Raw genomic sequence first — 57,671 nt, forward strand, 5'->3', positions numbered from 1 at the left:
AGGCGGCTGGCCGACGACAATTTCCGGGTGTTCGTGGAGATCAGTCCGCACCCCGTTCTCCACGTCCCGTTGCAGGAGATCCTCGAGGACGTGGATGATGCCGTGGTGCTTTCCTCGTCGCGGCGGGACCGGGACGAGGCTGCGGCAATGATCGGCTCCCTGAGCCGGTGGTACGTCCAGGGTGGATCGGTGCGCTGGGACGCCGTGTTCGGGACGAGTCAGCGGGTCGACCTGCCGACCTACGCGTTCCGGCCACAGCGGTACTGGTTGAGTTCCGCGCAGGTCACACCGGTTTCCATCACCGCGGCGGAGACTGCCGGGACTGCGTCGCCCGCCGACGAGCAGGCCGTTCCGCTCCTGGATCGGCTTGCCGCTTGCTCCTACGGCGAGGCGGAGCAGCAGGTATTGGATCACGTGCTGGAAAAGGCGGCGGTCGTGCTCGGGCGGTCGTCCGATCATAGCGTCGAGACCGACCGGAGTCTGCGGGAGATCGGTTTCGACTCCCTGCTCTCGGTGGATCTGAGCAAACGCCTGTCCGCGTCGACCGGGCTCAAGCTGAGAGCGAACCTGGTGTTGCGACATCCTTCGCCCAGATTGATTGCCGAGCACATCATGACCTTGATAGGCGATCGATTTACCCGCTGATCCGGATGTTTTCCGGCCGGCCCGGGCCGTCCCGTCGGCAGGACACGCGCATACGGCGACAGCTGATCGCGGACCGCCGCGCACCGTTTTCTTGACTGACCGATCCGGGTCCGTGAAGGTGGTGACACCTAATGATTCTTTGCGGTATTCCACGCTGTTTGTCGAGGAGTTGATCTATTTGCGCTCGTTCGATGCGTCGGCCGCACACAAGGGGCTGTGGCTGGCAGAGAAGATGTCGTCGGGCACCCTGAACCATGCGCTGACCATGTGGGACGTGGAAGGGGAACTGGACGCGGCAACCCTCGAGTCCGCATTGCTCGACGTGCTGAATGACGCGGAAGTGTGGCGTGTCAATTTCGTCGACGACGGCAACGGGCTGCGGATGGTGCCCCGGGAACTGGGGGACTGGCGGCCGTTCATGCTGGACCTCAGCGCTGAGAGTGAACCCGAGCAAACCGCCCGCGAGGTCCTGGCCGACCTGGTGAAACAGCCGTTCGATGTGGAGCGTGATCTGCTGTTCAGGCTCGGCGTGGTCAAGCTGGGGGCAGCGCGCTCGCTCCTGGTGATCGCCTATCACCACCTCATCTCGGACGGCTTCGGCGCAGCCGGGATCCTGTCGCGGCGGTTGGCCGAGGTCTACACGGCCCTGGTGCGGGGCGAGAAGGTGCCGGAGCTCACCGAGGCCTGGGACGTCGAGTCGTTCGCCGCCGCGGCGGCCGAGTACGCCGGCTCCGACAGGTTCACCGAGGACACCAGGTTCTGGCGCGACTATCTGGCCGACGCGCCCCCGCCCGCGCAGGTGCCGCGGGTGGCGCTGGCCGACGCGGCGCTGGCCGCGCTCGCCGAGCCGATCAGCGACGTGGATCGCTGGGCGGAAGTCTCGGCCGCCATCGGCATGGTCAGCCGGACACTGACCGTTCCGCGGGCCGAGGCGGACGCGTGGAACGAGGCGGCGACATCGCTGGGCGTCTGGCTGTCATCGATGCTGACCGCAGCCGCGGCGGTGTACTTCCGGCTCCGCGTCGACTGCCCGGAGTTCGTGCTCTCGCTGGCCGTGGCCAACCGGTCGGGGGCGGCGAGCAAGTCGCCCGGCCTGGCGGTGAACGTGGTACCGGTTCGGATGCGGGTGCCGCTCACCGCAGGCTTCAAGGACGTCGCCGACGCGGCAGTGGACGAGATGTATCGGATCTTCAGTCATACAAACTGTCACTACTCGGACATTCAGCGCGCGAGTGGGGCCGTCCTGAACGGCCGCGGCAGCTTCGGTGCGGTCCTCAACATCGTCGAATTCGCGGATCAGCTGGACCTCGCGGGCAGCCCGGCGCGGCACCTCGGTGGAACGACCGGAGCCTTCAGCGAGCTCTCCATCGGGGTCTACACCGATGGCAGCGCCGACAGCGACCTGTTCGTCCGCTTGGACGCGCCGGCGGACCTGTACTCGCGCGAGGAACTGCGCTTCATCGGCGAGGAGCTGATCGGGTACGTCCGTGCCGCGATCGCCACGGACGAGGAACGGCCGGTCGGCGCGCTGGAGGTGCTCAGCAGCGGCGAGTACGAGCGCGTACTGCAACTGTCCGGCACCGCGGCGGCGCCGGCACCGGGATTGACGATTGCGGAACTGTTCGACCAGCAGGTGCGGCAGTCACCCGACGCGGTGGCGGTGGTGTCCGCGGGCACCGAAGTCACGTACCGGGAGCTCGACACCAGGTCGAGCCGTCTCGCCGACGCGCTGCGGCGGCGAGGCGTGCAAGCCGAAACGGTTGTGGCGGTCGCCATGCCGCGATCGGTGGAGCTGGCCGCGGTGCTGCTGGCGGTGGCCCGAGCGGGCGGGGTGTACCTGCCGATCGACCCGGCGTCGCCGGCGGAGCTGGTCAGCGCGGTGGCGGGGGGCGTGTCGGTGCACCTGCTGCTCGCCGACGCCGCGACCGCCGGGGCACTCCCCGCAGACCTGGGCATTCCGGTGACCACGGTGGAGGACCTCCGCTCCGAGCACGATCACGACGGCAACAGCGGCGGTGCGCCAGCCGCCCCGGGCCAGACACATCCGGATAGTCTGCTGGCCGTCCTGTACAGCGCGGGATCCGGTGGCGCCGTCACGGGTGTAGGTGTGACGCACGGCAACGTGGCGCGGCTCGTCCGGGACGGCCACATGCGGCGGGCCGGCCGTGATGCGGTGCTGTGGCATTCTCCGATCAACTCCGATCTGCTGGTCTGCGAATTGTGGTTGCCTCTGCTCAGCGGCGGCCGGGCGGCCGTGGTGCCCACGGGCACGCTGGACGCCGAGACTCTGACCGAGCTGGCGACAGCGCATCGGGTTGCCGCGGCCTGGCTTCCGACGGGTCTGTTCTCGACGATCGCGGCACAACGCCCGCACGGTGTCGCCGGCCTGCGTGAGGTGTGGGCGGTGGGTGACCGGGTCCCCGCGGCCGCAGTGCGCCGGATCCGCGCGGCATGTCCGGACCTGACGATCGTCACCGGCTACGGTCGGGCGGAGGTCACCGTGCTCGCCGCCGCCCACGGCCCGGCACAGGACGATCTCGGGTACCGCCCCGGCTCGGTGGGACGTCCGCTAGCCGGCACTGCGCTGTTCGTGCTGGGCCCGGGTCTGCAGCCGGTCCGGCCGGGCGTGGCCGGCGAGCTGTACGTGGCCGGGTCCGTGGTGGCACGTGGTTACCCGGGGCGGCCGGGGTCGACCGCGCACCGATTCGTGCCTTGCCCGTTCGGGCCGGCCGGCAGCGTCATGTACCGGACCGGGGACCGGGCGCGGTGGGCTACCGACGGGCTGCTCACCTATCTCGGCCCGGCTGGCGGACAGGCGCCAGTACGCGGTGTCTGGGTGGAATTAGCCGAGATCGAGGAGGTGCTGTCCGAGCACCCCCAGGTCGTGCAATCATCGGTCGTCGTCCGGGACGACAACGGGCAGCGGACGCTCGTCGCCTATGTGTCGGCGGCGGACGGCTCCGGCGGCAAGGGCACCAGCGCTCGCCGAGCCGGGCTGTCGGCCGAGGAGCTGCGGCGGTTCGCCACCGGGCGGCTGCCGGAGTCCATGGTGCCGGCCGCGTTTGTGATGCTGAGCCGCCTGCCGGTGACGGCCGCCGGGAGAACGGATCGAGCTTCGCTGCCGGAACCGGACTCCGGGCACGGGCGTCCCCGCGGGCCGCGCAATCCGACGGAGCAGATTCTAGCCAGGGCATTCGCCGAGGTCCTCGAACTGGACCGGGTGGGCATCGACGAGGACTTCTTCGACCTCGGTGGCAACTCGCTGAAGGCGATCCGGCTGGTCGGCCTGATCCGGGCCGAGCTCAAACGCGAGGTGTCGATCCGTACGTTGTTCGCCGTGCGCACCGTCGCCGGTCTGTTCGCCATGCTCGACGACCTGGCCGGTTCCAGCCGGCCGGCACTGCGCCGCAGGACCAACGCTGGCGAGATCGTCTGAGGGCTGTCCATCGGTGCCGGACGACCTCCGGCGCCTCCATCGCCGCCATGCTGCGGCTTGTCCACGCTGCCCGGGGCCGACAGCCCGGTGGCGGCGCGTCCGACCGGAAACCCCAGACCTCACCGTACGTCGTCGTTTCCGGAAGTGAAGAGTCGGTTGACGATGCGACAAGCGCATCGCGCCGTTCATGGCAGCGGGAGAAGCACATGAGTGATCATGGCAACGAGATCTACGATGTGGTCGGTGTCGGATTCGGCCCCGCGAACCTGTCCCTGGCGATCGCCCTGCAGGAACAGCGGGCGGCGGGCGCGGCGGACGAGATCAGCGCGTTGTTCCTGGAGCGTCAGTTCTCCTTCGGCTGGCACCGCAACATGCTGCTGCCGTCGGCAACCATGCAGATCTCCTTTCTCAAGGACCTGGTCACCTTCCGCAATCCGGCGTCGAGTTTCAGCTTCGTCTCGTACCTGTACTCGATGGGACGTCTCCCGCAGTTCGTCAACAATCAGGACTTCTTTCCGACCCGCCAGGAGTTCCACCAGTACCTCGAGTGGGCGCAGGCCCGGGTCGCAGACAAGGTCGAGTACGGCTCGGAGGTGACGTCGATCCGGATTCCGCAGGACACCGTTCCGGAGCTGGCGGACTGCCTGCAGCTGGAGGTGGCGGGAACCGGCGGCCGGAGCAGCCGGGTGATCGGGGCGCGCAACGTCGTGATCTCGACGGGCCTGGTCCCCAGGATGCCGCAGGGAACCGAACCTGACGAGCGGGTCTGGCACAGCTCCGAGTTCCTCGAGAAGTTCCGCCGGATGAACGCCGCGGAACTGCGCCGGGTGGCGGTGGTCGGCGCCGGCCAGAGCGCCGCCGAGATCACCAGGTTCCTGCACGACGAACTGCCGCACGCCGAAGTGTGGGCGATCATGCCGGCGTACGGCTACTCCATCGCTGACGACACACCCTTCGCCAATCAGATCTTCGACCCGAGCGCCGTCGACGACTACTACTTCGGCAGCGACCAGTCACGGGAAGCCTTCTGGCGCTACCACCGCAACACCAACTACTCGGTCGTCGACGGTGAGGTGATTCGCGATCTGTACCGCCGGGCGTACGACGACGAGGTAGGGGGTATCGATCGCCTGCACTTCCTGAACCTGACCCGGGTCACCGGAGTGAAGCGTTCCGCCGCCGACACCTGCGTGATGTTGCAGACGGGCAGTGTCGGCGAGGTGCGCGAACTCGACGTCGACGCACTCGTCTGCGCGACGGGTTACACCGCGATGGAGCCCACGAGTCTGCTCGGCGACCTCGACGGTCACTGCCTGCGCGACGAGGCCGGCCACTACCGGATGGAACGCGACTACCGCGTCGTCACCAGCCCGGAGCTGCGCTGCGGCATCTATCTGCAGGGCGGCACCGAGCACACGCACGGCCTGACCTCGTCGCTGTTGTCGAACCTCGCGGTGCGCAGCGGCGAGATCGTCGGCTCGATCACGGCGCGGCTGGCTGCCCGCAACACCGACCACGCGGTCGGCAGCGGCGTGCGGGGCGACATCCGCTGAAGGCCGCGCCCACCTGGATCGACGGACGTATTCACAGCGCGGAAGGGCGTTCTGATGAGCAGTACGGTGGACAGACAGCGGTGGCTGCGCCGCTTCCGTGACGACGACGGGTGCGACGCGAAGCTGGTCTGCTTTCCGCATGCCGGTGGCTGGGCCAGCGCCTACCGCACGTGGGCGGTGGGGTTGCCTGCGGATGTCGGGGTGCTCGCCATCCGGTATCCGGGCCGCGAGGACCGGCTCGGCGATCCGTTCCCGGCCCGGCTGGAGGCTCTGGCCGATGACATCGCCGACGCATTGGCGGACGTACCCCGCGACCGGCTGGTGTTGTTCGGCCACAGCATGGGCGCCACCGTCGCGCACGAGGTGGCGTTGCGCCTGCAGGCATGGGGAGGCGCACCGGCCGGACTGTGCGTGTCCGGCCGCCGGCCGCCGCAGTCCCTGCACGGTCAGCGACTGTTCTCCGGTACGGACGAGGAGATCATTGCGGACGTCCTTCGGTTCGACGAGAGCCGTGCGGCCGTCTTCGCCGATCCTGACCTGCGCGAGTTGGTGCTGCCGGCGGTCCGCGCGGACTACCGGCTGGTGGATGACTATCCCGCGGGCAACCGGCCCACGCTCGACTGCCCGATTTACGGCTACACCGGCGCTGACGATCCCGAGGTGACCCGGGAGCAGATGCACGGCTGGGGGGACCTGACCCGGGCGGCCTTCCGGCTGCGGGTGCTGCCCGGTGGGCATTTCTACCTCAAGGACGAGGAGACCGCCCTGTTGGCGGACCTCGGCGGTGTGCTGGCATCGATCAAGGATCGGACCGCCACCGCGTGACGCGTACCGGATCCAGGCGGGTGGTCCGCGCTCGCCACCCGGACGCAGCACGCCCGCCATCCGATAGAGGTTGTCGGCATGCCCGCCTCGGCGGGCATGGCGAAATCTATCGGACGGCGGGCGGGGGCAGCCGTCGTCGGTGACGTGGCTGCTCGTCGACTCAGGGGCGGCCGGCCTGAGGGTGCCGGCCGCGCGTGCTCCCGGGAATCGGACTCACGCCGCCGGGGCTTCGTTCTCGGATTCCTTCAGCACCTGATCGGCGGCGGCGTCGAGGGTGGCCGTCACCCACTCCTCCAGGTCGGTGCCCGCCTGAGCCGCCGCCTTGTGCCACCACTGAACCCGGTTGTCCGGCACAGCGAGCCGGCGTGTCGTCGCCGCGGGGTCCGTCTGCTGGGTGTTCCCGTCTCGCTCGGCCTTGATCGCGTTGCGCAGCTGTTTGGTGCTCCACACCATCTGCTCCGCGCGATCGAGCCAGCTCTCCTGCTCATCGGTCGGCAGCGACGCCAGTTCGGCGTGGTGCTGGAAGCTGAGTGCCGGCCGTCGCCGATGCACTTCGAACCGCCGCGAGACCCAGGCATAGTTGCGCAGTGTCTGATACTTGAGCCCCGCTTCGCTGATGCCGCGCTCGTAGCGGTCGGCGTAGTGATCCGCCCCGTAGACAAGCCAGTCACCGAGCCACCAGGACGACGAATTGAGCAGCCCGGAAAGCTTGCGCCCGGCGCGTTCCCAATCCTCGAAAGCCAGCCCTGCGGGGAGATGCAGGCCCACCTTCGTGGTGAGTACCTGATCGTGCTGCAACTCGTCCGCCTGGCTCGGTTTGGCTCGCGGCGCTGCCTCGGTGATGTGGCCCAGCCGCTTCGGATTTTTCAGTTCCCTCATTTGACTAACCATCACGCCCCCGTGTAGACGCGGTCCTCTGGAATGGGTGTTACATCGACGTTCGTCAATAATAATTATTGACGCGCGAGTCGCATGTTGCAACCCCCTACTGTGGACTGTCGAGTTATATCAGTCGATGATCGGGAAGCCCTGTTGTCCCGCTTGGCCTGGGTAAACGCCGTGCGGAAGGTGTCACTGTTCTCGCGCCGTCCCGTTGGATGGGCCGGCGCGAGAAGCGGGGGATCTATTCGCTGCGAATGTTGAACGTTGAATGACACCTTTACGTAAATATTGTTTTTCGCGATGGAATTATTAACGTACGTACGAATTCCTTCGGGGCTGCGCTGCGGCCTCTGCGCGATCAGCCCGCGGTCAGATCGCGACGCCGGAAGCCCGCGACGGCCAAGCTCAGCAGCAGCACCGCCACCGCACCAAGGCCGATCATGTGGGACGGTTCGAGAGGGGTTGTCGGAAAGTCGCCGACCCACCAGAACGGTGAGATTCTGCTCACCGCGGCCGGCAGCTCGAACAGCCCGCCGAAGAAGCTGTCCACGACGACGACGCCGAACAGCACCCACGAGAGCGCGGTGAGCTTGGGTACCCAAGCGAAGAGCGCCGCGGTGAAGGTGATGAGGACGGCGATACCCAGAGCGAACGCCCCGGCGCCTTGGAGCAGGGTGACCAGGTCGGCCTCGCCACCGGAGGCGCGGGCGCCACCCCACAGCGCCAGCGCCCCGCCACCGAAGAGCAGCAGGACCGCGCCAAAACCGGCGACCGCCAGCTGCGCCAGCAGCACCGTGCTCCGCGACGCCGAGCGGGACAGGCCGAGTCCGAGGCGGCCCTCGTCCTCCTCCGGCTTGACGCGCAGAACCGAAGCGATCGAGAAGACGGCGACCGCCAGCGCGCAGTGCAGCAGCATGAGGGCGAAGAACGCGGCCAGCGGATCATCCCCGAAGATCTTGGCGGTCAGGGAGTTCTGGTCGGCGATCGAGTTGAGGATGTTCTCAGCGTCTCCGCCCAGGAACACTCCCAGCGGCGCGAACATCATCACGCACCCCACGAACCACCACAGCAGCGCGCTGCGCTGCTGGCGGAAAGCCAGCGCGAGAGGGCTCGCCAGGGCGGGCGTGGCGTGGGCCCGGCCGGCCCGCGTGTGCAGCAGGCTGCCACCGAGGTCACGGCGAGTGGAAAGGAAGGCGCCCAGGCTCAGCATGACGAGGACGGCGACGACGCTGAGCCCGAGAGGCCAGAGGCGAAGGTCGACATAGGGGCGCATCTGCTGCGTCCAGGCGACCGGCGACACCCACGACAGCCAACTGCCGTGCTGTTCCTGGATGTCCCCGACACCGCGGATGAGGATCGACGCGCCGAGAGCGGCGAAGGCGAGGCCGGAGGCCGCGCGCCCGTGCACCGTCAGTTGACAGGTCACCGTCGTGACGCCGGCGAAGACCAGTGCCGTCAGCATCACACCGGTCAGCAGCGCGACGCTGTCGGCGACGGCGAGATCGCCGAGACTGACCAGCAGCAGACTGCCGAGAACGACAAAGATGGCATCGGCGATCACCACCACGAGAAACGCCGCCACGCTCGCCGCGTGCCGTCCGATGGGCAGGGCACGGACCAGTTCGCTGCGACCGGTCGCCTCCTCGGCGCGGGTATTGCGGGTGGTCATCAGGATATTCATCGTGGCCAGCAGCACGATCAGCCATATCGCCATCTCGTTGGCGAACATCGCCCCGATCGTGTAGTCCTCGAGCCCGTAACCCGGACCGCCCATGATCACGCTGCCTGGGCTGCTCATGACCGCGGCACGGTTCTGCCGGTCGGCGGCATTCGGATAGACCGCCGCGACCCCCACCACGTAGTAGACGCAGAACACCGCGAGGGAGACCGCCCACACGGTCAGCCGGACCCGGCTCCGCCGCAGCGTGAACCGCAACAGATACCCGGTGCCGGTGAGGGTGGAGGCGCGGGGCTGGGGACTCATGGAGCGTTGTGGCGCGGTAAGCGTGCTCATCGCCCCACCACCTCGGCACCACGACGGCCGTTGGAGATGTTGTTCGACGTGCCGCCGTAGTGGCGCATGAACAACTCCTCGACCGACGGTGGGGTGGCCGTCAGGCTGTGCAGGCCGAGGCCGGTGAGCGCGGTCATGACGTCGTTCATTTTCGTGTTGTCGACCGAGAAGCCCACCTGCGTCATGTTTCCCGCCCGGGACGACGTGAAGTCATGGATGCCGGCTCGCCGCGCGAGGCCGGACGGATCGTGTGCGACCAGTGCGCTGACCGAGGTGTGTGTCAGATGGCGCAGTTCGGCGATCGTGCCGGACTCGACCGTGCGGCCACTGCGGATGATGGTGACCGTGTCGCACAGCTTCTCGACTTCGCTGAGGATGTGCGAGGACAGCAGCACCGCTTTGCCCGCCGCTTTCACCTGCCGGACGTGGTCGGTGAAGACTGCTTCCATCAACGGATCCAGCCCTGAGGTCGGCTCGTCGAAGATGTAGAGCTCAGGGTCGACCAGGAAGGCCGCGACGAGCGCGACTTTCTGCCGGTTTCCCTTGGAATACGTCCGCGCCTTCTTCGTCGGGTCGAGTTCGAAACTCTCGAGCAGCGCGGCCTTGCGTGATTTCAGCGCCGCGGGATCGGTCGAACCACGGTGCAGGCGCGTGAGGTAGTCGATCGCCTCACCGCCGGTGAGGTTGGGCCACAGGCTCACATCGCCGGGAACGTAGGAGAGTCTGCGGTGCAGGGCCACGGCGTCGCGCCATACATCGCCGCCGAAGAGCCGCGCGGTCCCGGAGCTGGCGCGCTGCAATCCCAGCAGGACTCGGATCGTGGTGGACTTACCGGCTCCGTTGGGGCCGAGGAACCCGGCGACCTCCCCGGTGCGAACCACCAGATTGAGGCCGTCGAGCGCTTTGACGGCACCGAAGGACTTATGTAGATCGACGATTTCGATGGGATTCTCAGTCATGGTCACATCCAAGAGAGATGAGATTTCGGTGGTATTCGCGCCACCTTCGCTCCGCTCACGCCGTTGTCGATGAGATGTGCGGAGCGTCGCAGGGTCGCCGGGTTCTGATGTGCGCTGATCGCGGGGATTCCGCCGATGATCCTCGGGATCACGCTCCGGGCAAGGAAATGCTGGCACGGAGCTTTTCTCAGCTGTTCCCATCGTTCCGAGAGGGAACAGCAGTTCCGCCGGAACTCTTCGACGTGTGAACGTCCTCGATCGGTGAGCGTGTGCATCTTGCGGGGTGGCCAATTTTCCGAAGGATGTTTGCAACCCGACGAGGCCGACGTGCGCGACCCGGACGAGAAAGTGCGTAGCCGGTTCCTTCGGCGATGTCGGGGAATTCCTATTCCCGCGGTCGTGCGGTGATCTCGTAGCCGTACGCGGCGCCGTCCGACAGGATGGTGAGAACGAGCCCTCGAAGAGTGCCTTTCAGCATCTCCGTCAGTAGCTTTCCCAAGATCCCCCTTTCGGAGCTAGTCAGTAGTGTTGACTACTGCTAGACCGTAACCCCGAGGGCGGTACTTAGCAAGACGGAATAGCTCTTTCGGCGTGGCGCTGGCGGCGGGCGACGGACGCGGGCGTCCGCTGTTCAAGGCCGGCCTGCGGGAGCGGCCTTTTGTCCGGTTGACGGGACAGGGGGCGGCACCCTCGGCCCTTGTCAGCACGACCGACGGTCACCTGGCTGCGACAACGCCGCGATGAGCGCGGTAGCGACATGGCGGCGCCGTGCGGGCCGCCCTGACGGGATCGCGGGACGCCCTCACCGGGACCGGGCGGGGCCGAACCACGAGGCGAGAGCGGACCGGAGAGAGGCGAAGCCAGGTGAGCCGGCGTCGTCAGCGGCCCAGGCGACGTGCCCGTCGGGGCGGATCAGGAGGGCCGCCGGAGCGTCGATGTCGCCGACGAGCGGCACCGGCCAGAGTTCGTCCACCGTCCGCGCGTCGACGAGATCGACGCGGTCGGCCCAGTCCTCGGCGGTCGCCACGATCTTGTCGTTTCCGCACAGGACCAGTAGCACCGGGCGGCCGGCGTGGAGGAGTTGGTGGACGCTGGTGGCATCGCCGGACGTTTCGAGATCGGCGTCGGGGACTCGGCGGCCCTCCAGCGGGTGGTTGCCGTCGACCGGGTACCGAATGTCCAACGCCGTGAGCATGCCGCGGAGGTGGCGGTTGACGGCGTCGTACACCAGCAGTGATCCGAACACTCCGCGGAGGGCATCGGTCTGCGGGCCGGGTCGCGCCAGCGCCGACTGGGCCCGGGTGTTCTCCAGGACGCGCTCCGCGACGGGGTGGCGCTCGGCGTGATAGGTGTCAAGAAGACTTTCCGGCACCTCACCACGCAGGACCGCGGCGAGCTTCCAGCCCAGATTGACCGCGTCCTGCACGCCCATGTTCAGACCCTGCCCGCCGGCCGGGAAGTGAATGTGTGCCGCGTCCCCGGCCAGCAGCACCCGCCCGTCGCGGTACCGGGCAGCCTGGCGCGCGGCGTCGCTGAACCGGGACACCCACCGCGGGCTGTGCATCCCGTAGTCCGTACCGGCCAGCTTGATCAACGACTCACGCAGCTGCTCGAACGTGGGTGGATCGTCGCGATCCGGGACCTGCTCGTAGTCGGACGTGATGACCCGGTACCAACCAGGCTCGAAGGCGATGGCCGAGAAGTCGCCGCTCGGGAACCGCCGTACCCAGACGTAATCCTCGGGCAGGTCGGGGAGTTCGACGTCACCGATCAGCGCGGTCATCGTGGCCGGAGTACCGGGGAACTCGATGCCCGACAGTCTGCGTACGGTGCTGCGCCCGCCGTCGCAGCCCACGAGATAACGGGCGCGCAGCCGTCCGGATGCCGCCCCGCTGTTCAGATCGACCGTCACCCCGCTCACGTCTTGTCGGACGCCGCTGACCTCGGCTGACCTGCGTACGCGCACCCCGAGTTCGGCGGCCCGCTCCTCCAGCAGTCTCTCGACGGAGGATTGCAGGATCATCAACGGGAACGGGTGGCGTGACTCGGACTCGTCGAATTCCAGGTAGAGCCCCGAGAAATGGCCGACCGGCTGCAGTTCGCCCTCGGCGAGGAAGCGTTCCAGGATCCCGCGCTGATTCAGCACCTCCAGGGTGCGGGAGTGCAACCCGCCGGCCCGCGACTCGCCGGTGCGCCGCGCGAGCCGGTCGACCACCACCACGTCGACGCCGGCCAGTCGCAGCTCGCACGCGAGCATCAACCCGGTCGGTCCGGCGCCAGCAATCACCACATCAGTGTCCATGCCGCTTTGTGCCACGTCGGATTCCACATCCTTTCAGCGCCGATCACGTCGGGTGGGCCGCCACCACATTCAACGAGACGGACCGGTGGGTCAAGGAGAAGCCGAGAGCCCGGGGTGCCGCTGTCACGAAGGCGGCAGCCGAGGGCATGTCCCGCCGACAGGACGCATGCCGGTGCGGGAGCGTGATCAGGTGCGGAAAAGGCGTCGCGCCAAAATAATTTCGCAGATAATGAGTCGTTTAATGGCGCCAACGAGGGTTTCCGGGGAGCCTTGTCTTACCGGTTCAGCGCTCCTAAGATGTTTTTCGGGACGGCCACAACCGTGCCCCCATCAGGGGTTTCAGCGGGTCGGGTTCCGCAGCGGGCCGGCACCGGAAGTTCTGCCCTCGGCAGGCCACCGGCTGCTTCCTGATACCGTGTCCCCGCCCGAGATCCGGAGCGGACGCTTTCTGAAGAAGCGTTCGATCTGAGACCCAGTTCGAACGCATTTCAGCCGCGGGTGGCGCTAGGAAATTCTGTGAGCGGGCAGGCCGTATTGTGATGCATTGCGCTTGCCGGATTCTCAGGACGGCACATGCCACATTCTGGAACCGTGCACCGTTTCCCCGTGACGGTGCGGCGGCCGGTCCCCGGGCCGGCTGCGTGCGGCTCCCCGGGGCCGGGCGGAGATGGTCAGGCCGCCCGGCCCACAGGCGTCGGTGGTCTCAGCTGCTGCCCCGTTGCGTGCAGGCCGATTGAGACGCGACGATCCACTGCCCAGCGGCCTCGATCGCGACCGCGACGGTGAAGGTCTTCGCGCCGGTGGTGGTGAGCGTCAGACGCGAGGGGATAGCCGCGCCATCGACCTGTGTTGTCGTCCCCTGCAGGGTCATCGAGTCGCCGGCCCAGCCAGGAGTGGTCAGGTGGGCGCGCTGGCCGAGGCTGCCGATCGCGTTGACGTCGTAGCTGTTGTCACTGGCCTGCCACCCCCAGGTGTACTCCGCCGTGGCGACGACGGCTCCGTTGATGGACGTCGTCTCACTCCATCGCATGAAGTGCCCGTCGTAGATGAACTCGACGCCCACCGCGGTCTTGAACACGATCGGCGAGCCGTCACCGCCGACGGACGAACCGGTGCACTTCCAGGAGCCCGCAAACACATTCAGCGGCTGGAGTGGTGCGGTCGGTGTGACCGGGGCCGGCTTGACGGCGGCAGTCTCGGCTGGCGTGTCGGCATGGGCTGCAGCGGGCATCGTGACGGCGAGCACCGCTACTGCCGTCATCATCAATTTCACATTCTTGCGTATCATCGATTCGACTCCTCTATAGAGTTCCGCGCAGGGCGGATTGCTGTCGGGCTCGAGCTGATGTCGGTTGCCGCCGAAATTACCGACCATGACGCGATGGAACTTGAAATCCTGGCTGTCATGAATTCTCGGGCGCTGATCATTCCGCAATCGGACAGTGGATCAATTGCCAGTGAGGGCGGTAGAAGGCCACTCTGAGTCATTGCCTATCGCAGTCGAATGGCCTTTTCGCGTTGCGAACAATAGCACCGGCGAGACTGTTCGGGTGGCCCCGTTGTCAGGGTCGAGACGAGGCGCCGACCACTCGGGCCCCGCTCGTGGGGCGAGCGGTCCCAGGGGTGGTCACCAGGACGAATGGTAGCCCGTTGGCGAGGTTTCGATGACCCGGATGGGAGTGCATCGGAGAACTGGGACGGTTCCGTTTGCGGAGAGTCGGCCCGGACTCGGCGTTCAGGGCGCGATTGATGGCTGTCGTGGAATTCGAGCGTCCTGTTGCCCGGACACCACAGCGGTCACAAAGGAGAGTTGAGTCGGCAAATCGGGCAAACCTAATTACTGATTCTCATCGATAGATACAATTCGGTCGTATTTGTTCCTGTCGACATCGATAATCGGATTTGGTCATGACGGGCACTTAAGGGGCGAGTGCGGCGTTTATGGCTGGTTTGCGTCCGGTTGATCGCCGGCAAGGTGACGTTGGCGTGCCGGTGCCGGCCCGGGTGCCGAGAGGTCGGAAGGACGGCGGCGGCCCGGTTGGCGGCAGTGGTCCAGCGGCGTGCTCCGCGTGCCATGCAGGAGCCGCAGGTCTCGCCGGCGGAGCGGGGAGGCTCGCCGATTTCCAACGACATATTCCTGTTCATGATTGTGAAATTAGCCGTCGTGACCGATCTGCTAAGCTTCGCCGTCGCATGCGGTGACACACGGGAAATGCTGGCAAAACATATCGGAGACCGCTGCCGATGACATATTCTGATCGATTGGTTTCGTCCCGCTGACGGGACGGTCCACTCATCGCCGCGGGCGCGCTGTGTTCTTGCCCCGCCGGTTGAGCGCTCCTATAGTGCTTGCAGATCGTGACGCGAGTCGGGCATGCAGTGGATCACTGCGGTCCGCCCCTGTCGCGCACCGTGGCAGAATTGGCACAGCGTATTCTGGATCGCGCCGTCCTATTTGTTGCCCGGTATCAGGCGCCAGTCCCGGGAACCGGGCCGGACGCTCATTCCTTGCAGCGCGGAACGCGCCGATCAATAAAGGATGGCTTCGTGTCGAGAGCGATGGTTTATCAGGGGTCACGAGTATCCCGGCCGCGACACTATCTGATGTGCCGGCCGACGCACTTCGAAGTGGTCTATTCCATCAATCCGTGGATGGACCCCAGCCGGTGTGCATCGGCCGACGCCGGGTTGTCGCAATGGAAGCTGCTGCACGACTTGCTGGTTGATCTTGGACACACGGTTGACCTGATCGAGCCGTCACCCGGGCTCCCCGACATGGTGTTCGCCGCAAACGGTGCGGTTGCGGTGGGCGGGCAGGCACTGGTCGCCCGGTTCCGCCACGAACAGCGTGCCCCGGAAGCCGCCGGCTACCTGGAGTGGTTCGGTCTCCGCGGCTGGCGCGAGGTCCGGCAGGCCGACTTCGTCAATGAGGGCGAGGGCGACTTCCTGCAGGCCGGGTCTCGGATCCTCGCCGGCACGGGATTCCGTACCGAACCGAAGGCACACCGTGAAGCCGAGGAGTTCTTCGGCCGGCCAGTGGTCGGACTGACCCTGATCGACCCCCGTTTCTACCATCTCGACACGGCTCTCGCCGTGCTGGACAACGACGAGATCATGTACTATCCGGGCGCGTTTGCGCCGGAGTCACGGGACCTGCTCGCCGCGCTGTACCCGGATGCGGTCCTCGCAGAGGAGGCGGACGCGGTGGTGTTCGGTTTGAACGCCGTCTCGGACGGTCGGCACGTGCTTCTGCCGGCGGGCACGCGGAATCTGGCGGGGGAGTTGCGTGACCGGGGATTCGTCACCTTCGACGTAACCATCGCTGAGCTACTCAAGGCAGGCGGGGGTGTCAAGTGCTGCACTCTGGAGTTGCATACGCACGCCGACTCCACAGCGGCCGGTGGATCGTCGGCCGAGATGCCACCCGAAAGTGACACCCCGTTCTAGCCAGAGCCGAGTGTGTTTCGTTAGTTCGCGAACGGCTGCGGCAGGCCTTCCCGGTGCAGTCCCTGTTTGTCCGGCCGGTGGCACCGTGCGGCACCGGCCGGACAACCAGGAAAAGGAACGACGTGGACAATGAGCGCCTACCTGATGCCATGCGCGACGTGGACCCGCTGACTCTCGAGGGGCGCGGCCTCTCCCCGACCAGCTCCGGGATCTCGGTGCCGCCCACCAAGCTCGCCCGGTGGCGCGCGGCCGCGGCGGCCACCGACCTCGATTTCGACGGCTGGGTCCTGTCGACGCTCGACTGTGCGGCGGATGACGTTCTCCGCGCGGACGAGTAGCGGCCGGTGGTTCCGGTTCGGGCCGGCCTTCCTGGTGACGAGCCGCCGCCCGATCAGCAGCGAGCCGGGGCGGGGGCACGAGGCCCGGATGGCGTTGTCTCGTTGGTCGCCCCTGGGCGGCCACCGACGACTCGAGACCGGCCACACTGTGGTGAGCATGATGGAACAGCATCTGACGAAGGTGAACCGCAAGGTGCGAATCGACCGGAGGCCCGACGTGCCGTTTTCCCTCCTGCCGGATCTGCGTGACCCAGCGTGAGTGGGAACCTATTCGCGATCAGCGATCTGCATGTCGCGTACAGCGACAATCGCCAACTCGTCGAGGATGGTCTGTATCCCGACTCGCCCGACGATTGGCTGATCGTCGCCGGCGACGTCGGAGAGATTTTTGCGGATGTGGAGAAGGTGCTCAGGCTCCTGCGGCAGCGGTTCGCACAGGTGATCTGGGTGCCCGGCAACCACGAACTGTGGACCGTCCGGGACGATCCGGTGCGCCTGCGCGGTGAGGAGCGATACCGGGCGCTGGTCGAGATGTGCCGGGAGAACGGCATCCACACGCCGGAGGATCCCTTCCCGGTCTGGCACGGCCCGGCCGGCAATGTCACCGTGGCTCCGCTCTTCACCCTGTACGACTACTCCTGGCTGGCGCCGGGCACCTCGTCCAAGAACGAGTCGCTGGAGTACGCGTACAGCACCGGCGTGGTCTGTACCGACGAGATGATGCTGTTCCCGGACCCGTACCCGAACCGGGAATCGTGGTGTGCGGCCCGGGTGGTCGAGTCCGAGCGCAGGCTGAGCAGCCTTCCGCCCGGGACCCGGACCGTGCTGGTCAGCCACTGGCCCCTGGTCCGGCAGCCGACCGAGGTTCTGTGGCATCCCGAGTTCGCGCAGTGGTGCGGCACGACGCTTACGGCCGGCTGGCACACCCGCTTCCGGGCAGAGGTGGCCGTCTACGGCCACCTGCACATCCCGCGGACGACGAGCTACGACGGCGTGCGCTTCCAGGAGGTCTCGCTCGGCTACCCCCGCGAGTGGCGCCGCCGATCGAACCGGCCGACTTTGATGAGGCGGGTGCTGCCGTGATCGAGCGGGTGCTGCCGGACGGCGTGATCGCCGTCGAGTCGTTCACCGACGATCCGGGTGAGCTGCCGTTCCCCGGCGAGGAGGACCTGGTCGAGAATGCGGTTGAGGGCCGTCGCCGGGAGTTCGTCACCGCTCGTCGCTGTGCGCGCGAAGCGCTGGCCAAGCTCGGCCATCCGCTGGCACCCATCCGTCGCGGGCCCATGCGCGAGCCGCAATGGCCGTCCGGTGTCGCCGGCGCGATCACGCATTGCGCGGGCTATCGCGCGGCCGCGGTCGTACCGAAGGCCGTCTTGTCCTCCGTCGGTATCGACGCCGAGCCGGACCGGCCGCTCCCGGCCGACGTCGAGGAGTCGATCGCCCTTCCGGCCGAACGGCAGATGCTCGCGTCCCTCGCAGGCTCGCATCCGGGGATCCAGTGGGACCGTCTCCTTTTCAGCGCCAAGGAGTCGGTGTACAAGGCGTGGTTCCCGCTGACCCGTCAGTGGCTGGACTTCGAGGACGCCCGGGTGGTCGTCCACCCGGAGAACGGTTTCTTCACGGCCACCGTCCTGCCGGCGGACGCGCCGATACGCACGTTCCACGGCCGGTTCACCACCGGGTACGGCCTTATCGTCACCGCGGTGAGCGTGGCGGCGGGCGGTACCAGCCAGCATTTGCTGCCTGGCCATTAGGAGAGATGTCGTGGAACTCCAGCACGTCAACGCCACCGTCAAGACGCCGGCGACCGCGTTCACCGGCGACGTCTACAGGTTGCCGGGTGGTCACCGGGTACACGCTGATGTTCTCGGCGCTGCTGCTGTTCGCCGGCACGTTCGCCGGCCGGATCGGCGCGCGCCGGGCGTACAAAATCGGGATGTTGATCTTTGTGGTGGCCTCCGCGGGGTGCGGTTTCGCGCCGGGTCTCGGCCGTGCTGGTGCTGCGCCGGGCCGCCGGCTCGCCGCGGACCGTGACGCCGTTCGACGGGACCGGGCAGATCGCCACCCTCGACGCGCTGCCGGTGGCCGAGGGCGGCCACCACACCGACGAGCAGATGCAGATGATCGAACGCTAGAACCGGGCGGGCCGGTTCTCATCGGGACCGGCCCGCCCGGCAGTTTCCGAAGGTCTACCGATCCTGCGGCCGTACACGGTCCGACGGTCACCCCGCAGCCGATGCCGGGCTGACCACCGGGCCGGCGCGGATCTCCCGACGGCCGACAACAAGCGGCAACCGATTGACCCCCGAACCGGCTCGCGGCTGCACTGAGCCCCATGAGTCCACTTGTGTCCCGCGCCAGCCTCGGTGACCGGCCGGTCCCGCCGGAACGGATCGTGCACCTGGGTCTCGGCGCGTTCCACCGCGCCCACCAGGCCTGGTACACCGCGCACGCCACCGACGCCGCCGACTGGGGAATCGTCGCGTTCACCGGCCGTAGTCCGCAGCTCGCCGACCGGCTCGCCGCTCAACAGGGCGTCTACACGCTCGTCGAGCGCGGCACCGGCGGCGACCGGCACGAGGCGATCGGCAGCATCGTGCGGGCCGAGCCCGGCAGCGACGTGGGCGCTTTCGTCACCGCGGTCGCGCATCCCCGCACCGCGATCCTCACCCTGACCGTCACCGAGGCGGCCTACCGGTTCGCTCCCGGTGGCGGCCTCGACCTCTCCGACCCGGCGGTGAGCGCCGACATCGACCTTTTCAGAAACCTTTCGAGGGTACGGACAGAGCACCGCCTTGCGTACCCGACGACCGTGCTGGGCCGCACCCTGCTCGGCCTGCGAGCGCGTCACCGGGCCGCGGCACCGCCGCTGGCGATCGTGCCGTGCGACAACCTCGCGGCCAACGGCGACGTCGTGCGCCGCGCCCTGGAAACCTTCGCCGCGCAGGTGTCACCGGCGTTGCGCGACTGGTTGCCCACCGGCGTGCGCGTGGTGTCCACTTCCGTCGACCGGATCACCCCGCGCGTCACCGTGCAGGAGACCGGCAGGGTGAAGGAGGCGACCGGGTGGCGCGACGAGGTTCCGGTGGTCACCGAACCGTTCGCCGACTGGGTGCTCGCCGGCGACTTCCCGGCCGGCCGGCCGGCGTGGGACAGCGCCGGCGCCCGGTTCGTCGCCGAGATCGGCCCCTGGGAGACCCGCAAGTTGTGGCTGCTCAACGGCGCGCACTCGCTGCTCGCCGCGACCGGCCCGCTGCGCGGGCACACCACTGTCGCGCAGGCGTTCGCCGACCCGTCGTGCCGCGCCGCGGTCGAGGCGCTCTGGGACGAGGCGAGCCGGCACCTGCCCGATCTGGCGCTCGACGACTACCGCACGGCCCTGGCCGAGCGGTTCGCCAACCCCCGCATCGAACACCACCTCGCCCAGATCGCCGAGGACTCGCTCACCAAGCTGCGCCTGCGGATCGTGCCGGTCGCACGGCGCGAACGACGAGCCGGGCGCCCTGCCACCGCCTGTGCCGTCGCTGTCGGCGCCTGGATCGCGGCCGGCGGCGGCTCGCTCGGCGAACTGGATCCGCAACTCGCCGCCGACCACGACTTCCGTACTGCCGTTCACCAGGCGAGGAAAACCCTTCCGGGCGGTTCGCGCGTCGACGCCGGCTGAGCTCAGCGAGGTGGCACGGGGCGGCCGGCGACCACGGCAGCCGACCCGGCCTCCTGCAGCACCACACGCTCGGGCCGCCCCGTACGCAGTGCCAGGTCCGCGACGTCGTCGATCTCCGTGTCGTCCATCGTGGACTCCTTCGTCGGCGGAGCACAGCTCATCGCAGTGTCGCCAGGGCCGGCAAGCGGTTGCCAGAAGTCGCGGGCGCCCCTACCGTGGGCAGCCCGGCAGACGTGGGGAGACCATGGCGGACCAGGTGACCAAGTCGCCGACGATCTACGACGTGGCCCGCGCCGCCGGTGTCGCCTCGTCCACGGTGTCACGCGCCTTCGCCCGGCCCGGCCGGGTCAACGCCGAGACCGCCGAACGCATCCGCAAGGTCGCGGCGGAGCTCGGTTACCGTACGAACCCGCTGGCCCGAGCCCTGCCCACCGGACGCACCTGCCTGATCGGCCTGGTCATCTCGGACGTGACGAACCCGTTCTACAACGAGATCATCCGAGGCGCGCAGGCGGCCGCGACCGAGGCCGGCTACACCATGCTGCTCACCGACGCACAGGAGTCCGGCGTCAAGGAACGCGAAGCCCTCGAACGATCCGTCTCCCTGGTCGACGGGATAGTCCTGGCGAGCTCCCGCATGTCGGACTCGGCGATCCGGATGATCGCCAAGCAGCGCCCGGTGATCGTGCTCAACCGTGCGGTCAGCGACGTACCGAGCGTGGTCACCGACAACCCGCGCGGCATGCGTCGTGCCGTGCACCATCTGGCCGAACTCGGCCACGAGCGGATCACCTACCTGGCCGGGCCGGAGGCGTCGTGGGCCGACGGCACCCGCTGGCAGGCGTTGCGTGAGGCCGTGCACGACGTGGACCTGCACGCGCACCGGATCGGCCCGTTCGAACCCACCGTGGCCGGTGGCGCCGCGGCGCTGGCCGACCTGGCCCGGCATCCCACCTCGGCGGTGATCGCCTACAACGACCTGATGGCGATCGGCCTGATCCGGGCGCTGACCACGGCCGGAGCCCGGGTCCCCGACGACGTCAGCGTCGTCGGCTTCGACAACGTCTTCGCCGCCGAACTGGTCACCCCCGCCCTGACCACGGTCGCCGCGCCGCTGCACGCGATGGGTCAGGCCGCGGTACGCAATCTGCTCGCCCTGGCTCGCGGCGCCCGGCCCACCACGCACGGGCCGGTCAGCCTGCCCGCCCAACTGGTGGTCCGGGCCTCGACCGCTCACCGCAGGCGGAACAGCACCTCCCCGGCCTGGGGCACCACGAGGGTTTCCGGGTCGGCGGCCAGGGCCTGAACGTCGACCGCTGCCGGGTCCAGGTAGTCGAGGTTCGCCGCCCGCACCACCGGCTCCGCGATCCCGGTGGCCAGGGTGACCGTGACGCGCGACTGCTCGCCGTGCTCCGGATCCCAGGTCCCGGCACCGCGAAGGTGGGTGGAATGGGCCAGCACTCCCCAGTGCTGGCCGGCGAACCGGTCCCACTGCTTCACGAAGTAGTCCCGGCAGTGGTAGCCGAGCTGCTCGATCTCCGGGTGCATCGCGGAGATCCGGGTGATGTGCGGCGCGTAGATGATCACCTGTCCGCCGTCGGCGACGATCGGCTCGACCTTGTAGAAGCCTTTCGCGCCGGTCCACATGTCGTCGTACTTGTCCGGGATGATCGACAGCACCCGCCGCACCGGCGCGTCCAGGTAGCGGACGTGGGTCTCCGCCGAGACGTCCGCGCACGCCGCCCACGCCTGCTCGGGCGGGCCGAACGCCGCCGCGTGCAGCGCGCCCGAACCGGACTGCACGACCAGGCACAACGCCAGCCGGTGGGCCGGGATCATCGCGGCGGCCTCGTCGATCAGCGCCCGGACCGGGGTGATCCCGCGGGTGCCGATGATCGCGGCGCTGCTGATCAGGGCGCCCAGCCAGTGCGAGAAGTCGATGATCTCCTGCCCGGCGACGCCGGGGAAGAAGTACTTGTTGCCGCCGGAGAAGCCGACCACCTCGTGCGGGAACACCGGGCCGATCACCAGGCAGACGTCGTGTTCGGCGACCGCCCGGTTCAGGGTCACGTCGATCGGCTGGCGCATCCGGCCCTCGGAGAGCTCCGCCACCCGCTCCGCGGTGATGCCGCCGAGCGAGACCAGCCGGTCCGGGTCCCACCACTCGTGGTTGCGGACCTCGAACCCCGGATAGGGGCCGCCGAGGTGTTTCGCGAGCTGGGCCTCGGACATCGGCGCGTGGGTGCCGAGCGCGATCAGCACGGTCACCGCGGCCGCCCGCCCGTGCAGGGCCTCGTGCACCGCGCCGAGCAGCAGCGGGAGCGGGCAGCTGCGGGTCGCGTCCGGGACGATCACGCACACCCGCCGGCCGTGCAGATCCTCGTCCGCGAGCCGGTCCAGCACGAACGTGCGCACCTGCGCGTCGGTGAGAACCTGCCCGGCACCGCCGATGATGTTTTCCATCACCGCACCGTGCCCCGGCGAGCGCCCCGCCCGCAACGACGCCGGGCAACAGATGGCAACTCTTTGCCACGCGGCGACAACCATCCGCACGCTCAGCGGCATGGCAACCGATCCCGTCCTGAACCCGCACCCCGACCGGCTGCTGCCCGCCGCCGAACCGGCCCGATCGGTCGCCCGGCGGCTCTACCGGGCGGTCCGCGACCTGCCGATCATCTCCCCGCACGGTCACGTCGACCCCCGCGTCCTCGCCGAGAACATCCCGTTCACCGACCCCACCGCCCTGTTCCTGCAACCCGACCACTACGTGACCCGGCTGCTGCACGCCGGCGGGGTGCCGCTCGACGCGCTCGGCGTGGGCCGGGGTCCGCTGCCCGCGGCGCAGGCGCGCGCCGCCTGGCGGCTGCTCTGCGCGAACTGGCACCTGGTGGCCGGCACCCCCGTCCGGTACTGGCTGGAAAGCGAGCTGGCCGACGTCTTCGGCATCACCCGGCGGCCCACCGCGGCCTCCGCCGACGACATCTACGACCAGATCACCGCCCAGCTGGCCGGTGCCGGCCACCGGCCCCACGCGCTGCTCGACCGCTTCCGGATCGCCTTTCTGGCCACCACCGACGACCCCGCCGACTCCCTCGCCGCGCACGCCGCGCTGGCCGTGGACCCGGCCGTGACGACCCGGATCGTGCCGACCTTCCGTCCCGACCGCTACCTGGAAGCCGGGCGGCGCGACTGGGCCGAAGCCGTCGACCAGCTCGGCGTGGCCGCCGGCATCGACACCGGCTCCTATCCCGGTTTCCTCGCCGCCCTGGAACAACGGCGGCAGGTGTTCCGCGCGCACGGCGCCGTGTCGGCCGACCACAGCCACGCCGACGCGATCGCCGTCCCCGCCGACGACCCGGCCGGCCTGTACCGCCGGGCACGGGCCGGCCAGATCACCCCGGCCGAGGCCACGGCGTTCCGCCGCCACATGATCTGCGAGATGGCCCGGATGTCCTGCGACGACGGCCTGGTGATGACCCTGCACCCGGCCATCCACCGCAACCACCACCCGGGCACGCTCGCCGCCTTCGGGCCGGACAGCGGCCACGACATCCCCACCACTGTCGAGTTCACCCGGGCACTGCAACCGCTGCTGGCCCGTTACGGCACCCATCCGGGGTTCCACCTCGTGCTGTTCACCACGGACGCGACCGTCTACAGCCGCGAGATCGCCCCGCTCGCCGGCTTCTACCCGTCGGTGTACGCCGGTGCGCCGTGGTGGTTCCTCGACAACCCGTCCGCCATCCGCTCCTACCAGCAGGCCGTCACCGAGATCGCCGGCTTCTCCCGGCTGTCCGGTTTCATCGACGACACCCGCGCCTTCTGCTCCATCCCGGCCCGCCACGACATGGCCCGCCGCCTCGACGCCGGTCACCTCGCCGAGCTGGTCACCGCGCACCGCCTCGACGAGGACGAGGCCCTCGACATCGCCACCGGGCTCGTCACGACCCAGCCCACCCGCGTTTTCAAAATCGACGGATAGCCGAGACACACCTGAGCCGGGCCGCGGCTCAGCGCCTAATCGGCAGGGGGCAGGCCACCGGTGCTCAGGACCGCCAGGTCGAGCGCGACCTCGCGCGGCTGCTCCCCGGTCCGGCCGGGTGTCGCCAGGCTGCGGCGGGCGATCTTCTCCGCGTACATGCCGGCGTCGGCGGTGGCCAGCAGGGCGTCGGCGGTGGGTTCGGCCAGCTCGCCGGCGGCGGCGCGGCCGATGCTGGCGCCGATCTCGTAACGGTGGTCGCCGTCGCGCACCGGTTCGGTGACCAGGTCGCGCAGGCGTCCGGCCAGGGCGAGCGCGTCCGCCTCGCCGGTGAGGTTCTCGGCCAGCACGACGAACTCGTCGCCGCCGAGCCGGGCGGCCAGGTCACCCGGGCGCAGGGCGCCGGTGAGCCGGCGACCGAACTCGACGAGCACGAGGTCACCGGCCGCGTGCCCGTACCGGTCGTTGATCTGTTTGAAGCCGTTGAGGTCGAGGAAGTAGATGACCGGCCCGTAGCCGGCCGGCCGGGCCAGCGCGGCGGTCAGGCGCGCGATCAGCGCCGGGCGGTTGGCCAGTCCGGTCAGCATGTCGTGTTCGGCCTGGTGGGCGAGGACATCCCGGACGCGTTCCTGATCACGGACCACGCGCAGGAAACGGGCCAGCACGAACGAGGTGAGCAGGACGGCCGAGCAGATCAGCGAGATCCGGCTCAGCAGGGTGACGGTCACCAGTGCGGCCATGATCGGTAGCGTCAGCATGGCGACCCCGAGGAAGACGACCCGGGCCGGATGCAGCCGGCGGTCGTGGGGACGGGGATCGGCGAAACGTTCGGCGCCGTGGTGCAGCACGGTGCAGATGAGCAGCACGTTGCCGAGCAGCAGGACGCCGTCGAAACGGCTGATCTGGTCGTCGGACATGGTGGGGAAGATGATCGGCATGGTGGACTCGAAAAGGTCGCCGAGCAGTTCTAGGCCCACCGCGAGGATCAGGAACCGCACCGGTCCGCCCTTGGCGCCGGGTGAGAACGCCAGCACGGAGACGGCGACGAACAGCAGGACGTTGGCGACGGGGTAGAGGACGGCCAGCGCGACACCCGGTGAGAAGTGCTGGTTCTGAGCCGCCGGAAGGATGAGAAATTGCCCGAACAGCCAGGCGATCACGACGGACATGGTCAGCCCGTGCAGGAAGCTGTCGCGCAGCCCGCCGGTGGACCGGAGCCGGGCGAGGCGGATCAGCCCGGCGGCGAGGAAGGGGTTACCGCCGATCCACAGCACGTCCGAGAGTGACATCTCGCCCTCGGCCAGCGAGAGGGTGTGACACAGTCAGGATCTTTGCTCAGCGATCCTGTGTTTTAGTATTTTTCCGTGGCTTTTCTTCGTCTGGCCCTGGCCCTGGCCGCGGACGCCCGGCTGTGACGCTCACGCTCACCGCGACGGCGACCTGCACTGCCGGGTCGGCGCGGGTGGTGTCCGGGACGCCGGAGAAACCCGGCCTGCAGCAGTCGGTGAGCCGGCGGGTGTTGTTCGAACGGACCGGGTTCCTGACCGGGCTGGTCCAGCAGTTGGCTACCGGGCTGCTGGCGTCGGTGTGGACCGACCGGGATCTCGATCAGCTCGCTTCCGGCATCGACGTCGCGGGCAGGAAGCTGCCGTCGAAGGGGTGGATGGCGCTGCGCCGGCTCGGTTGGACCGTGGTCGTGCCGGCGGGTGTGCGGGTGCCGGACCGGGTCCTTCGCGTAGCCCAGGAGGAGGCCGCCCGGGCGTTACGGCTGGTGGTGCACCGCCGCGCCGTCACCGACGCGATCGTCGCGAGTTGGCCCGCCGACCCGCACCGGCGCACCGCGGACGACTGGGTTCTGCTGCGCACGCTACTGCCGGCCGGCACGGACAACGCCACGATCCGTAACCGGACCCGGCAGATCGCGGCGTTCGTCGCCCGGAACGGCCGGTTGCCGAAGGGATTCACCGAACTCGAGGACCCGCCGGTGGTTTCGGCTCAGGTACTGCTCGCGGCCGCGGACCGGCAACTCGTGCGCATGCACCGCATCGATGGACACCGGGCGCGGCTGTGGGTGCAACTACCGATGATGGCTGCTCCGGGCTCCTATCACGACTGGAGTTGGCACGACATCGCCGTGCCCCTGCCGCCGACCGTCGCTCCGGCCGCGAAACTGTGCACCCCTACCCTGCGGCCGGACGCCGGGAAGGTCCGGGTCGACCTGCCGTTCGACACCGCCGTCGAACCGGCACCACTGGCCGGCCACAAACGGGCGATCGGCGCTGACTGGGGCTACAACACCCTGCTCACCGCCGTCGTCGCCGAGCCAGGACCAGACGGCGATGTCGTGTCCTCCGGCCGGGCACTACGATTCGACGCCGCCGGGGTATCCCGCAAACTCGACCGGCTACGCCAGCACCGCGAACACCTGAAAACGAAGATCACCCACCTGGAGAACCTCGCCGCCGGCCGCCCGAACGGCCTGGACACCGCGGCCGGGACGAAACTCGCACTACTCCGGCTGCACCACCGTCAGGTGTGCGCCAAGATCCGGAACATCGGCCGCGCGCTGGCATGGTCGGCCGCGCGGTGGCTGATCGACCAGGCCCACGCCGCCGGTGCCACCGTCGTCTACCTCGAAGACCTGACATCAATGGAAACGCCGGGGAGTTCGAAAGCCTGGAATCGCCGGTTGTCCGGCGCGACCCGCGGCGTTCTCGCCGACGCGGTCCGGCACCTCGGCCTTCGAGAACACATCGCGGTCGTCACCGTCCCCGCCCGCGGAACCAGCTCCGGCTGCCCTCGCTGCGGCAGCAAACTCCGGCACGTCCAAGCACCCGACAACCACCGGGCAGCACATCCGTGGGCGCTCTGCACCTGCGGGCACTCGGCAGACCGCGACTTCTCCGCCGCGCAGCGCATCGCCGCACGCGGCCTCGCCGGGCAGCACCGCACCGCCCGCAACCGAGCAGGTCACGCATCCGTGCGGGACACCATCGACGTCCCGGTACGACGCGCGAAAACGCCAACACCACGACCGGCATCGCGACCGGCAGCCAGCCGGGACAAGCACCGGCCCACCCCGTCACGACCACGCCGGCAAGCGAGTCGTGCCTCAGAACTCACCCCTGCTGCCCTCGCGACGGCAGGATCCTGCCCAGCCCCCACCAGGGCTGCCCAGCGTCCGGCAGGACGGACACCCCAGAACCCCACGGTTCAGGTGCCGGGGACCCCCAAGTCCCACACGTTTTCCTTCAACCGCACACACACCCGACACCGGGTACGGCGGGCCGTCCTCGGCCGAGGCTTCCACCACCACGTCCACGCCACACCGCTACTACGGCGGTCAGCTAAACGTGCTGGCGAAACGCCCGGACCACACAGGATCGCATAGGTAAACCGAGACGCTCTCGAGGATGTCGTAGAGCACGTCGCCGACCAGCCACATGGTTTCCGCGATCATGATCAGAATGAAGCTGCTGCGGGCCCGCCCCCGCAGCGTGCGCAACCGCCACCAGCCCAGTGCCACGGCCGTGGTGTACATGATCAGGTAGGACCCGTGGGCGTACCAGGTGCCGGGCGCCGCTGAGGTCACCACGGCGGCCGCCAGGCCGGCCAGTGCCACCCGTCCGGCGGAGAGCCGTTTCATACCCGACCAATCGGCAGCCGCCGTTGGCGATGAAGAGTCTCGACGCCCGCAAGATCTGATCACCGGACACCACGGTGCTCGGATGCGATCATTTCCGAGCGATTGTCTTCGGTTCGTTCTCACGACCCGGTTGCCCGTCGCACGATGGTGAACCTCCCTCCGATCCAGCCCAGCCGGACACCACCCGAACCCGGCACCAGGTCGCCAGGGCCGACGACGTTCCCGGTCGTCGCCCGAGGCGGGGCGGATCGGCTTCCCCCTGGAGATCCGTCATGGGTTTCATCAATCGCCCGCTCGTCATCACCGCGGCCGCCGTCGCGGCCGCCCTGGCCGGTGGGGTCGTGCTCGCCAGCAGCTCGGATGCCGCCACCACGGCTGCTGCCGCTGTCACGGCGCCGCCGGCGAACGCCACGTTCGACTACCAGATCGGTGGCGCCTACACGCCGCCGTCGGGGGTCACCGTGGTCAGCCGGGACCGGACCGCCACCGTCGCGCCGGGCATCTACAACATCTGTTACCTGAACGCGTTCCAGACCCAGCCCGACGAGAACCTGAGCAGCCCGGACCCGAGCGCGTACGGCACCAGCGCGTGGTGGAAGAAGAACCACCCCGATCTGCTGCTGAAGAACAGTGCGGGCGCCTACGTCGAGGACAAGGACTGGCACGAGTTCCTGTTCGACATCTCGACCGCCGCCAAGCGTGATTCCCTGATGACGATCGTGGGCGGCTGGATCGACGGCTGCGCGAGCGCCGGCTACCGGGCGATCGAGCCCGACAACCTCGACTCGTGGCAGCGCTCGGGCAACCTGCTCACCTCGACCAAGGCCGTCTCGATGGCGACCGCGCTGGCCACCCGGGCGCACGCCAAGGGCCTGGCGATCGCGCAGAAGAACGCCGGTGACCTGGGCAGCCAGGGCAAGACGGCCGGCCTCGACTTCGCGATCGTCGAAGAGTGCGGCCGCTACACCGAATGTGACACGTACACCAGCGTGTACGGCACCCACATGATCGACATCGAGTACAACAACAGCGGCTTCAGCAAGGCCTGCAGCGCGATCGGCGCCACGGTCTCGGTGGTTCGCCGCGACGTCGAGGTGGTGCCGGCCGGCAGCGGCGGTTACCAGTACGACGCCTGCTGATCCGCGGAGTGCTGCGGACACCTCGGCCTCTGCACCTGCCACCGCAGGTCCAGAGGCCGAGGTGTCTCAGGTGGAGTCGCGGATCACCAGCTCGGTCGGGAGGATGAGCGGGGTGGCCTGCTCGCCGCGGATCAGGGCCAGCAGCATGCGGGTCATCTCCCGGCCGAGGGCCACTATCGGCTGGTGGACCGTGGTGAGGGCCGGGCGGGTGTACCGGGCGGTGACCACGTCGCTGAAGCCGACGACGGCGACCCGGCCGGGGACCTCGATGCCGCGTTCGTGCAGCACGCCGAGGGCGCCGGCGGCCATCGCGTCGGAGGCGACCGCGACCGCGTCCAGGTCGGGGTGCTCGGCGAGGAGCCGGGTCATCGCCGCGGCGCCGCTCGCCTCGCCGAAGTCGCCGTGGGCGACCCGCTGGTCGCCGAGCCCGGCCAGCGCGAGGGCTTCGCGGAATCCCAGGTAGCGGGCGGTGCCGGCGTACTGGTCGAGCGGGCCGGTGATGGTGGCGATCCGGGTGCGGCCGGTCGAGACCAGGTGTTCCACGGCCTGCCGGGCGCCGCCGCGGTTGTCGGCGTCGACGTACCACCGGGGCGGGTCGCCGAGGGGCCGGCCACCGTAGACGACCGGGACCCCGCCACCTTCGGCAATCTTGAGCAGCGGGTCGTTCTCGCGGACGGCCAGCAGCATCACGCCGGCCGCACCGCGGGCCTGCAGGACCCGGGCCAGCCGGCCCCGGCCCTTGTCGGAGGCGGCCATGATCAGCGTGAGGTCGAGCTCCGACTCCTCCATCATCATGTTGACGCCCGTGATGATCTCGGCGAAGAACTGGTTGGCGAACAGCGCCGAGTCGTCGCTGGAGATCGCCAGCACGACGGCGCCGCTGCGCTGGGTGGCGAGCGAGCGGGCGGCGAGGTTCGGTACGTAGCCGAGCTCGCGCACCGCCGTCTCGACGGCCCGGCGGGACTTGGCCCCGACGTTCGGCGAGTTGTTGATCACGCGAGAGACGGTGCCGGTGGAGACCCCGGCGAGGTGGGCCACCTCGGCAAGGGTCGGCTGCCGGGTCGTCACCCGCTCACTGTAATCGTTCACACCGCCGACCGGCCGATGACCCCGCGGTACCAGTGGCCGCTGTCCTTGACGGTGCGCCGCTGGGTCGCGTAGTCGACGTGCACGAGCCCGAAACGCTGGGCGTAGCCGTACGCCCATTCGAAGTTGTCCAGCAGCGACCAGGCGAAGTAGCCCTTGAGCGGGGCGCCGAGGCCGATGGCGTCGTGGCAGGCCGACAGATGGTCGCGCAGGTAGGCGATGCGGTCGTGGTCGTTGACCGGCTCGTCGAAGGCGGCGCCGTTCTCGGTGACGTAGAGGTCGAGGCCCGGATAGTCGTCGTGCAGCCGCACCAGCAGATCCCGGAGCCCGCCGGCGTCGATCTCCCACCCGATCGACGTGCGGGGCAGTCCGCGGTCGACCTGCACGACCGTCTCCGAGCCGACATAGGCCGACGGGCGCGCCTCGGTCCCGCCGGCGACGAGCATCGGGGTGTAGTAGTTGACGCCCAGGAAGTCCAGCGGCGTCGCGATGACGGGCAGATCCTCGTCACGGACGTGCCCGAAGTCGGTGATGCCGGCCAGGTCGGCCCGGACGTCGTCGGGATAGCGTCCGGCCAGCAGGGGTTCGAGGAACAGCCGGTTCTGCATGCCGTCGATGCGCCGCGCGGCGTCCTGGTCGGCCGGGGTCCGCGGGGCGACGTGGGTGAGGTTGAGGGTGATGCCGACCGCGCCGCGGCTCATCCGGCCGGCGGCGAGCCCGTGCGCGAGCATGAGGTGGTGAGCCGCCCGGATCGCTGCTCGCGGGTCGCGGCGCCCGGGTGCGTGCCGGCCGGTGGCGTACCCGAGGAAGGCCGAGCACCACGGCTCGTTGAGCGTCGTCCAGTGGGTGATCGTGTCGGACAGGGCATCGTGGACGGCCGCCGCGTAGTCGGCGAAGCGGTACGCGGTGTCGCGGGCCGGCCAGCCGCCGGCGTCCTCGAGCGGCTGGGGCAGATCCCAGTGGTACAGGGTCGGCCACGGCTGGATGCCGTGCTCGAGCAGCGTGTCGGTCAACCGCCGGTAGAAATCGAGTCCGCGCTGGTTGATCGATCCCGATCCGAGCGGATCGACCCGGGACCAGGCGATCGAGAATCGGTACGCGCGCAGGCCGAGACCGGCCATGAGCACGACGTCGTCGCGGTAGCGGTGGTAGTGGTCGGCGGCCATCTCGCCGGTGTCGCCGTTGTCGACCTTGCCGGGGGTGGCCGCGAACGTGTCCCAGATCGACGGCTGCCGCCCGTCGATGGCGACCGCCCCCTCGATCTGGTAGCTGGAGGTGGCGGCGCCCCAGAGGAATCGGGGATCGAAGGTCTTCACGCCTTGACCGCTCCTTCCATGATGCCGCCGATGATCTGCCGGCCGAAGGCGATGAAGATGACCAGCAGCGGAAGGATCGCGACGAGCGCGCCGGTGAACATCAGGGTGTAGTCGGTGTAGTAGCTGGTCGACAGCTGGCTGAGGGAGACCTGCACGGTCGGGTTGTCGGTCTCCAGCACGGCCAGCGGCCAGAGGAACTCGTTCCAGGTGGCCATGAAGGTCAGCAACCCGAGCACGGCGGCGCCGGGACGCAGCGCCGGAAGGGCGACGGTCCGGAACGTACGGAACGTGGAGCAGCCGTCGACGTAGGCGGCCTCGATGAGCTCGTCGGGGACGGCGCGTTCGGCGTACTGCCGCATCAGGAAGACGCCGAACGCGGAGACCAGGAACGGCACGATCACCGCCTGGAGCTGGTTCTGCCAGCCGAACTTCACCATGATCATGTAGAGGGGGATGATGCCCATCTGGACCGGGATCATCATGGTGCCGAGGATGACCAGCAGCAGCGCGTTGCGTCCGCGGAACCGCAGCTTGGCGAAGGCGAAACCGGCCAGTGCGCTGAAGAAGACGACGCAGACGGTGACCGTGGCGGCCGCGATCGCCGAGTTGATCATGCCGGTGAGGAAGTAGGCCTCCTCGGCGCCGAACAGCCGCCCCAGATTCGCGAACAGGTTGCCGCCCGGGGTCATCGGCGGTGGCCAGTCGCCGATGACGTCGTTGGAGCGGGTCGCGATGACGAACAGCCAGTAGAGCGGGAAGACCGACAGCGCGATCGCGGCGACGAGGGCCGCGTAGGTCGTGCGCATCCTTACCTCATCCTCCGGGTGATCAGGTAGTTGATCAGGGCGACCACCATGATCAACATGAAGATCATCCAGGCCACGGCGGCGCCGTAGCCGTAGTCGAAGTCGCGGAACGCGTTCTCGAACATGTACATCGACACCGTCTGGAACTGGCGCAGGCTGCCGCCGGAGATCGCGAAGTCGCCCTGCCCGAAGATCAGCGGCTCGGTGAACAACTGAAGGCCGCCGATGGTGGAGATGATCACCGTGAAGATCAGCGACGGCTTGATCATCGGGATGGTGATCGAGAAGAATTGCCGGGTCCGCGAGGCCCCGTCGATGGCGGCGGCCTCGTAGAGCACCCGTGGCACGGTCTGCATCGCGGCCAGATAGATCAGTGAGTTGTAGCCGGTCCAGCGCCAGTCGACCATCGTGGAGATGGCGAACCAGGACGGCAGACGCCCGGCCCGCCAGTCGATCGGATCCACGCCGATCAGGCCGAGCAACCCGTTGGCCACGCCGGCGTCGCGGTCGTAGATCTGGCTGAAGACGATGCCGACCGCCGCCACCGACGTGACGATCGGCGCGAGCACCCCCAGCCGGAACAGGGTCCGCCCGCGCAGCGGCTGGTTGAGCAGCGTCGCCAGGATCAGGGCGAACACCAGTTGCGGCACCGTGGCCATCACGAACATGCCGAGGGTGTTGACCACCGCGTTCCAGAAGTCCGGATCGGCCATCAGCGTGGCGTAGTTGTCCAGGCCGACGAAGCCGGTCTCCCCGGCGATCCCCCAGTCGTGCAGCGAGACCCAGGCGGTGTACGCCAGCGGGTAGAGCCCGAAAACCGTGAAGATCACGAAAAACGGAGCGATGAAAACGTACGGCGAGACCCGCCGGTCGGCCCGGGTCCACCACCGGGTCGTCGGCCCCGGGTCCGGGGCGGTGCGGGGCGCACGGACGTGCAGATCGGCCACCATCAACTTTTCCTTTGCGATCGGGTGGGCAGCACCCGGGATCGGCCGGGCACTGCCCACGCGGGATGGCTGATCAGCCGGCGCGCCGGGCGTCCTCGAGGGCCTTGGCCCAGGCCGCGTCCGGGGTGAGCTTGCCCTGCTCCACAGCGGTCAGCGCGGCTGTCACGCGGTCGCCGACGGCGAGGTTGCCGGGGCCGAGATAGACCGGCGTGAGCGCCTTGACGCTGTCGCCGAAGATCCGGCCGACCGGGGCGTTGCTGAAGTAGGGATTGGTGAACGACTTGACGGCCGGGTCGTCGATCGCCTGCGGTGACGACGGGAAGTTGTTCTTGGCCTTGAACGCCGTCGTCTGCCCCTTCGGCGAGGTCAGGAACGCGGCGAGCTCGGCCGCCTGCGCCTGGTGCTTGCTCTGCGTCGGTACGGCCAGGAACGAACCGCCGCGCACCGCGCCGTTGCCGGGCACCTTGGCCACGTCCCACTTGCCGGCGTTCTCCGGGCCGGACTGCTTCTCGATGGTGGCCAGCATCCAGGACGGGCAGGGGATGGTGGCGAAGGTGCCGTTCTTGAAGCCGGCGTTCCACTGCGGGCTGTACGCCGCGATGTCGGCCGACAGCCCCGCCCCGACCATCTCGGTGGCCTTGTCCCACGCGGTCTTCACCGCCGGGTTGGTGTCGATGACCAGCGTGTTGGCGGTGTCGTAGTAGGTGTGGTCGCTCTGCTGCATGAGGATGTTCTGGTAGAGGTTGCCGGCCGAGTCGAAGAATCCCGCGCCGGTCTTCGCGGCGACGAACTTCTTGCCGGTGGCCAGGTAGTCGTCCCAGGTCGGCCACAGCGCGCCGACCTGTTCGCGGTCGGTGGGCAGGCCGGCCTTGGCGAACAGGTCGGTGCGGTAGCACAGGCCCTGTGCGCCGACGTCGGTGCCGAGCCCGACCAGCTTCTTGCCGTCTGCCGTGAGGGCCTGCTTCCACTTCCACTCGAGGAAGTTGCCCTGCAGTGAACCGGCGCCGTGCTCGAGCAGGTTGACGAACTTGTCGGGCTGCCCCATGAACTGCACGAGGTTGCCCTCCTCGAGCGCGACGACGTCGCCGGCGCCGCTGCCGGCCGCCAGCCACTGCTGGAGCTTGGGGCCGTAGTCGCCGAGCTTGGCGATGTTCTCTTCCTTGATCTTGATGCCCGGATGCGCCGCCTCGTACTGCTGATAGAGCTCGTCGTAGCCGAACTGGTTGAACGTCTTGACGATCAGGGTGGTCGTTCCTGACTCGCTCTCGCCGCCACCGCACGCGGCGACGGCCGCGACCAGCACGCCGGCGATCGAGCCCGCCAGCAGGTTCCGCAGTCTCACGATGAGCCTCCCCAAAATTCGCAAGCGCTTACAAACGCCTGGCCTGTGAGTTCACCTCAAAAGATCGCGCTCGAAATGAAGCGCTTACAAAAAGTAGGGGACCCTGGCGCGATCTGGCAAGGCCTGAGTTCACGTCCCTGCAATGAAGCGCTTACACGCCCGACCATTTCTGGTCGTTGTGGAGCGATTCTGCGCACCTGCTGGATTCGGCTCGGCACCACGCCTATCCATGGACGTAACTTCCCCCTAACACCGGAGAAACAGTGATGACTCGTTTCCGCACGCTGGTGGTGGCCGTCCTCGTCGCGGCAGTCGCCGGGATCGTCCCGGCCGCCGAGGCCTCGGCCAGTCCGATCACCGCGACCAGCGGCTTCCTCGTCGACCCCGACTCCGTCCCCAACACCTGGGTGGCCGCCCACCCGAGCGACTCCCGATCCGCGACGATCAAGGCGCAGATCGGGAACTACGCGATCGCGAAGTGGTTCACCTCGTCGTCCGGCCCCACCATCGGCAGCGCGGTCGGCGCGTACGTCGGGCGCGGCCAGAACGCCGGGAAACTGCCGATCCTGGTCGCCTACAACCTGCCCGGCCGGGACGCCTGCGGCGGCGAGTCCGCCGGCGGTGCCGCCGACGCCGCGGCCTACCGCTCCTGGATCGCCGCGTTCGCCGACGCGATCGGCACCCGCCCCGCCGTGGTGATCATCGAGCCGGACGCGTTCGGCGACTACTCGTGCATGAGCGCCTCGGCGATCTCGGCCCGCAACGCGCTGCTCACCTTCGCGGTCACCCAGTTCGCCACCCGGGCGAGCAACACCTGGGCGTACCTCGACGCCGGCAACGCCGGCTGGGTGGCGCCCGCGACGATGGCGACCTACCTGCGCAACGCCGGGGTGGCGTCGGTGCGCGGCTTCGCCGTCAACGTCGCCAACTACTACACGACCGCCTCCTCGATCACCTACGCGAACAAGGTCAACGCCGCGCTCGGCACCGCCACGCCGTTCGTGATCGACACCAGCCGCAACGGCAACGGCAGCAACGGCGTCTGGTGCAATCCGGCCGGCCGCAAGCTCGGCACCCACCCGCAGATCGGCGGTGGCGCCGAGCTGCTGCTCTGGATCAAAACCCCGGGTGCCTCCGACGGCCTCTGCGGCATCGCGCCGACCGTTCCGGCCGGCACGTTCAGCCCCGACCTGGCCATGCACCTGATCACCGGAGCCTGAGCCGCGACATTGTCGGTGACCCGGATCCGGAGCATGATCTCTGGATCCGGATCCCCAAGGTAGGTGCTGTGAACCCGGTCCATGTCCTGAACGCTCAGCGCCGCGAGCGCATCCTCGCCGAGCTGCAGAAACACGGCGCGGTGCGGGTGGTGGAGCTGGCCGAGGAGTTCGGCGTCAGCGCCATCACCGTGCGCCGCGACATCGCCCTGCTGGCCCACGAGAAGCGCCTGGTGAAGGTGCACGGCGGCGCTCTGCCGTTGCCGGAGGCGCCCCGCCGGGCCGTCGGGCCACCGGCCCGGCTGAGCATCGGGATGATCGTGCCGACCCTGGACTTCTTCTGGCCGGCGGTGATCGGCGGTGCCCGCACCGCGGCCGCCATGCTCGGTGTCGACCTGCGACTACGCGGTTCCAGCTACGACCCGGGCGAGGACCAGCGGCAGATCGCCCAGCTGCTCGGATCGGAGTCGCTCGACGGGGTGCTGCTCGCCCCGGACGTGCACGACGACCTGAGCGGGATCAGCACACTGAGGATCCCGTGCGTGCTGATGGAACGGGCCGCGCCGGTGTGGGGGCCGGGCCCGCAGCCCCTCGAGTCGGTGCGCAACGACCACGACGCCGGCGTCGAGAGCGCGCTGCAGCACCTGGCCCGCCAGGGGCATCGCCGGATCGGGCTGGTGGTCACCCCGATCAGTCCGAACGCGCAGCTCATCGAGCAGGGCTTCACCCGTGGCGAGCAGCGCGGCCCGATCATCCGCGACACCCTGCGGGGGGATCCCGCCCGCGCCGGCGACGTCCTCGACGCGTGCCGGGCGACCGGTACGACCGCGCTGATCGTGCACAGCGACCCGGACGCGATCACCCTGATCCGGGCGGCCACGGCCCGGGGCATCCGCATCCCCGACGAGCTCGCCCTGGTCTCCTACGACGACGAGGTAGCCCAGCAGGCCGACCCGCCGCTGACCGCGGTGCGCCCGGCCAAGGGCCAGATCGGCCGGATGGCGGTGGAGATGCTCGTCCTGCGCCTCGGCGAGGGCAACCGCCGCCCCGCCAACCGGCTGCAGCTGGTACCGAACCTGATCGTGCGTGGCACGTCGGTGCCGCACGCGCACTGATCGAGGTTGATCATTTTCGACCGGTCCTGACCAGTCGATGGAGACCTCCGGCAACGTGCGCGTAATACCGTTGGCATGCTTAGACCACAAGACAGCCGGACCCGCGACCGCAAGCGCCTGGACGGCCTCTGGGGATTCGCCCTCGACCGCGACGGGCTCGCCGACGGGCGCGAGATGGCCGTGCCGGCCAGCTACAACGACATCGGCGCCGACCCCGAGCGGCGCGACCACATCGGCGAGGCCTGGTACCAGAAGCAGGTCGTCGTGCCGTCCGGCTGGCTCGGCCGCCGCGTGCACCTGCATTTCGAGTCGGCCACCCACCGGGCACGCGTCTGGGTCGGCGACACCGAGGTCGTGGCACACGAGGGCGGCTACACCCCGTTCGCCGCCGACGTCACCGACCTCGCCGTGCCGGGCAGCACGATCACGATCACGGTGGCGGTCGACAACACGCTGACGTTCGAGACCATCCCGCCCGGCGTCGTCGAGCAGACCCCGGCCGGGCCGCGGCAACGCACCTGGCACGACTTCTTCAACTACGCCGGCCTGCACCGTTCGGTCTCGCTGCACTGCACACCGGTGGCCCACCTGACCGACCTGACGGTCACGACCGACGACACCGGTCTGGTGCACTACCGCACCACCGCGACCGATGCCGGCGACCTGACCACCCGGGTGACGCTCCGCGACGCCGCCGGCGTCACCGTGGCCGCCGCGACCACCGCCGAGGGCACCCTGAGCGTCCCGGACGCCCGGCTCTGGCAGCCCGGCGAGGGCTACCTCTACCAGCTGACCGCCGAGCTGGTCGACGGCGACGGGCGGCTGGTCGACGAATACCGGCAGAGCGTCGGCATCCGCACGGTCGAGGTCCGCGGCAACCGGTTCCTGATCAACGGCGCGCCCTTCCACTTCACCGGGTTCGGCAAGCACGAGGACACCGCCGTGCAGGGCAAAGGCCACAACGACGCCTACCTGCTGCACGACTTCGAGCTGCTCGACTGGATCGGCGCCAACTCGTTCCGCACCTCCCACTACCCGTACGCCGAGGACGTGCTCGACTACGCCGACCGGCACGGCATCGTCGTCATCGACGAGGTCGCCGCGGTCGGGCTCAACCTGGGCCTCGGCGCGGGAGTGTTCGGCGCGCCCGGATACACGACCTACGGGCCGGACACCATCAACGAGCGCACCCGCCGCACCCACGAGCAGGCCATCCGCGAGCTCATCGAGCGCGACCGGAACCACCCGAGCGTGGTGATGTGGTCGCTGGCCAACGAACCCGAGTCGGACAACGCGGCGGCCGAGGCGTACTTCGAACCGCTCTTCGCCCTTGCTCGTGACCTTGATCCGACCCGGCCGCTCGGCTTCGCCAACGTCGCGCAGGCCACCCCGGACCGCTGCCGGGTCAGCCGATTCGCCGACGTGCTGATGCTCAACCGCTACTTCGGCTGGTACGTCCTGCCCGGCGACCTGGCCGGCGCGGAACTCGCCTGGGAGCAGGAGCTGCACGAGTGGGCGACACACCACAAGCCGATCATCATCACCGAGTACGGGGCCGACACCTACCCCGGACTGCACTCGCTGGCGGCCGAGCCGTGGAGCGAGGAGTACCAGAACGCGTACCTCGAGATGAACCACCGGGTCTTCGACCGGATCGACGCGGTCGTCGGCGAACACGTCTGGAACTTCGCCGACTTCGCCACCACCCCCGGCATCCAGCGCGTCGGCGGCAACCGCAAGGGCGTGTTCACCCGCGACCGGCAACCCAAGAGCGCGGCGCACCTGCTGCGGCGCCGCTGGCGGAAGGAGAACTGAGATGCGCCGCTCCCTCATCACCGCGACGGCGGCGGCTCTGCTGCTTGTCACACCCGCTTTCGCGTACGCCGCGCCGGAGCCGTACAACCAGGTCACCAACGGCACGTTCGACGCCGTCACCGCGCCCTGGGTCGCCTACGGCGGCGCCTCCGGGAAGCTGTCAGCGGTCGGCGGTCAGGGATGCGTGGACACCGGGACCGGCACGATCAACCCGTGGGACTCCATGCTCGCCCTGCCCTACCTGCGCATCCAGAACGGAGTGAGCTACACCCTGACGTTCTCGGCGCGCACGACCGTGCCGATCCCGGTGACGATCGTCTTCCAGCAGAACTCGGGCGCCTACTCGACCGTGTTCGCCTCGACCAAGACCGTCCCGGCCTCGATGACCACGTACACGCTGACCGGAACCGGCAAGGGCGAGTTCGCCGACGGGCAGCTCGGGTTCCAGTTCGGCGGGCAGGCCCGGACGACGTTCTGCCTCGACGATGTCAGCCTGGTCGGCGGCGAGCCGTTCCCGCCGTACGTGCCGGACACCGGGCCGCGGGTACGGGTCAACCAGGTCGGTTACCTGCCGGACGGGCCGAAGGCCGCCACCGTCGTCACCGCGGCCACCGTGCCGGTGCCGTGGCGGCTCACCGACGCGGCGGGGCGCGTGGTGCGTACCGGAAAGACGACGCCGCGCGGCGTCGACGCGTCGTCGGGTCAGAACGTGCAGACCCTGGATTTCTCCGGCTTCACGAAAGCCGGTAGCGGTTACACGGTGACCGCCGACGGCGCCACCAGCTACCCGTTCCCGATCGGCAGGGACATCTACGCGTCGCTGCGCCGCGACAGCAAAACGCTCTTCTACACCCAGCGCAGCGGCACCCCGATCCTCGACGCGGTCGCCCCCGGCTACGCCCGCGCCGCCGGACACGTCGGTGTGGCTCCCAACCGGGGTGACACGGCGGTGCCCTGCCTCGCCCCGGCCGCGTTTGCCGACAACTGGACCTGCCCGGCCGGCTACGCCCGCGACGTGACCGGTGGTTGGTACGACGCCGCCGACCACGGCAAATACGTGGTCAACGGCGGCATCGCGGTCGCCCAGCTGCTGTCCGAGTTCGAGAACGGCAACCGCGACCCCCGGCTGCTCGACGAGATCCGCTGGGAGCTCGACTTCCTGCTCACGATGCAGGTGCCGGACGGCCAGCCGATGGCCGGCATGGCCTATCACAAGATCACCGACACCAGCTGGACCGGCCTGCCACTCGCCCCGGCCGCCGACGCCAAACCCCGCGCGCTGCACCGTCCGTCCACCGCGGCGACCCTCAACCTCGCCGCCGCGGCAGCACAGGGCGCCCGGGTCTTCAAGAAGACCGATCCGGAGTACGCGGCCCGGCTCCTCGCCGCTGCCACAACCGCCTACACGGCGGCGCGGGCGAACCCGGCCGTCTACGCGCCCGCCGCCGACACGGCCGGCGGTGGCGCCTACGCCGACTCCGACGTGACCGACGAGTTCTACTGGGCCGCCGCCGAACTGTTCATCACCACCCGCAACGCTGCCTACCGGCCGGCGCCGACGGCGGGCGCGTTCGACCCGGACGGCTTCTACTGGGGATCGGTCGCCGCGCTCGGCCGCCTCGACCTGGCCACGCAGAACCACGACCCGTTCGCCGCGCTCTCGGTGATCGCGGCCGCCGAGAAGCTGATCGCGCTGCAGCGCAAGCAGCCCTACGGCCAGCCCTACGCGCCGGCGACCAACAGATGGGCCTGGGGCTCGAACGGCAACATCCTCAACAACGTCGTCGTGCTGGCCACCGCCGCCCGGCTCACCGGCCTCGACCGCTACCGCGACGCCGCCCTCACCGGCGTGGACGTCATCTTCGGCCGCAACGCCCTCAACATCTCCTACGTCACCGGCTACGGCACCGTCTACAGCCAGAACCAGCAGAGCCGGATGTACGCCCATCAGCTCGACGCGACCCTGCCGCACCCGCCGGCCGGAACCATCGCGGGCGGCCCCAACTCGGGCCTGAACGATCCGCTGTCGGCGCTGCGGCTGGCCGGCTGCGCACCCCAGTTCTGCTACATGGACGACATCAACTCCTACGCCACCAACGAGCTGACCATCAACTGGAACTCGGCGCTCTCCTGGGTCTCGTCGTTCCTCACCCACTGACCGCGATGCCCGGGAACACACCCGGCGCTGGGTGCCGCCCACTCTGACCGACCTCCGGCACCACGACGTCCGCCAGCCGTACCGGACCCGGTCAGGAGCGGCAGTCCGGCCGCCAGGAACGTCGCCAGGCGTGGCATCAGGCGGTGATCTTCATGTGGCTCACGAGCCCGTCCTCGACCCGGAAGACGAAATGGCTCGGTCCGTTGAAACCGCCGTCAAATATTTCATTCAGATGCTGCGTATCGGGCTTCAATCAACTCACGGAGCTCGCTGAACGCCTCGACCCTACGGAAATTATCCGGCCACCCGAACGCCCGGTAGAGCTGCTGAGTGTATTGAATGTCCAAGTCGCTCTCCCAGTCGGGATCGCTCTGCATCATGATTTCCTCCTTGCTCACCTCTTCGTCCGGTTCTCCCGGACGCATCCCCACCGCTTCGAGCTCGACCATGTCCATGTGCGGTATAGGGATGATCTCAAGATTCCGGTACTTTCTCTTCAACTCTTCGAAATATTCTTTGATGTCCTGAATGATCGGTTCATTTCCACCTCGGATCTCTACTTCGATGACCTTGCCGTGCAATACGTCGAGAAAAAGGGTTCGGCCCCCGCTCTCGCGGCCCTCAGAAAAAATGAAGACGTGGTCGGGAACGGATTCATCGCCTCCGTCGGACACGTACTCCCAGAGGTATTCACTCTCCGTGAGAATTTCGCTGTCGAACGTGGTGTAGTCGAGCAGGCAGGATTTGTAGTGGATTTGTCCCAGGCTGTCCTCGTGGCTATCGAAGCTGCGGAGGTACGGGAGGTTTCTCAGAACCTCAATGACAAGTTCGGACTTGAAGCCGGCACAGTTCTCGGGTGTGTAACTGGGCCACCCTCCCGGTGGCGGCATCTCGAGACCGGCGGAGTCGCGGTGCAGAGTCGTCAGAAAGGTCAGGAATTCCAGGACGACGGCGCCTATCTCGGAGGCCGAGTAAACCGGAGACTTTCCTGCGTCAGGCATTTCTTATCCTTTGTGATGGCAAATTATCGCGTGAGCGATGTGGATCTTAACAGGCGCGGATTACCACAAACATTGTCAATGCCGACAGCCCAGGGCAGCAGAAGGAGGCCTCGCGGTAGAACGTCCATGCCGGCGCTCACAAGAACCGCCGCCGGAGCCCCGAGGCGTCCCCGGCGCAAGCCACGGCCGGGCACCGGCTCCAGCGTCGGGTTTCCGGCTTGCCGGGCCGCCGACGGCGAGTCACCGCGTAGCCTGCCGGTGGTAGGCGCCGGTCGGTCTTCCCCGCCGGCGCGTCATAGGCACGACAGCCCCCGACCGCGCGACGGCCCGGCCCGCGCAGTCCACTCCGCACGATCGGAGGACCGGCATGCCCCGCAACCGGCTCGACGACGAGGACGTCGACCTCGTGGTGGACCTCGCCCGCGCCACCATCGTCCAGGTGGCACCCGCCGAAATGCCGGTTTTCGAGGCCACCGCGACCGCCTACCGGGCCGACCCGCGGGCCCGCCGCACGCCACGCGCCGGTGACATGCTCGGGTTCGGCGCCGATCAGGTGGCCGCGATGGCACCCGTCGTGCTGCCGATCGCGGCCGCCGCGCTGGACGGGGTGCTCGCCGAGCTCGGTTCCTCGATGGCGGAACGGTCCAAGGCGAAAGCCCGGGACGTGGTGCGCCGCCTGCTGCGGCGGGACGGCACCCCGGAGATCCCGCCGCTGAGCCGGGAACAGTTGAGCCGGGTCCGGCGCACGGCGTACGAAAAGGCGGTCAGTCTGCAGCTGCCCGCGGAGACCGGCGCGCTGCTGGCTGATGCCGTGGCGGGTGCGCTGGCCCTGGGTGACGGCGGCTGAGCCGTGGCCGCCCAACCGGTGCGCGCCGTCGGGGTCTGGGACACGCGGCTGCGATTCACCCTGCTGGTGCTCTGTGCCGTGGCGGCCGCCCTGTTCTCCTTCCGCTGGTCGATGTACCTGGTCGTGGACGACTTCCAGGAGTTCACCACGACCACCGGCTGCTGGGAGCGAGCGGCCGCGGAAACCGGCTTCGCCGAGGAGCTGGACAGCCAGCTCGCCCGCAATCGGGTGTACGACCAGTGCGCGGCGCACGTCTACGCCACCCGCGGCGCGATCGGGCTCGCCGGGGTCGCGGCGGTGCTCGCCGTCGCCGCGGCCGCCGCGCTGCTCTGGCCCCGGTGGCGGATCCGGCGCCGCCGCCTGACGCCGCTGGACCCGGCCGCCTTCGCGCCGGTCACCGCCCGGGTTGCCGAGCTCGCCGACGAGGCCGGCCTGCGGTGTGCTCCCCGGCTGCTGTGGAATCCGCTGGACCCGAGGGCGAGTGCTCTGGCTGTCCGGTCGTTCGGCCGGTCCTCGATCGCTATGGGCGCGGGACTGCTGTCGCTGTTCTATACCGACCGCTGCTCGTTCGACGCCGTGGTCCGGCACGAGTGCGGGCATCTGGCCAACCGGGATGTCGGGGTCACCGCCATCACGGTGACGATCGTGCCGGCCGTGGCCGTCGTGGCCGGTACCCCGTTCCTGGTCGCGGCTGCCGGCACACTGCGTTTCCTGTGGTGGCCGCTCACCTGGCGGCTGGTGGTGCTCGGCCTGCTCGTGTACCTGGTGCGCAACTCGGTGCTGCGGGTCCGGGAGCACTACGCGGACCTGGCGGCCGCCCGGACCGCCGAGCAGTCGGCGGGTCTGCGCGACGTGCTGGCCCGGCTGCGGCCGCCGCGCGGCGGACGGCTGGGCGCGGCCCTCTCCTACCATCCGTCCCCGGCCCGGCGCCTGGCGGTGATGGCCGATCCGCGGCTGGTCTCGCGGCCGTCGCCGGGGGTGCTGTTCGTGTTCGCGGCTCTGGTCTCGGCTGCCCTGGCACCGGTGCAGAGTCTGGCGAGCGGCCTCGCCCCGGCCTGGGTGCCGGCGAGTGCCGCGACCGCCGTCGTGCTGCTCGTCCCGATGCTCGGCGCTCTGATCGGCGTCGAGGTGTGGCGGGAGACCGCGGAGTGGCACCGGCCGGGCGGCGGGCGGCGACGGGTTTCGGCGGCCCTGCTCGGCGCGGCGGCGGGAGCCGGCGTGGTGCTGGGCGGCACGCTCGCCGTCACCCTCGACCCCGACCACGACGTCCGCACCGCCGGTCTGCTCCCGGACAACCTGCTCGGTGTCGTCGCCGCGGCGAGCACCGTCCTGGCGAGCGCGCTGGCCGCCGCATGGTTGCGGACGGCCGCCGAAGCCGTCGGCGTGGGCCGCGCCCGACGCTGGCAGGCCGTCGGCGGGGTGCTCGGCGCGGTGGTGTTCACCTGGGCGCTGTACGCCACCGTGGACCTGGGCTGGGAGGCCGAGGGGGTGCACACACCGCTCGGTGAGCTGACTCTCGCCGAGATCGGCGGTGAGCGCGCCTGGCTCGGCACCTCCTTCTCCGAGGTTTCCCACTGGCGGCTCACCATGGTGCTGGTCATCGCGCTCTGGGCGGCGCCGCTCGCCGTTCTGGTGATCCGGCAACGCCGTGCGGGCGCGGCGGCCGCGGGTGAGGTGTCCGGATCGAGCAGCGCGGTCGCCGGGAGCTGGCGCCGTGCCGCGACCTGGGGTGCGGTGGCCGGCCTCGCGGCGAGTGCGGGCCTGGCTGTCCTGCAGGCCGCCCAGGCCGGGCAGTGGGAGACCGCCGACCCGACCCGGGTCGTGGTCATGAACGCCGCCGTCACCCAGCTCAGCACGGCAGCGGTGGCCGCGACGGCCGGCGTGCTGGTCACCCTGCGCCACCGGGGCGACGGCGGGGTGGCCGGGCTGCTGGGATTGTGCGTGGCATGGGTGTGCGGGGTCGTCGTGCTCGCCGTGGCGATCCCGAAGGGCTGGGCGTACCACGCGGTCGTGGACGTAGAGGCCATCGAGAGCCGGCTCGGCAGGTTCGCCACCACCGCGGTGCTCGCCGCCGCCCCCGCGGTCGCGCTGGCCACGCTGATCCGGCCGCGACTGCCGCGAGCGCTACAACTGCCGGACACCGCGCCGGCCGCGAGACCAGCCGCGTTTCGGCCATCACCGCGAGGCGCCGGGACCCTGGCCGCCGTCCTGGCTCTGATCGTCGTCGCGGCCACCGCCGCCGGCCTCAGCCGCGACGGTGACGTCACCACGACCCGCCGCGTGCTGGCCGAGGCGGAGCAGATCCGGTCCACCGACGCCGCCCTCGCCGCCCAGCTGGATCTGACCGGTTACCGGATGCGGCCCACTCCGCTGGGTTACGGCCGGCTGCTCTCGGCGGAGAACGCCGCCCTGTCCACCGCGTTGCCGAAACTGCCCGGCGCGGTCACCTCGGTGGCCTACAGCGCGGACGGCAGGACGATCGCGGCGGCCGGAGCCTTTGCGACGGTGTCACTGTGGAACGTCGCCGATCCGCACCACCCGGTCCGGTGGGGAGGGCTGCCGACCGGGCACCGCGGCACGATCACCACGATCGCCCTCGGCCGGGAGGGTGATCTCCTGGTCACCGGCGGCACGGACCGCACCGTGGAGATCCTGCACTTCGGCGAGTCCGGGGTCTACGACTCGCAAAGCCTCAAGCTGGACGGCCCGGTCACTGCGGTGGCGGTCGCACCCGACGACGGGTTCCTCGTGGCGGGCACCCAGGCGGGCACCGTGTGGCTGGTCGACCTGCGCGAGTTCGGCCGTCCGGCGCTGCTCGGCGTGCCGCTCACCGGACCGGCCGGCTCGGTGATTACGCTGGCACTCAACCCCTCCGGACGGCTGCTGGCCACCGGCGGCATCGACGGCCGGGCACGGCTGTGGGACCTCACCGACCCGGCCGAGCCAGTCGCCGCTGCGAAACCGTGGACCGCTCACCGGGCGGCGATCGAAAGCCTCGCGTTCCGCCCGGGCGGCCGGATGCTGGCGACCGGGTCCGGCGACTACACCGTCCGGCTGTGGGACCTGACCCGCCCGGCCCGTCCCACTGCGACCGGCGAGCCGCTGCGCGGGCCGGGCGGGCGCGTGGGCGCGCTGGCGTTCCGCCCGGACGGGCAGGTGCTGGCCAGCGGTGCTGACGACACCACGGTACGACTGTGGAACGTCACCACCACCCGTCCCCGGCCGCTCGGCGCACCGCTCGCCGGACACGCCGACCGGGTCTCGGCGCTCGCTTTCGGCCCGGACGGCCGCCACCTGCTGAGTGGCGGCTACGACCAAGCCGCCCGGCTCTGGGAGCTGCCCGCAACACTGCTCGTCGGACACCGAGACGTCGTCAACACGGTCGCCCTGAGCCCTGCCGGCGGGCTGCTGGCCAGCGCCGGCGAGGACCGGACGATCCGGCTCTGGAACGTCACCGACCCGGCCCGCCCGGCACCGGTGGGCACCCCGCTGACCGGACACCGCGGGCCGATCGCCGACGTCCGGTTCAGCCCGGACGGCCGGCTGCTCGCCTCCGCCGGCTTGGACCGGACGGTGCGCCTCTGGAGCACCTCCGGCGCCGCGCTCGCCACGGTGCCCCGCACGTCCGGCGTCTACGGCGTGGGGTTCGCGCCGGACGGCCGCACCCTCGCCGTCGCCGAGGAGTCCGGCACGGTGAGTCTGTGGAACGTGCGCGACCCGCGCCGCCCGGTCAGTGCCGGGCCACCACTGCGCCCGGATGCCGGAACCGCCACCTACGTCGCGTTCCACCCGGACGGGCGGGTCCTGGTCAGCTCGCACGGGGACACCACGGTCCGGCTCTGGGACGTCGGCGACCCGGCACACCCGGTGGCACTGGGCAAACCGCTCACCGGACACACCAACTGGGTGAGCTCGGCAACCTTCCGCCCGGACGGGCGGACCCTGGTCTCAGGCGGCTACGACAACACCGTCCGGCTCTGGGACATCACCGATCCGGCGCACGCCACCGCGCTCGGCCCGCCGCTGACCGGGCACCGCGGGGTGGTCATGCTCGTCGCGTTCAGCCCGGACGGGCGGATGGTGGCCAGCGCCGGCGCCGATCACACCGTCCGGCTCTGGACCATCGGCCCGCACGGCGCCACCGCGGCCAGTGCGGACCTCACCGCACACCAGGATCAGGTGACCAGCATCGCGTTCGGCGCCGACGGGCGGCTGCTCGCGGCCGCCGGGGCGGACGGCGTGGTCAGCGTGTGGGATCTGCGGGCCGAGACAGCCGCCGGGCGGATCTGCGCCACCACCGGTGACGTGCTCACCTACGACGCCTGGGTGCGGCACGTCGACCAGCACGCCGGCTACCAGCCGCCCTGCGGCACCTGACGTCCGCTTTCCGGTGACCCCGCCGCTCCCCGATCGCGGGGCATCACGCGTTGTCGACCCCTCTGGCCTGCGGAAATTCGCCGGCCGGGCGACGGCGCGTGATCGTCGGAGTGACCGGCCACACAGGTCGTACAAATTTGAAATAACCTGGGTGGGGGTGTGGTTGAGCGGGATAACGGCCCACAAAGAGCCGGGAAAACCCCAGGGAGCGGTTCTCATGGCAAGCAAGACGATCGCGGTTGTCGGCGCTACTGGTGCTCAGGGCAGTGGTGTGGTGCGGGCCATCCTGGCCGGCGGCGGCGAGTTCACGGTGCGGGCGTTGACCCGGGACGTGACCTCGGCCAAGGCGCGTGAGCTGGCCGCGTTAGGCGCTGAAGTGGTAACCGGTGACTATTCCGATCCGGCGGGTCTGGCCGAGGCGTTCGAAGGCGCGCACGGGGCATTCCTGGTCACCGACTTCTGGACCCACATGGACCCGGAAAAGGAGCAGGCGTACGTCCGGAATCTGATCGACGCGGTCCAGAAGGCCGGCGTGAAGCACGTCGTCTGGTCGACGCTGGAGGACACCCGGGAGCTGATCCCGGTCGACGACCCGCGGATGCCGACCCTGCTGGGTAAGTACAAGGTGCCGCACTTCGACGCCAAGGCCGAAGCGGACGCGTTCTTCACCGAGTCCGGCGTGCCGACGACGTTCCTGCGGACCACGTTCTACTACGAGAACCTGGCCGACGCCCTCGCCCCGGCCCGCGACGCACAAGGCCGGCTGGTCCTGAACATCCCGATGGGCGACGCACCCCTGGCCGGGATCGCATCCGGTGACATCGGCCGGGTCGCAGTGTCGATCTTCCGCGGTGGCAATGAGTTCATCGGCCGCACGGTCAGCATCGCCGGTGACGTCCTGACCGGTGACCAGATCGCTGCAGCGTTGGGTGACGCGCTGGGGGAGCCGGTCGAGTACCGGCCGGTCACCCACGATCAGTTCCGGGCGTTCGGGTTCCCGGGTGCGGATGAGTACGGCAACATGCTGCAGTACTACACCGAGTTCGCCGACGAGTTCACCTCGCCGCGTGACCCGGCCCGGGTGCGGGAGCTGACCCCGGAGGTCCAGTCGCTACGCGAGTGGCTGGCCACCGCCGGCTACCGCCTCCCGACCGCCGCCTGACAGCAGACACACCAGCGAGGACGTGACCGACAACGGTCACGTCCTCGCTCGTCACAACTCGCTGGTGGTCGCCGGGCGTCGCAGGGCCAGAGTGGCGTGCAGCTGGGCGAGTTGCGTGGTGGCGGTGAGCATCGCGAGGTCGGCGCCGGGCACGTACGGCTCCTCGGAGTGGTCGTCCTCGTTGATGTTGGTGTGGTAGTCGACCAGGCAGATCTGGTAGAGGTTCTCCGCCTCGGCGGCGAGTTCGGCGGCACGCGCGGCGTGTTCGTCAGCGGTCATGCCGATCATGCTGTCATCCCGCCCGGACCGCCCCTGCCACCGGCGGCGGGTGGATCCGGGTGGGTGATCCAGCCACGGGGGGAGCTGGACCACCCACCCGGCGCTTGTCGGCACACCCGAGCCGTGGGCGCTGGTCTCCCCGCCGGAACTACCGGGGAAGAACCGCGTGCTGACATCTTGCCCGATTGCCCGTGAGGATGCAAGGCCGTATGCACGTGCATTCCGGACTGCCGTTGGGTCGAACAGCTGCGCGATCCGGGACAACGAGGCGAAAATAGCTGGTGGCGGTGGTTCCCGTAGGAATGTGGGTGCTGAACCGGATTCTCACCGGGTGGCTACTCGCGATTCGCGGGTATCCGGATGGTGCGTGCCGAAGAGGTGATCGAACCGCGGGTCTCCCGGCGGCCATCCGGCTCGGCACCACCGAACACAGGAGCGTCGAGCGGCATGGGCAACCGATCCGATCCGATCCCGGCCTCGTGGAAGCTGTCGCAGTGGCGGCGGGCTCCGGTCGCCGTCGCGCTGATCGCTGTGGTCCTCGCCGGACTGGTCACCGCCGGTGCCAGCGAACGACGCGGCCCGGAGATCATCGGTCTGATCATCTTCCTGCTCGACCTGGTCGGTGCCGCCTACAGCTGGCGTGCGGCCCGGACCAGCCCCAGCGGCCCCGCTCCATGGCGTCTGATCGGCGCCGGCCGGGTGGCCTCCGCCGTCAGCGGCATCTTCCTCGCGTGTGGCGGGTTCAGCAGCACCACCGCCTGGTGGAACGCCGCCGAGCTCGCCCGGATGCTGATGTTCCTGTTGATCAGCGCCGGCGTGTTCACCTCGATCCTGCGCCAGTTCACCGGCCGCTCCCGGACCGCTCTGCTCGCCGAGCTCAGCACGGTCCTGGCCGCAGGGTTCATGGCGATCTGGTACTTCGTGATCGAGCCGGTCCTGGCCCATCAGTCCCTGGCGACCGTGAGGATCGCGACGATCGGCTGGCCGCTGGGCGACGTGTTGCTGCTGGTCGCGGTCGCCTCGATCGTGCTGGGTGGCGCGGTCACCCGGTTCGCCACCCCCATCACCGTGTTCGCCGTGAGCCTGGCGCTCTACCTGGCCGCCGACCTGGCCTGGATGGTCAACAGCACCGACGGGAAACCGTTCACCCACGACCTGCGCGTCCTGGCCGGGTTCACGATCGCCAGCCTGTTCATGACCGTCGCCCCGGTGCTCACCGTCGCGCGGTCCGGGCTTCCCTACACCGTCCGCACCAGCCGCCCCCCGCTCTGGGCGACGTATCTGCCGATGGCCGCCATGCTGGCCGGCTGCCTGATCATGGCAGTGGTGACCGTCCTGGAGGGGCAGCTGCTGCCCTGGGGCGGCCTGGTCTGCGGGCTGACCGCGATGACCGGCGCCGCCGCCTGGCGCCAGCTGATCTTCGTAGGGCACAGTCGCGACCAGCTCACCACCGACGCCCTGACCGGCCTGGCCAACCGGTCCGGCCTCGACGAAGCCCTGGACCGCGCCGCGGGCCGCGGCGAGCCGGCCGCGCTGCTGCTGATCGACCTGGACGGCTTCAAACTCGTCAACGACGCGTACGGCCACGCCTCCGGCGATGTGTTCCTGGCACATGTCGGCCGCCAGCTGCGCGCCGCGGTCCGCGACGTCGACGTGTGCGCCCGCATCGGCGGCGACGAGTTCGCAGTGCTGCTCGCCGGTACCGGCCATGTCAACGACGCCATCGCGGCGGCGCAACGGATCCTCGCCACCGCTGCCGCGCACCCGGCCGGCATCGACAACGACCTCGTACCGGTGCGGGCCAGTATCGGCATCGCCACCGCCCGGCCCGGATATGACAGCAAGACCCTGCTGCGGCAGGCCGACACCGCGATGTACCACATCAAACGGGCCGGCAGTCACCGCTACGCCCGCTACGAAACCTCGATGATCGACCAGCGCGCCGACGATGCCGTGCTCGCCGAGGACCTGCAACACGCCCTGCCGCGCGGCGAGCTGCACGTGGTCTACCAGCCGCAGGTCGACCTGGTCACCGGCCGCCCGATCGCGGCCGAGGCGCTGCTGCGCTGGCAGCATCCCACCCGCGGCGCGATCTCACCGGTGCGCTTCATCCCGGTGGCCGAACGCTCCGGAGCGATCAACGACATCGGCCTCTGGGTCCTGGAGCAGTCCCTTGTCCAGCTCGCGGCACTTCCGGACCCGCCGGCGGGCGGCGAGCCGATGCACATCAGCGTGAACCTCTCACCGCGACAACTGCGCGAACCGACGATCGTGCACGACATCCTGGCCGTGCTCGACCGGGTCGGCGGCGACCCCCGCCACCTCGTCCTCGAGGTCACCGAGTCGGCGCTGGTCGACGAGACCGGCGGGATCGCCGCGCTGCGTGCGCTGCGTGAACACGGGATCCGGATCGCGATCGACGATTTCGGCACCGGCTACTCGTCGCTGCAGTATCTGACCCGGCTGCCCGTCGACATCCTCAAGATCGACCGCAGCTTCGTCGCCGAGCTCGACAACACCCCCGAAGGGTCCGCCGTCGCCGGTGCCGTCATCCGGCTGTCCCAGGTCCTGCACCTGAGCACGGTCGCCGAGGGCATCGAAACCGAACAGCAGGCCGCGGAACTGCGGGAGCTCGGCTGCGACATCGCACAGGGGTACCTGTTCGCCAAGCCGCTGAGCCCGGCCGACTTCGCCGACTTCCTCACCGCCGCAGCACTGCCGGAGGCCAGCGGCTTCTGACGCTCACTGGTGCGACCGCGAGCGACGAGTCGGCCGATCGCCACGTCCGATTGCCGCCAGCGCTCCCGGCCGCTCCTGACCATCATCATCGGCATGCATGTGCGCGTCGACTTGAAGGTCCTGTACTTCGGAACTCCGGTGGTGCTCATCGGTTCCCGCAACCCCGACGGCACCGCCAACCTCGCCCCGATGTCGTCGGCGTGGTGGCTGGGCCAGAGCTGCATGCTGGGACTGGGCAACAGTGCGCAGACCACCGCCAACCTGCTGCGCGAGCGCCGGTGCGTGCTCAACCTGGCGCCGTCGTCGCTGGCCGGCGCGGTGGACCGGCTCGCGTTGACCACGGCGGCACCCGTCGTGCCCGCGCACAAGGCGGCGATCGGGTACCGCCACGAGAGCGACAAGTTCGCCGCCGCAGGCCTGACCGAGCAGGCCGGCGAGCTCGTCGCGGCACCCCGGGTCGCGGAGTGCCCGATCCAGCTGGAGTGCGAGGTGGCGGCGGCGCATCCGTTCGGCGCGGGCGACACGCACGCCACGGCCTTCCAGGTCGACGTGGTCCGGGCGCACATCGCGGAGGACCTGCTGGTCCCGGGAACCCAGTACGTCGACCCGCTGCGCTGGGATCCCCTGATCATGAAGTTCTGCGAGTTCTTCGGCGGCGGCGACACCGTGCACCCGTCACGCCTGGCCACGGGCTGGCGCATGCCCCACCAACTCCGCCCCACCCCGGCCTGAGCCGGCCGCTCGCCGCGGCCATGGGAAAGGGTGAAGGCGGTGGCTATCCGGCCGGTGGGTGGGCGAGGTCGAGGACGCCGGCTACCTCGAGCACGCGCTGCACGACACCGGTGGCTCCGGTCAGGCGGTACCCCAGGCGCAGGACGGCGGCACCGGTCGGGTCGGGGAGCCAGGTGGTGGCGTAGTCGGTGTCGTGCACGAGTGCTTTCCTATCAAGCCCGAGGTGGCAGGGTGTCGTCGGCGGGGCGGGGAGTGGCGATTCTGCCACGACCGGCGCCGGGGCCGGGGAACTGAGCCCAGACGTGTTTGGTGGTGTCGCCGGCGTACCAGCCCATGTCGAGGGCGAAGGCGTGCACGAGGTGCAGGCCGAGCCCGCCGGCGCCGAGGGGACGGTTGACGGCGTACGCGGGCGCGGTGTGCGGGTCGTGATCGGCGATGTCGAGGATCAGGTGCCGGCCGGTGTGGATCAGGCGTACGTACACGGGTGGCCGGCCGTGCCGCAGGGCATTGGTCGCCAGTTCACAGGCCACCACGATCATGTCTTCCGCGGTCGCCGGCGTTTCCGCCGTGGCGTCGGCGATGTGCGCGAGCAGTGCGCCGCGCATCCAGGACAGGTCGTTCGGGGACTCGAGCACGCACAAGTCGGTAGCCGTGCCGTCCTCGGCGCGACGCAGGGAGATGACCGAACTCACCGCTGGTTCCTTCCGCTCAGATCGTCCCGCGGTGTCGGTGGCCGACCCCGCGGGAGGTACTCGCCACGGGCGATTTCGACGAGCGAACCGACGCAACTTGGCGCCCATCGTAGTGTGGGCCAGGTGCCGGCGCCATCGCCGGTGGGGTGCGGTCCGGTTGCCGCAGGGGTTCAGGCGGTGCCGGTGCAACGGGCTGCCGCGGGGCGGCCGGTGAGTCCGTCGGCCGGCGCGGTGGCCGCGATGATCAGGGCGACGTCGTCCTCGCGGATACGGGTGTCGGCGTACTCGACGAGCTGGTCGGCGAGGGCGGCGGGTGCGGTGTCGCGGTGCCCGCCGAGGAACTGGTGCAGCCGGGCGAACCCGTCGTCGATGACACCGTCGCGGGTTTCCACGAGTCCGTCGGTGTGCATCAGCAGGGTGGCCCCGGGCGGTAGCCGGTAGTGATGGGTGCTCCGGGGGCGGCGGTGCCGGGCGCCGAGCAGCGGGTCGGTGCCCGGCAGCGTGGCGACCTCGCCGCCGGTGGTCACCACGCTCGGGAACGGGTGTCCGGCGTTGGACCAGTGCAGCAGGTGGCTGCCGTCGTCCTGCCGGTCGAGGTAGGCCAGCAGCACGGTGGCGATGGTGTCCGCGCCCAGCGCATGGTTGGCGTGGTCGAGGCGTTCCAGCATCGCCGACGGGGTGTCGAGGCGGTCGATGAGGAACCCGCGCAGCATGCTGCGCAGCTCGCTCATCGCGGCGGCGGCGGTGAGGTTGTGCCCGGACACGTCGCCGATGACCAGGGCGAGCCGGTCACCCGGCAGGGTGATCGCGTCGTACCAGTCGCCGCCGATGAGATCGCCGTGGTGGGCGGGCAGGTATCGGGCGGCCAGCCGGATCTGACCGGTGTCGGGCAGCCGGGTCAGCAGGGCCTGCTGCAGGGTGCGGGCGGCGGTGTTCTGTTCCTCCAGGTGGATGACGCGTTGCAGGGCCTGACCCACGTAGCCGGCCACCGTGACCATCACGCTCTTCTGGGCCGCGTCGAGGTGCAGCGAGTGGTCCCAGGAGAAGGTGAGTGCACCGAGTGGTCCCCGGATGCCGGGCACCGGCGCGGCCGCGATCGCCTGCCAGCCCAGGGCGGCCACGTCGTCGGCGAGCTGCGGGAAGTCGGCGCGGATACTGGCCGGGTCGCCGGATGCGATCAGCTGCCCGGTTCTGAAGGCCAGCGCGGCCGGCACCGGTGCCGAGGTCGGGAAACTGACCCAGCGGGACGTGACGTCATCGGACAGCCGGTCGGCGCCGAAGACCTCCAGGCGCTGCTCGGCGTCGAGCAGCACCATCCCGACGTGCGACGGGGCGAACGCCGGCGACGTCAGCTGCGCGATCGCGGCGACGATCTGGGTCACCGTGCGGGCCCCGGCCAGCAGCACGCTCGCGGTCAGGAGCAGTTCGCTGCGCTGCGATGCCGCGTAGGCCTGCCCGCTCACCGCGGCGGCGCTGACCCGGGCGGCTTCGGCGTGCCGGCTCGTGATGCGTAGCCGCAGGCTGTCCGAGCAGGCCACCGCCATGTCCGACAGCAGCGACAGCTCGGCCTCGGTCCACTCCCGCGGTTCGTGGTCGATGGCGCACAACGCGCCCAGCACGGTGCCGTCGGTGTCCGTCAGCGGCATCCCCGCATATCCTGCGATGCCCATCTCGGCGACCGCCGGATTGGCCTCGCACCGCCCGTCGGCGCGGGCGTCCGTGATCACCAGGGGCCCCTGTGCCGCGGCGACCTGCTGACACAGGGCGTGACTCAACGGGGTCTGCCGCCGGGTCGCCCACGGCTCTGCCAGCCCGGCCGCGCCGGGGAAGAACTGACGATGGGTGTCGAGCAGCGACACCAACGCCACCGGCACGCCGAGCAGGTTGCGCACCAGTCCGGCGATCCGGTCGAACACCGGGTCCCCGCCCGCGCCCAGCCCGGTGTCCGCCACCGCGCGCACCCGGGCTTCGCGGAACGGGTCGTGCCGCTCGTCGTTCACGCGACTGCCTTGGCGGCTCGTGCCAGCACTCGGTACACCGTCCGTCTCGACACCTCCGCCATCCTCTCACGGGTGCGCGGGCGCAGCAGGTGGGCCTCGGTGTATGTCCTCGGACGAGGGCCCTGGCGCACACAGTGCCGGGGCCCTTCTTCGGGAATGTCAGTCGGTGGTCCAGGAGCCCAGGGCGGCGATCGCGGACTCGATGAGGCCCGGGTCGGCGGGGGAGTGCTCGATCGTGCTGCGGTAGTACAGCGGCCCGATGAGTGCGGCCGCCGCGTTGCGGCCGGGGATCGCCAGGGTGAGCTCGCCGCGGTGCTGGGCGTCGTCGAGGGCGGCCGTGACGCGCTCGCTCAGGACGCCGGCGAACTGGGCGCGCCGGGCTTCCATGTGCTCGTCCCACAGGGCCGTGTTGGCCAGGGTGGTGGCCACGGCGCGCACGTCGTCGAGGTCGAGCTGGTGTGCCATCGCGGTGAGCTCCCGGCGCAGCCAGTCCCTGGTGGGGACGGTGGGCTCGGCGAAGAACGGCATCGGGACCGTGGCCATCGCCTCCACCAGGAGCAGCTCCGGGCGCGGCCAGTGCCGGTAGACGGTGGCCCGCCCGACCCCGGCGCGCTCGGCGACCGGGGCATGCGTCACCGCTGCCGGGCCTTTCTCCAGCAGTAGCTCACGCGCGGCGTGCAGGATCGCCTCCCGGCTGCGCAGGAATCGTGGATCAGTCTCGGCGGGCACCCACCCATCCTATGAGACGAGTTGACTCATAGGCGAGCGCCACGCATCATCAACCTATGAGACAGTTTGTATCGCAGCGCGTGGTGGTGCTCGGCGCCACCGGCGCCACCGGCCGGCACGTGGTGTCCACCGCTCTCGATCGCGGGCACGAGGTGGTGGCGCTCGTCCGCCGCCCGGGAACCCTCGAACCGCGACCGAACCTGACCGAAACGACCTGGCCCGACGTCGACGACCATGCGGCCCTTGCCCTGGCGCTGCCGGGCGCCGACACGGTGATCAGCGCCCTGGGCGGCGCGGCCGGCGGGCCGACGACCGTCTGCACGGACGGCATCCGATCGGCGGTGACCGCGATGCGTGCCGCCGGAGTGCACCGGCTGATCGCCGTCAGCGCCCACGGCGTGCTGGAGACGCACGACAGGTCGCTGTACTCGCTGGCGGTGTGGGCGAACGTGGCCGACCGGCTCCGCGACAAGGAGACGATGGAACCGCTCATCACCGCGTCCGGCCTGCGCTGGACGATCGTGCGGCCGCCGAAGCTCTCGGACCACGCCGCGATCGGGACGTACACCGCCGGCGCCGGCCTGCCGATCCGGCTGTGGAGTTCCATCGGCCGCGCCGACCTGGCCACCTTCCTGCTGGACGAGGCCGAGTCCCCGCGGTACGAGCACGCCTACCCGCGGATCACCCGATGACCGCCGCGACTCCTGACCTGGGACAGCAGGTCGCCGTCGTCACGGGCGCGACCGGCGGCATGGGCCAGGTCATCGCCGCCGGACTCGCCCAGGCCGGCGCCCACGTGATCGTCATCGCCCGGGACCCGGCCCGGGCTGACGCGCTGCGTACCCTGATCGGGGCATCGGCCGCGAGCCGCCTCGAGGTCATCGCCGCGGATCTCTCCCGGCGCGCCGACGTCGTGGCCGCCGCGCAGCTGATCGTCACCCGCCACCAGCAGATCCACATCCTGGTCAACAACGCCGGCGCGCACTTCCCCGGCCATCGCGTCTCGGCCGACAACGTCGAGATGCACGTCGCTCTGGACTACCTGGCCGCCTACGGCCTGATGACCCGCCTCGACACCCCGCTGCGCCGCGGCCGCGCACGGATCGTGAACGTCGCCAGCGACACCCTCAACGACACCCGTCAGGTCAAGATCGCCGGCCGGGCCCGTCCGGTGGACCTCGACCTGACCGAAGCCGACAGTCTGGCGGACGTGAATCCCGCCACCGGGTTCGTGCCCTTCCAGGCCTACGCACGGGCGAAACTCATGACGGTCACCGCCGGCTACGCCCTCGCGCGCACGCTCGCAGCCGACGGCGTGACCGTGAACGCCCTGCACCCCGGGATCGTCGCCACCGACATCATCGGCGACCTGGTGCCGGCGCCGCTGCGCCCGTTCCGCACCCTGATCCGCCGGAGCCTGCTGACGCCCGCGCAGGGTGCCGCGACCGCGCTGCGCCTGGCCACCGACCCGAGCCTGGCCGGCGTCACCGGCCGCTACTTCAACCGCGACCTCGAGACGACCACCCCTGCGGTCTCCCACGACCTCGGCACCCAGCGCCGACTGCGCGAACTCAGCGAACACCACTTCGCCGGGCCCCGCCGCTGACGCCGGCGGCCGGCCGGGGGTGCGCGATGTCGATGAACATGATGATCGTCGATAGATTGGCGGGGCGCGCATCAACCGTTCGTGGCGGTCGAAGGGGAGGGAACCAGGAGTGCAGGAACCGTTGTCGCCGTGGTGGAGCAAGGTGCAGGACGCCGCGCAGCTGCTGGCCTCCCAGCTCAACGCGTCGGTCGGGCATGCTGCCCGGGTCGGTGAGTACACCTCGCCGCCGGGGTCACCGCCGCCGCGGCGTCGTCGCCGGCCCGCCTCGCTGCGGCACCTGGCGGAGGTGATCCGCAGTCACCGGCTGGCGCCCGGGATGTCGATCGACAAGGACGACGTGGCGGGGGTGCTCGCCGGCGACCTGCGCCGGATCACCGAACCGGCGCTGGTGGTCGCGGTCGCCCGGGCCAGCCACGTGATCGCCGGCGTGCCGTTCGACGAGCTTGCCGCGGACCGGCTCGTGGTGGCCAGCGCGCACGTGGCGGCGCTGATCGACGCCGCGCGGCAGGCCGACGAGAAGGCGCCGCGCGCCGTGCCCGCGCCACGCTCGGCCGGTGCCGGCCAGCCGGCCAGGGAACCTGTGGTGATCGACGCGTATTTCACCACGCGCCGGCCCGGCCGGCCCCGGGCGCTGGTGGCCGGTGCTGTCAGCGCCATCGTGCTCACCGTCGTACTCATGCTGGTTCTTCGGCATGAACAGCCGCACGAGCGGTCGTCCGCGGTGCCGCCTGCCGCGACCACGGTGGTGGGGGTGACGCCGTTGGAGCATGGGCATGCGGAGGACGACTACCTCAACGCGCGGCCGTTGCAGGACGCGCTCGAGCGCGGTTTCACCAGTGTCGAGGCCGACGTGTTCCTCCGCGACGGCACGCTGGT

At 69.7% G+C, this 57,671-nt stretch carries 47 protein-coding genes (2 of these 47 cut by a window edge); 27 read left to right on the forward strand and 20 right to left on the reverse strand.

What is annotated here, in order from left to right; genetic code table 11:
* The 4 genes from Apa02nite_RS33620 to Apa02nite_RS33635 form a co-directional block, all read left to right on the forward strand.
* Positions 1 to 645 carry the final stretch of a type I polyketide synthase gene (locus Apa02nite_RS33620; RefSeq protein ID WP_203828642.1) on the forward strand. It extends 2,481 nt beyond the left edge of the window, so 645 of the gene's 3,126 nt are visible here — the last part of the coding sequence; its start codon lies off the left edge, out of view; it ends in the stop codon at positions 643 to 645.
* 178 nt (positions 646 to 823) lie between these two features.
* Complete coding sequence (locus tag Apa02nite_RS33625; protein ID WP_239164743.1) at positions 824 to 4,081, forward strand: AMP-binding protein; 3,258 nt, start codon at positions 824 to 826, stop codon at positions 4,079 to 4,081.
* Positions 4,082 to 4,287: 206 nt separating this feature from the next.
* Entirely contained in the window at positions 4,288 to 5,634 is a 1,347-nt protein-coding gene (locus tag Apa02nite_RS33630; protein WP_203828643.1) for a lysine N(6)-hydroxylase/L-ornithine N(5)-oxygenase family protein, read from the forward strand.
* A 66-nt stretch (positions 5,635 to 5,700) separates the two neighbouring features.
* Positions 5,701 to 6,459: a thioesterase II family protein gene (locus Apa02nite_RS33635; protein WP_239164744.1), complete on the forward strand. Its 759-nt coding sequence runs from the start codon at positions 5,701 to 5,703 to the stop codon at positions 6,457 to 6,459.
* A gap of 213 nt (positions 6,460 to 6,672) precedes the next feature.
* Here Apa02nite_RS33635 and Apa02nite_RS33640 read toward each other — a convergent pair whose 3' ends face one another.
* From Apa02nite_RS33640 to Apa02nite_RS33660, 5 genes are all read right to left on the reverse strand, one after another.
* Entirely contained in the window at positions 6,673 to 7,338 is a 666-nt protein-coding gene (locus Apa02nite_RS33640; protein WP_203828645.1) for an LmbU family transcriptional regulator, read from the reverse strand.
* A gap of 361 nt (positions 7,339 to 7,699) precedes the next feature.
* On the reverse strand, positions 7,700 to 9,355 hold the full coding sequence (locus Apa02nite_RS33645; protein WP_507762495.1) for an ABC transporter permease: 1,656 nt from the start codon (positions 9,353 to 9,355) through the stop codon (positions 7,700 to 7,702).
* Positions 9,352 to 10,314, reverse strand: coding sequence for an ABC transporter ATP-binding protein (locus Apa02nite_RS33650; RefSeq protein ID WP_203828646.1), 963 nt, complete (start codon positions 10,312 to 10,314; stop codon positions 9,352 to 9,354). Before Apa02nite_RS33650 ends, Apa02nite_RS33645 begins: the two co-directional genes overlap by 4 nt.
* An 802-nt stretch (positions 10,315 to 11,116) precedes the next feature.
* Positions 11,117 to 12,616: an FAD-dependent monooxygenase gene (locus Apa02nite_RS33655; RefSeq protein ID WP_203828647.1), complete on the reverse strand. Its 1,500-nt coding sequence runs from the start codon at positions 12,614 to 12,616 to the stop codon at positions 11,117 to 11,119.
* Between the two features lie 703 nt (positions 12,617 to 13,319).
* Positions 13,320 to 13,991, reverse strand: coding sequence for a DUF1579 family protein (locus Apa02nite_RS33660; RefSeq protein ID WP_203828648.1), 672 nt, complete (start codon positions 13,989 to 13,991; stop codon positions 13,320 to 13,322).
* A 1,184-nt stretch (positions 13,992 to 15,175) separates the two neighbouring features.
* Between Apa02nite_RS33660 and ddaH the strand changes: the two genes are divergently transcribed.
* The 7 genes from ddaH to Apa02nite_RS33695 all read left to right on the forward strand — a co-directional run bounded on the left by ddaH (position 15,176) and on the right by Apa02nite_RS33695 (position 20,065).
* Complete coding sequence (ddaH, locus tag Apa02nite_RS33665; protein WP_203828691.1) at positions 15,176 to 16,063, forward strand: dimethylargininase; 888 nt, start codon at positions 15,176 to 15,178, stop codon at positions 16,061 to 16,063.
* A 122-nt stretch (positions 16,064 to 16,185) separates the two neighbouring features.
* A complete protein-coding gene (locus Apa02nite_RS33670; RefSeq protein ID WP_203828649.1) occupies positions 16,186 to 16,401 on the forward strand; it encodes a hypothetical protein in 216 nt (71 codons plus the stop codon).
* Complete coding sequence (locus tag Apa02nite_RS33675; RefSeq protein ID WP_203828650.1) at positions 16,376 to 16,660, forward strand: hypothetical protein; 285 nt, start codon at positions 16,376 to 16,378, stop codon at positions 16,658 to 16,660. Before Apa02nite_RS33670 ends, Apa02nite_RS33675 begins: the two co-directional genes overlap by 26 nt.
* A complete protein-coding gene (locus Apa02nite_RS33680; protein ID WP_203828651.1) occupies positions 16,657 to 17,484 on the forward strand; it encodes a metallophosphoesterase family protein in 828 nt (275 codons plus the stop codon). The genes Apa02nite_RS33675 and Apa02nite_RS33680 overlap by 4 nt, the downstream gene beginning before the upstream one ends.
* On the forward strand, positions 17,481 to 18,155 hold the full coding sequence (locus Apa02nite_RS33685; RefSeq protein WP_203828652.1) for a 4'-phosphopantetheinyl transferase family protein: 675 nt from the start codon (positions 17,481 to 17,483) through the stop codon (positions 18,153 to 18,155). Before Apa02nite_RS33680 ends, Apa02nite_RS33685 begins: the two co-directional genes overlap by 4 nt.
* Before the next feature lie 237 nt (positions 18,156 to 18,392).
* Complete coding sequence (locus tag Apa02nite_RS33690; protein WP_203828653.1) at positions 18,393 to 18,536, forward strand: hypothetical protein; 144 nt, start codon at positions 18,393 to 18,395, stop codon at positions 18,534 to 18,536.
* A gap of 200 nt (positions 18,537 to 18,736) precedes the next feature.
* On the forward strand, positions 18,737 to 20,065 hold the full coding sequence (locus Apa02nite_RS33695; protein ID WP_203828654.1) for a mannitol dehydrogenase family protein: 1,329 nt from the start codon (positions 18,737 to 18,739) through the stop codon (positions 20,063 to 20,065).
* 2 nt (positions 20,066 to 20,067) lie between these two features.
* On the opposite strand, the gene Apa02nite_RS52010 is transcribed toward Apa02nite_RS33695, so the two are convergent.
* The gene (locus tag Apa02nite_RS52010; protein ID WP_275412558.1) at positions 20,068 to 20,193 is read right to left on the reverse strand and encodes a hypothetical protein; all 126 of its coding nucleotides are present in this window, start codon (positions 20,191 to 20,193) and stop codon (positions 20,068 to 20,070) included.
* Between the two features lie 116 nt (positions 20,194 to 20,309).
* On the opposite strand from Apa02nite_RS52010, the gene Apa02nite_RS33700 reads away from it, so the two are divergent.
* A complete protein-coding gene (locus Apa02nite_RS33700) occupies positions 20,310 to 21,371 on the forward strand; it encodes a LacI family DNA-binding transcriptional regulator (RefSeq protein ID WP_203828655.1) in 1,062 nt (353 codons plus the stop codon).
* Here the strand turns inward: Apa02nite_RS33700 and Apa02nite_RS33705 are convergent.
* Complete coding sequence (locus tag Apa02nite_RS33705) at positions 21,299 to 22,528, reverse strand: lactate racemase domain-containing protein (protein WP_203828656.1); 1,230 nt, start codon at positions 22,526 to 22,528, stop codon at positions 21,299 to 21,301. The genes Apa02nite_RS33700 and Apa02nite_RS33705 overlap by 73 nt on opposite strands.
* A 100-nt stretch (positions 22,529 to 22,628) precedes the next feature.
* On the opposite strand from Apa02nite_RS33705, the gene uxaC reads away from it, so the two are divergent.
* Positions 22,629 to 24,047 carry a glucuronate isomerase gene (gene uxaC, locus Apa02nite_RS33710; RefSeq protein WP_203828657.1) on the forward strand — a complete coding sequence of 473 codons (1,419 nt, stop codon included), beginning with the start codon at positions 22,629 to 22,631 and terminating at the stop codon, positions 24,045 to 24,047.
* A 35-nt stretch (positions 24,048 to 24,082) separates the two neighbouring features.
* Here the strand turns inward: uxaC and Apa02nite_RS33715 are convergent, their stop codons facing one another.
* Entirely contained in the window at positions 24,083 to 25,333 is a 1,251-nt protein-coding gene (locus Apa02nite_RS33715) for a GGDEF domain-containing protein (protein ID WP_203828658.1), read from the reverse strand.
* Here Apa02nite_RS33715 and Apa02nite_RS33720 point away from each other — a divergent pair.
* Entirely contained in the window at positions 25,327 to 27,435 is a 2,109-nt protein-coding gene (locus Apa02nite_RS33720; RefSeq protein WP_203828659.1) for a zinc ribbon domain-containing protein, read from the forward strand. The two genes, Apa02nite_RS33715 and Apa02nite_RS33720, sit on opposite strands and share 7 nt — an antisense overlap.
* On the opposite strand, the gene Apa02nite_RS33725 is transcribed toward Apa02nite_RS33720, so the two are convergent.
* Positions 27,388 to 27,690 (reverse strand): hypothetical protein, encoded by a 303-nt coding sequence (locus Apa02nite_RS33725; protein WP_203828660.1) that lies wholly within the window; start codon positions 27,688 to 27,690, stop codon positions 27,388 to 27,390. The genes Apa02nite_RS33720 and Apa02nite_RS33725 overlap by 48 nt on opposite strands.
* Positions 27,691 to 27,962: 272 nt before the next feature.
* Between Apa02nite_RS33725 and Apa02nite_RS33730 the strand changes: the two genes are divergently transcribed.
* Positions 27,963 to 28,829, forward strand: a complete 867-nt coding sequence (locus tag Apa02nite_RS33730; RefSeq protein WP_203828661.1) for an endo alpha-1,4 polygalactosaminidase — start codon at positions 27,963 to 27,965, stop codon at positions 28,827 to 28,829.
* Positions 28,830 to 28,895: 66 nt separating this feature from the next.
* Here the strand turns inward: Apa02nite_RS33730 and Apa02nite_RS33735 are convergent, their stop codons facing one another.
* The 5 genes from Apa02nite_RS33735 to Apa02nite_RS33755 form a co-directional block, all read right to left on the reverse strand.
* Positions 28,896 to 29,897: a LacI family DNA-binding transcriptional regulator gene (locus Apa02nite_RS33735; protein ID WP_203828662.1), complete on the reverse strand. Its 1,002-nt coding sequence runs from the start codon at positions 29,895 to 29,897 to the stop codon at positions 28,896 to 28,898.
* 17 nt (positions 29,898 to 29,914) lie between these two features.
* Entirely contained in the window at positions 29,915 to 31,231 is a 1,317-nt protein-coding gene (locus tag Apa02nite_RS33740) for a GH1 family beta-glucosidase (protein WP_203828663.1), read from the reverse strand.
* Entirely contained in the window at positions 31,228 to 32,037 is an 810-nt protein-coding gene (locus Apa02nite_RS33745; protein ID WP_203828664.1) for a carbohydrate ABC transporter permease, read from the reverse strand. The genes Apa02nite_RS33740 and Apa02nite_RS33745 overlap by 4 nt, the downstream gene beginning before the upstream one ends.
* Before the next feature lie 2 nt (positions 32,038 to 32,039).
* Positions 32,040 to 32,987 (reverse strand): carbohydrate ABC transporter permease, encoded by a 948-nt coding sequence (locus Apa02nite_RS33750; RefSeq protein ID WP_203828665.1) that lies wholly within the window; start codon positions 32,985 to 32,987, stop codon positions 32,040 to 32,042.
* A 70-nt stretch (positions 32,988 to 33,057) separates the two neighbouring features.
* Positions 33,058 to 34,326, reverse strand: a complete 1,269-nt coding sequence (locus Apa02nite_RS33755) for an ABC transporter substrate-binding protein (RefSeq protein WP_239164746.1) — start codon at positions 34,324 to 34,326, stop codon at positions 33,058 to 33,060.
* A gap of 266 nt (positions 34,327 to 34,592) precedes the next feature.
* Here Apa02nite_RS33755 and Apa02nite_RS33760 point away from each other — a divergent pair, with 266 nt between their 5' ends.
* From Apa02nite_RS33760 to Apa02nite_RS33775, 4 genes are all read left to right on the forward strand, one after another.
* Entirely contained in the window at positions 34,593 to 35,546 is a 954-nt protein-coding gene (locus tag Apa02nite_RS33760; RefSeq protein ID WP_203828667.1) for a glycoside hydrolase family 6 protein, read from the forward strand.
* A 68-nt stretch (positions 35,547 to 35,614) separates the two neighbouring features.
* Positions 35,615 to 36,658 carry a substrate-binding domain-containing protein gene (locus Apa02nite_RS33765; RefSeq protein WP_203828668.1) on the forward strand — a complete coding sequence of 348 codons (1,044 nt, stop codon included), beginning with the start codon at positions 35,615 to 35,617 and terminating at the stop codon, positions 36,656 to 36,658.
* 75 nt (positions 36,659 to 36,733) lie between these two features.
* Positions 36,734 to 38,473 carry a beta-glucuronidase gene (gene uidA, locus Apa02nite_RS33770; protein ID WP_203828669.1) on the forward strand — a complete coding sequence of 580 codons (1,740 nt, stop codon included), beginning with the start codon at positions 36,734 to 36,736 and terminating at the stop codon, positions 38,471 to 38,473.
* Between the two features lies 1 nt (position 38,474).
* A complete protein-coding gene (locus Apa02nite_RS33775; RefSeq protein ID WP_203828670.1) occupies positions 38,475 to 40,631 on the forward strand; it encodes a glycoside hydrolase family 9 protein in 2,157 nt (718 codons plus the stop codon).
* 224 nt (positions 40,632 to 40,855) lie between these two features.
* On the opposite strand, the gene Apa02nite_RS33780 is transcribed toward Apa02nite_RS33775, so the two are convergent.
* Complete coding sequence (locus Apa02nite_RS33780; protein WP_203828671.1) at positions 40,856 to 41,632, reverse strand: hypothetical protein; 777 nt, start codon at positions 41,630 to 41,632, stop codon at positions 40,856 to 40,858.
* Between the two features lie 367 nt (positions 41,633 to 41,999).
* Here Apa02nite_RS33780 and Apa02nite_RS33785 point away from each other — a divergent pair, with 367 nt between their 5' ends.
* The 3 genes from Apa02nite_RS33785 (at position 42,000) to Apa02nite_RS33795 (ending at position 48,018) form a co-directional block, all read left to right on the forward strand.
* Positions 42,000 to 42,479 carry a hypothetical protein gene (locus Apa02nite_RS33785; RefSeq protein WP_203828672.1) on the forward strand — a complete coding sequence of 160 codons (480 nt, stop codon included), beginning with the start codon at positions 42,000 to 42,002 and terminating at the stop codon, positions 42,477 to 42,479.
* 3 nt (positions 42,480 to 42,482) lie between these two features.
* Entirely contained in the window at positions 42,483 to 46,856 is a 4,374-nt protein-coding gene (locus tag Apa02nite_RS33790) for a M48 family metalloprotease (RefSeq protein ID WP_203828673.1), read from the forward strand.
* Positions 46,857 to 47,073: 217 nt separating this feature from the next.
* Positions 47,074 to 48,018 (forward strand): NmrA/HSCARG family protein, encoded by a 945-nt coding sequence (locus tag Apa02nite_RS33795; RefSeq protein ID WP_203828674.1) that lies wholly within the window; start codon positions 47,074 to 47,076, stop codon positions 48,016 to 48,018.
* A gap of 51 nt (positions 48,019 to 48,069) precedes the next feature.
* On the opposite strand, the gene Apa02nite_RS33800 is transcribed toward Apa02nite_RS33795, so the two are convergent.
* Positions 48,070 to 48,297, reverse strand: coding sequence for a hypothetical protein (locus Apa02nite_RS33800; protein WP_239164747.1), 228 nt, complete (start codon positions 48,295 to 48,297; stop codon positions 48,070 to 48,072).
* A 447-nt stretch (positions 48,298 to 48,744) separates the two neighbouring features.
* Between Apa02nite_RS33800 and Apa02nite_RS33805 the strand changes: the two genes are divergently transcribed.
* On the forward strand, positions 48,745 to 51,036 hold the full coding sequence (locus Apa02nite_RS33805; protein ID WP_203828676.1) for a putative bifunctional diguanylate cyclase/phosphodiesterase: 2,292 nt from the start codon (positions 48,745 to 48,747) through the stop codon (positions 51,034 to 51,036).
* A 93-nt stretch (positions 51,037 to 51,129) separates the two neighbouring features.
* On the forward strand, positions 51,130 to 51,768 hold the full coding sequence (locus Apa02nite_RS33810; RefSeq protein WP_203828677.1) for a flavin reductase family protein: 639 nt from the start codon (positions 51,130 to 51,132) through the stop codon (positions 51,766 to 51,768).
* A 43-nt stretch (positions 51,769 to 51,811) separates the two neighbouring features.
* On the opposite strand, the gene Apa02nite_RS33815 is transcribed toward Apa02nite_RS33810, so the two are convergent.
* From Apa02nite_RS33815 to Apa02nite_RS33830, 4 genes are all read right to left on the reverse strand, one after another.
* Complete coding sequence (locus Apa02nite_RS33815; RefSeq protein WP_203828678.1) at positions 51,812 to 51,967, reverse strand: hypothetical protein; 156 nt, start codon at positions 51,965 to 51,967, stop codon at positions 51,812 to 51,814.
* Between the two features lie 13 nt (positions 51,968 to 51,980).
* Positions 51,981 to 52,460, reverse strand: a complete 480-nt coding sequence (locus Apa02nite_RS33820) for an ATP-binding protein (RefSeq protein ID WP_203828679.1) — start codon at positions 52,458 to 52,460, stop codon at positions 51,981 to 51,983.
* 170 nt (positions 52,461 to 52,630) lie between these two features.
* A complete protein-coding gene (locus Apa02nite_RS52015; RefSeq protein WP_203828680.1) occupies positions 52,631 to 54,460 on the reverse strand; it encodes a GAF domain-containing SpoIIE family protein phosphatase in 1,830 nt (609 codons plus the stop codon).
* A gap of 159 nt (positions 54,461 to 54,619) precedes the next feature.
* On the reverse strand, positions 54,620 to 55,189 hold the full coding sequence (locus Apa02nite_RS33830) for a TetR/AcrR family transcriptional regulator (RefSeq protein ID WP_203828681.1): 570 nt from the start codon (positions 55,187 to 55,189) through the stop codon (positions 54,620 to 54,622).
* 56 nt (positions 55,190 to 55,245) lie between these two features.
* On the opposite strand from Apa02nite_RS33830, the gene Apa02nite_RS33835 reads away from it, so the two are divergent.
* The 3 genes from Apa02nite_RS33835 to Apa02nite_RS33845 form a co-directional block, all read left to right on the forward strand.
* On the forward strand, positions 55,246 to 55,881 hold the full coding sequence (locus Apa02nite_RS33835) for an NAD(P)-dependent oxidoreductase (RefSeq protein ID WP_203828682.1): 636 nt from the start codon (positions 55,246 to 55,248) through the stop codon (positions 55,879 to 55,881).
* Positions 55,878 to 56,795 (forward strand): SDR family NAD(P)-dependent oxidoreductase, encoded by a 918-nt coding sequence (locus Apa02nite_RS33840; RefSeq protein WP_203828683.1) that lies wholly within the window; start codon positions 55,878 to 55,880, stop codon positions 56,793 to 56,795. The genes Apa02nite_RS33835 and Apa02nite_RS33840 overlap by 4 nt, the downstream gene beginning before the upstream one ends.
* A gap of 109 nt (positions 56,796 to 56,904) precedes the next feature.
* Positions 56,905 to 57,671, forward strand: partial view of a PI-PLC domain-containing protein gene (locus Apa02nite_RS33845; RefSeq protein WP_203828684.1) — the beginning only. Its footprint extends 1,111 nt past the window's final position; the window shows 767 of its 1,878 coding nt (coding positions 1–767); the start codon lies at positions 56,905 to 56,907; the stop codon falls past the right edge of the window.

Source organism: Actinoplanes palleronii, from assembly GCF_016862315.1.
Taxonomy (GTDB): Bacteria; Actinomycetota; Actinomycetes; order Mycobacteriales; family Micromonosporaceae; genus Actinoplanes; species Actinoplanes palleronii.

Bases quoted from the DNA above. Each gene is read 5' to 3' on its own strand.
- Apa02nite_RS33660 (WP_203828648.1), bottom strand. From the start codon at position 13,991: ATGGTCGGTAATTTCGGCGGCAACCGACATCAGCTCGAGCCCGACAGC.
- Apa02nite_RS33785 (WP_203828672.1), top strand. From the start codon at position 42,000: ATGCCCCGCAACCGGCTCGACGACGAGGACGTCGACCTCGTGGTGGAC.
- Apa02nite_RS33645 (WP_507762495.1), bottom strand. From the start codon at position 9,355: ATGAGCACGCTTACCGCGCCACAACGCTCCATGAGTCCCCAGCCCCGC.
- Apa02nite_RS33725 (WP_203828660.1), bottom strand. From the start codon at position 27,690: ATGAAACGGCTCTCCGCCGGACGGGTGGCACTGGCCGGCCTGGCGGCC.
- Apa02nite_RS33750 (WP_203828665.1), bottom strand. From the start codon at position 32,987: ATGGTGGCCGATCTGCACGTCCGTGCGCCCCGCACCGCCCCGGACCCG.
- Apa02nite_RS33705 (WP_203828656.1), bottom strand. From the start codon at position 22,528: ATGGAAAACATCATCGGCGGTGCCGGGCAGGTTCTCACCGACGCGCAG.
- Apa02nite_RS33795 (WP_203828674.1), top strand. From the start codon at position 47,074: ATGGCAAGCAAGACGATCGCGGTTGTCGGCGCTACTGGTGCTCAGGGC.
- Apa02nite_RS33760 (WP_203828667.1), top strand. From the start codon at position 34,593: ATGACTCGTTTCCGCACGCTGGTGGTGGCCGTCCTCGTCGCGGCAGTC.
- Apa02nite_RS33840 (WP_203828683.1), top strand. From the start codon at position 55,878: ATGACCGCCGCGACTCCTGACCTGGGACAGCAGGTCGCCGTCGTCACG.
- Apa02nite_RS33800 (WP_239164747.1), bottom strand. From the start codon at position 48,297: ATGACCGCTGACGAACACGCCGCGCGTGCCGCCGAACTCGCCGCCGAG.
- Apa02nite_RS33695 (WP_203828654.1), top strand. From the start codon at position 18,737: ATGAGTCCACTTGTGTCCCGCGCCAGCCTCGGTGACCGGCCGGTCCCG.
- Apa02nite_RS33655 (WP_203828647.1), bottom strand. From the start codon at position 12,616: ATGGACACTGATGTGGTGATTGCTGGCGCCGGACCGACCGGGTTGATG.
- uxaC (WP_203828657.1), top strand. From the start codon at position 22,629: ATGGCAACCGATCCCGTCCTGAACCCGCACCCCGACCGGCTGCTGCCC.
- Apa02nite_RS33745 (WP_203828664.1), bottom strand. From the start codon at position 32,037: ATGCGCACGACCTACGCGGCCCTCGTCGCCGCGATCGCGCTGTCGGTC.
- Apa02nite_RS33640 (WP_203828645.1), bottom strand. From the start codon at position 7,338: ATGAGGGAACTGAAAAATCCGAAGCGGCTGGGCCACATCACCGAGGCA.
- Apa02nite_RS33700 (WP_203828655.1), top strand. From the start codon at position 20,310: ATGGCGGACCAGGTGACCAAGTCGCCGACGATCTACGACGTGGCCCGC.
- ddaH (WP_203828691.1), top strand. From the start codon at position 15,176: ATGGTTTATCAGGGGTCACGAGTATCCCGGCCGCGACACTATCTGATG.
- Apa02nite_RS33650 (WP_203828646.1), bottom strand. From the start codon at position 10,314: ATGACTGAGAATCCCATCGAAATCGTCGATCTACATAAGTCCTTCGGT.
- Apa02nite_RS33805 (WP_203828676.1), top strand. From the start codon at position 48,745: ATGGGCAACCGATCCGATCCGATCCCGGCCTCGTGGAAGCTGTCGCAG.
- Apa02nite_RS33630 (WP_203828643.1), top strand. From the start codon at position 4,288: ATGAGTGATCATGGCAACGAGATCTACGATGTGGTCGGTGTCGGATTC.
- uidA (WP_203828669.1), top strand. From the start codon at position 36,734: ATGCTTAGACCACAAGACAGCCGGACCCGCGACCGCAAGCGCCTGGAC.
- Apa02nite_RS52010 (WP_275412558.1), bottom strand. From the start codon at position 20,193: ATGGACGACACGGAGATCGACGACGTCGCGGACCTGGCACTGCGTACG.
- Apa02nite_RS33780 (WP_203828671.1), bottom strand. From the start codon at position 41,632: ATGCCTGACGCAGGAAAGTCTCCGGTTTACTCGGCCTCCGAGATAGGC.
- Apa02nite_RS33730 (WP_203828661.1), top strand. From the start codon at position 27,963: ATGGGTTTCATCAATCGCCCGCTCGTCATCACCGCGGCCGCCGTCGCG.
- Apa02nite_RS33775 (WP_203828670.1), top strand. From the start codon at position 38,475: ATGCGCCGCTCCCTCATCACCGCGACGGCGGCGGCTCTGCTGCTTGTC.
- Apa02nite_RS33675 (WP_203828650.1), top strand. From the start codon at position 16,376: ATGACGTTCTCCGCGCGGACGAGTAGCGGCCGGTGGTTCCGGTTCGGG.
- Apa02nite_RS33715 (WP_203828658.1), bottom strand. From the start codon at position 25,333: ATGTCACTCTCGGACGTGCTGTGGATCGGCGGTAACCCCTTCCTCGCC.
- Apa02nite_RS33810 (WP_203828677.1), top strand. From the start codon at position 51,130: ATGCATGTGCGCGTCGACTTGAAGGTCCTGTACTTCGGAACTCCGGTG.
- Apa02nite_RS33835 (WP_203828682.1), top strand. From the start codon at position 55,246: ATGAGACAGTTTGTATCGCAGCGCGTGGTGGTGCTCGGCGCCACCGGC.